Raw genomic sequence first — 57,394 nt, forward strand, 5'->3', positions numbered from 1 at the left:
CAGTTCGCTTTTTATGCCGTTTAAGTGCTTAAATTACAGTCTGTATGTGGTAGACAAAACAGCCTCGAAACAGACGATCACTTGACACTTTAAAGTCCTGAGGTATAATTCACGGTTTTTTCAAATCTGAGGGGGCAACATTATGCCAGCATCAAACCAGCCATTAGTGGGTGTCATTATGGGTTCAAAGACCGATTGGCCGACGATGCAACACGCCGTCGATATGCTGACATTGTTTAATGTTCCGCACGAAGTCAAAGTTGTGTCGGCTCACCGTACTCCAGATTTGATGTTTGAATATGCCTCGCAAGCCGAGTCACGTGGTTTAGAAGTGATTATTGCTGGCGCAGGTGGCGCCGCGCATTTGCCTGGCATGGTGGCCGCCAAAACCCTGGTGCCGGTATTAGGTGTACCCATCAAATCCAAAGCCTTAAACGGCCAGGATTCTTTATTATCGATCGTGCAAATGCCCGGTGGCATTCCGGTTGGAACACTAGCTATCGGCGAAGCTGGTGCCAAAAACGCCGGTATTCTAGCCGCACAAATGGTCGGCACACAACGCCCAGACATTCGCGAGGCCGTGCGCGCTTGGCGTCAAGCACAAACCGAGGATGTGCTGACCAATTCCGATCCGCGCTTAGCTAACTAAGCCGAATTACATACAAGCTGAATTCAGGGTAAAATGCCGGTATTAAATTATTGTTGAGGATTGGGTTTATGACACCGTTTAGCCGTCGAGTGGGTATTTTAGGCGCAGGCCAGCTGGGCCGCATGCTCGCGATGGCGGGCTACCCGTTAGGCCATAAATTTGGTTTTTACGGCTTAAACCATGACGAACCGGCGGCGATGCTGGGTAATATGCACATACAATCTGACGATACCGATAGCTTGGGTCAACTGGTGGACTTTGCCGATGTTATCACCTACGAAAGCGAAAACACCTCGGTCGAGTTGGTTGAAAAGATCAGCCAAACCACACCGGTTTATCCGAGCGCCGCATCGCTTTATTACTCGCAACATCGTGGGCGTGAAAAAAGTTTATTTACTGAATTAAACATTCCTTGTGCGCCCTACACCCTCGTTACCAATTTGGCTGAATTACATCAAGCTGTCGATATGATTGGCTTACCCGCCATTCTTAAAAGCACCACCGAAGGTTATGATGGCAAAGGCCAGTTTGTGATTAAACAAACCAGCCAAATTGAGCAGGCCTGGTCGTCGATTGGTGAACGCGAAGCCATCTTAGAAGGTTTTATTGAGTTTAAACGCGAGCTGTCGATTATCGCGGTACGTAATGCCGACAACCAACACGTTTATTATCCACTGGTCGAAAACCAGCATCACGAAGGCATTTTGCGTTTAACCGTTGCGCCAGCTCAACAAATCAGCCCGGCGATTCAACAACAAGCCGAAACCTATATGCAGGCTTTATTGGATCAGATGGATCATGTCGGTGTTTTGACATTAGAGTTATTTGAAACCGAAGCAGGCCTGGTGGCGAATGAAATGGCGCCTCGCGTTCACAATTCCGGTCACTGGACGATGGAAGGCGCGCAAACTTCACAGTTTGAAAACCATATTCGTGCCATTACCGGCTTACCGTTAGGTTCAACCGTACCACGCCAGCCGTTTGCCGCCATGGTGAACATCATTGGTCAACATGGTGATATCGAAGCCGTTCTTAAAATGCCGAATGCATTTTTACATCTCTACGACAAAGCCGAACGTGCCGGACGCAAACTCGGCCATATCAATGTCGTGGCGGATAGCGAAGCCGAACTGCAAACCAGCCTAGAACAACTCAAAGCCTGGATGCCGTAAGTTTAAAACCTGTCGGCTTCAGCGATGCAGAATCTGCCCTTTGAAAAGGATCGTTTTGTTGTTTGGCGTAGCGAGCGTAAAAAAATATCTTGTTTGAGCGCAGCGAGTTGATATTTTTTAGCGAGTAGCCTAGCAACAAAGAGACTTTTCTCGGGGCAAAAACTTTTTGGCTACTTTGGGGTCATCAAAGTAGCACGAACGCCTTCACGGGAAGAACCGAGAAACGTTCATATTTATTGGCGTTCGTAACCTTAACAACACGCATTTAAAGCACTAAATTATTCTTCAGATACGGTCTAATCAACTTTACAAACTCTTACACTTTCCACTTAATCGAACAGCCCATTGACGGAATTTGCTCTAGCGGTCCTTGATCGGTTTGCGCCACTTGCTTCATCGCTTCAAACAAATCACGCCGCACATTCGCCTCCGCGGCTTGCTTACGCGATTCATCCAAACGCCCGCGATACTGCAGCTTCAAATCGGCGTTATAACCAAAAAAATCTGGTGTGCAAACTGCACCATAAGCTTTGGCGACCTGTTGAGTTTCATCTAATACATAAGGAAACGGAAACTGCCATTGGTCAGAAATTGCCTTCATATTCTCAAACGAGTCTTCGGCATATTCATTTGGGTCGTTCGACATAATCGCAATGCTATTGACACCCAAGGTTTTTAATTCCGCACAATCTCTAGTCAAACGTGCCTGAATGGCTTTGACATAAGGACAATGATTGCAAATAAACATAACCAACAAGCCCTTTGGCCCTTTGGCTTTATCCAAAGTCCAAACCTGACCATCAACGCCAGGCAAGGCAAAATCCAATGCGTCCTGACCAAAATCACAAACTGGCGTCGTTAAACTCACCATTCCTTTCTCCTAACTATTAAAAACTTGCCTCAAATTAGACCAAACTCACACTTTGGTCAAGGCTGGTGTGCGTTGACAGTTATAAATTTTCTGCGATAATACCCCTTGCGCCGATTTGATTATCAGCTTGCGGGCGCATTAAATAAGTACGGCTAAAGCGAGGAGTGTTCCCGCCTCTTTCCGTACCTCTCTTTTGTTTTTTTTGAATGCGAGGTTGCACATATGACTACCACTGTTTTTACTTCTGAATCGGTTTCCGAAGGTCATCCGGATAAAATTGCCGACCAAATTTCTGATGCGATGCTGGATGCGATTCTGCAACAAGATCCGCGTGCACGTGTGGCCTGCGAAACCTTTGTTAAAACCGGCATGGTCTTAATTGGTGGCGAAATCACCACCAGTGCTTGGGTTGATCAAGAAGAATTAGTGCGTAAAGTTGTCAGGGATATCGGCTACGACAGTGCGGACTTAGGTTTTGATGGCGATACCTGTGCGGTGTTAAGCGCGATTGGTAAGCAATCGCCCGAAATCGCCATGGGCGTTGACGAGTTTGATGACCACGAACAAGGCGCGGGCGACCAAGGTTTAATGTTTGGTTACGCATCGAATGAAACCGATGTATTGATGCCGGCCCCGATTTATTACGCACACCGTTTAATGGAGCGCCAAGCTCAAGTTCGTAAAAGCGGTGAGTTGCCTTGGTTACGTCCCGATGCGAAAAGCCAGGTCACACTTCGTTATGAAAACGGTCAACCTGTCGCGATTGACGCGGTGGTATTATCGACCCAACATTCGCCGGACATCGACAACGCGGCGCTACGTGATGCGGTAATGGATTGCATTATCAAACCTACTTTGCCAGCTGAATGGTTACACAAAGACACCCAATATCACATTAACCCAACCGGGCGTTTTGTAATCGGCGGGCCGGTGGGTGACGCGGGGTTAACCGGGCGTAAAATCATTGTTGATACTTACGGCGGTATGGCACGTCATGGTGGCGGTGCTTTCTCTGGTAAAGATCCATCCAAAGTCGATCGTTCAGCGGCTTATGCTGGGCGTTATGTGGCTAAAAACATTGTCGCCGCTGGTTTAGCCGACAAGTGTGAAATTCAAATTTCTTACGCCATTGGTGTGGCGCAGCCCACCTCGATCAGCGTGGACACCTTTGGTACTGAAAAGGTCAGCGTCGAACGCATTGAGCAACTGGTACGCGAACATTTTGATTTGCGCCCGAAAGGTTTAATTGCAATGTTGGATTTATACCGTCCGATTTACCAAAAAACCGCCTCTTACGGTCACTTCGGACGTGAACTGCCTGAGTTCACTTGGGAAAAAACCGACAAAGCCGCCGCATTACGCACTGACGCCGGATTGTAAATTTTTTAGAATGTCACTTTCACCTTGTGCCCCGACTCCTTCGGCTTTTTGCGACGCAAAAAGAGGTGTCGCTGGAGCACAAGGTTACGTGCCATGCTACAACCTCACAGGATTTTTTTGATGAAATCGCAAAAACAATATCCGCAAACCTTGAGTTTAGAGTGTTTTCCGCCACGCACGCCTGAAGGTTCATTAAAGCTGAACCAAGTAATTGATGATTTGACCGTACTGAAGCCGGAATATATTTCCGTTACTTACGGTGCAGGCGGCTCAACACAAGAAAAAACCCTTGAAACAGTCACTCATATTCAAAAAAATACTGCATTTGAAGCAGTGCCGCATTTAACCTGTATCGGCGCGAGTCAAGACAGTATTCGAGCGTTGCTTAAAACCTATCAAGACCTCGGCGTTAAACGGATTGTCGCTTTGCGCGGTGATATGCCGTCGGGCATGATGGATCCGGGCGAGTTTAAATACGCGGCTGATTTAGTGGCGTTTATCCGCCAGCAAACCGGCGATCATTTTACGCTTGAAGTCGCGGCCTACCCAGAAACCCATCCCCAGGCTCGTAATTGCGATCAAGGTATCAAACACTTTAAACACAAGGTTGACCAAGGTGCGGATGCGGCTATTACGCAGTATTTCTTTAATGCCGACAGCTACTTCTACTTTATTGATAGTTGCGAAAAAGCCGGCATTGATCTGCCAATCGTGCCTGGCATCATGCCGATCACCAACTACGAACAGCTGATCCGTTTCTCCGCCATGTGTGGAGCCGAAGTGCCGCGTTGGTTAAAATGCCGTTTGGAAAGTTTTGAGGATGATACCGAAAGTTTGCGTGCATTCGGTCAAGACTATGTGACCCGCATGTGTCAACGTCTGCTGGATCAAGGCGCACCAGGCCTGCATTTTTACAGCATGAACCGCACTCAACCTACCTTTGATATTGTGCGCGACTTAAGCTGGCGCCAAGATCATATGCAACTTTAAGCTGAATTTGCATGCGCATTCCAAGGCTTTATTTACCGGCTGAATACCAATCCGGGCGTGTACTGGACTTGACCAAAGATCAAGCTCATTATGCGTTAACCGTATTGCGTTTAAAGGCTGAACACCCGCTTGAAGTATTTGATGGCGAAGGTCATCAAGCCCAAGCGCAACTTCAGATTCTCAACAAACGCGAAGCCCAAATCACACTCGGTGAAATTCAACGCCCCAATACAGAATCGCCCCTTAACACGTTACTGATACAAGGGATTTCGCGCGGCGAACGCATGGATTATAGCCTGCAAAAAGCCGTCGAGCTCGGTGTAAGTGCGATTCAACCCGTTTTTACTGAGCGTTGCGAAGTTCGGTTAGATCCACAAAAAGCCGAAAAACGTCGCCAACAATGGCAGGCCTTAGTGATCAGTGCATGTGAACAATCCGGTCGCTGTGTGGTACCGATCGTGCGCCCACTTATCACGTTGAACACATGGTTTTCTGACCACCCGCAACAACCAGGCCTGGTGCTTGATCCTTATGCGCAACAAACCCTGATGACATTCAAACCTGAACAAATGCAAACGACTGAGCTAGCTTTACTGATTGGCCCGGAAGGTGGTTTAAGCGAAACCGAAGTTGAGCAGGCAAAAACTAACGGTTTAACAGCCGTGCGATTGGGCCCTCGCGTATTACGTACTGAAACCGCGGCACCTGTTGTATTAAGCTTACTTCAAGCTCAATGGGGCGATTTAAACGCATCTTAAACCGGCTACTCATTTAAAACCGACAAAATCAGTCGGATATTTATCATCCTGCTAGCGCTTTGCTATAATGGAATTTCCCAATAACGCAATTGAAACCGAGTTCTAGACTATGCCGCACTCTTATAAAGTTCCCAATCTGAAAACCGTATTAAAAGGCCCTTTGCTTGAACTAGAAGCGCATTTCCTTAATCACAGTGTCGCGATTGAGAGCTGGTTTCGCCAACAATTTCGAGAAACCCCCGCACCTTTTTACGCCTCGGTTGATTTGCGTAATGCCGGTTACAAACTCGCGCCGGTTGACACCAACTTGTTTCCGGCGGGCTTTAATAATCTGCACCCAGACTTGCGCCCTTTGGCCGTACAAGCCACTCAGAATGCGATTACCCAAGCTTGCCCTATCACGGATGGTGTGTTGATTATTCCGGAAAACCATACTCGCAATATGTATTATTTGGAAAATGTTTGCACACTCAAAGAAATCATTGAAAGTGCGGGTTATGAAGTTCATATTGGCTCAATTAACCCAGATGTCACCGACACCACACCGATTGACTTACCCTCGGGTAAAACGCTGATACTCAAACCGCTTATTCGTCAAGCTGAACGAGTTGGTGTTGAATCGTTTTTTCCGTGCGCCGTATTATTAAACAACGACCTGTCTTCTGGCCGTCCGGCGATCTTGGAGAATATTGAGCAAACCCTACTGCCACCATTAGACCTAGGTTGGGCCACCCGTTACAAAACCCAACATTTTACCCACTATGCGGATGTCGCCAAAAGCTTTGCTGAGTTGGTGGAAATTGATCCTTGGTTAATCACACCTGAATCCATCCAATGTGGCCCAATCAACTTCAAAGATGGCACTGGCCTCGAACAACTGGCTAAAACCGTTAATAAGGTGTTAGAAAACACCGCCAATTATTACCATGAACATGACATTGACTGTAAACCGTTTGTGATTGTCAAGTCTGACAGCGGCACTTACGGCATGGCCATTATGTCAGTTAAAAATGCCGAAGATGTATTAAACCTAAACCGAAAACAACGTAACAAAATGACCTCAGCCAAAGAAGGCTTAGCGGTTGATAAAATGCTGGTGCAAGAAGGTGTGTATACGTTTGAAAAATTAGATGAAGCGGTCGCTGAACCGGTGGTTTATATGATCCACAATCATGTTATAGGTGGCTTTTACCGTATTCATACTGGCAAAACCGTTACAGACAACCTAAATTCACCCGGCATGCATTTTGAGCCTATGGCTTTCCAGCAGTCGGGGGTATTGCCAGATCAAAACCAAACACCAGATGCCGAACCCAACCGTTTCTATGCTTACGGTGTGGTCGCACGCTTGGCTTTGCTCGCGGCGGCTAGAGAAATTCAGTCGGCCCGAAACGCGAAGGCGTAATTTAGTCGAGGTGCCCATTATTTAGTGGGCGGTTTCGTCCACTTTGTCCAAGTTTACTAAATCGGTTTTTCGTTTAGTGAGTTCGGCTAATACCGCTGCGTTCCAAATCACAATAAACCAAATCAAATACAACCATAACAAAAACAGTGGCACCGCCGCCATCGCGCCATATACCAAATCGTAAGTAGGAAAGGCGCTCACATACCAACCAAACCCCAACTTTAATATCTCTATTTGAATCGCCGCCATCAAACCAATCCACCAGGCCTGCTTTAAACTCACAGGGGCCACCGGAACAAATCGATATAACATCATAAAGCCCAGCGCACTGAACAACAAAGGTAGCAGGTTTAAGAGTTGACCCAAGCCCAATCCGTCTAGTGCAAAATAGCCCAATAAAGGGCTGGCTAATAAGTAGGCACTGATCAACAAACTCAAACCGAGCAACAGTGGCCCAATTAAGCTAATGCCTAAATAATTTAACAAACTCAGCCACCAGCGCCGTTGATAACGACTGTTCCACATGGTGTTAATTTTTTGATCAATCGTCCAAAGCAACATCAATGCGGTACCAAACATGACCACCAGGCCTGGTGTGGTTAAACGCGAAGCCTGTTCAGCAAAACGCAATAGGTACTGCTGAATAATCGGCTGAGAGTCCGGCATTAAATAGGTAAAGACCTGTTGCATCACTAGTTGTTGAAAGGGTTCAAACCAGCTGGACGTCGAGAACAGACTGAGCATGACGGCTAACAGCGGCACCAAACCAATCAGGCTGGTATAGGCCAGAATTGCCACGGCCTCCGTTCCTTGCTTGCGCCAAAAACGCGCTAATACATTACGCCAAAACGATATCGACAACCAAGCCATACATAAGCCCCTTCGCTTCTAACCCTATCATTAATATTTATTTGTGAGTCGCCATATAAGACACCATAATAGGCATCGCGTATTTTGCCGCTAACAATTAATGGATGACTGTGAGTAAAACCACTAAAAACACTACCTTTTATATCGCGCTCGGCTATGCATTAATATGCAGCTTGGCCTTAGTCACTAGTTTATTAGCCTTTGGCTTCGACAATCGTATTCAACAATCGATTGCTAAACTTGATTCACAGTTTCAACAAAAAGAACTGGTCGAAAAACTCTATCAAAACGCGCGCGACCGCAGCATTCTATTGCTTCAAATGGTGACCGCAAAAGAACCATTTGAACTTGACCACTATCAAATGCAACTGTACGATCGCGCCGAAAAAATTATGATCGCGTTGCAAAAGTATCAAGCCCTCGAAACCAATGACGATGAAAAACGTCTGTTTAATCAGCTGCTAAGCGAAACCACGATGAATCGCGAGTTGCAAAACCGCGTTATGTCCTTAATTGTAAACCAACAGGCCGACATTGCCCTTGAATTATTAGTGTTAGAAACGTTGCCGGTTCAAGAAAACGCGATTCAGCTTTTCCAAACGCTTTACAGCATAAAAGACCAGCAACTCAAACAATCACGCAAAAATGTAGATCAAGATGTGAGCGCCATTAAAAAACTATGGGTTTTTACGCTGGTGAGCTTTTTTATTTTAATTACCCTAATCAGTGCCTACACACTCAAAAAACTCCACCATGCACAGCGCATTCAACATAACTTCCAAGCCGAACTTGAGCAAAAAGTACAGGAACGCACTAAAGAAATCGTGCTCGACAGTGCCATTTTACAAAACATACATGAGTCAATTGCCATTGCCACCGAACAAGGTCGTTTGGTTAAAACCAACATTAAATATAATGCGCTGGTTAAACCATTTGATCTCGACCAACACCTTGATATTTGGACATTATTGCCTCAGCTGTTTGCTGACATCGATATTGAATGTTTATTTTCCGATGTCATTCAGGAAGGCTATGCTCGTCAAGAAGGGGCTTTAAAGTCAGATCAAAATCAGCATTATTTAATAGATGTGCATCAAATCGAAGATATCCGCCTCGACAATACTTATTTATCCTTTTTATTAACGGATGTCACCGACCTCAAGCAAACCCAAAAAGAGCTCGAAAACCTAGCCAATTATGACCTAATAACCGAGTTACCCAACCGTAATCTTTTCCAAAAAACCGTTAAACATTGGATTAAACAAGATAACAACCAAAGCTTTGGTTTATTCTTTTTAGACCTAGACAATTTTAAATGGGTAAACGACACACAAGGTCACGAAGCTGGTGATCAGGTGCTTAAGCAAGTCGCTCAGATTATTCGCAACCATTTACCGGATGATAAAAACCAGATGGTCGCGCGCTTGGGTGGTGACGAGTTTGCGATTATTTGCCGTCGCTGTGATGAACTGGCACTTGCCAAACTTGCCAACCAATTAATTGATGCCATCAAACAGCTTTATCAAACCAATAACCAGTCTCAAACCTTAGGTTGTAGTATTGGAATTGTCACCTACCCCAAAGATGGCAACAGCTTAGAAGATCTGATGCGCCACGCGGATTTTTCGATGTACAAGGCCAAGGAGCAGGGTAAAAATGGTTACTGCTTGTTCTCAGATAAGATGAATGAACACATTCATTATCTTTACCAAACCGAAATCAATCTGCATCACGCGCTTCTCAATCGTGAGTTTTTTGTCGTTTATCAACCACAATACCAATTAGATACGCTTGAGGTGACTGGCGCGGAAGCCCTTATACGCTGGCAAAAAGGCGGCCAACTGATTCCGCCTAGCGAGTTTATCCCACTCGCTGAAAAGTTTGGGCTGATCAATGCGATTGGTGGCTTTGTGCTCGAAAGTGCACTGGCGCAACTAAAAACGTGGCAACAATCAAGCAATCCACTCAAGCGAGTGGCGATTAATGTATCCAGTGCACAATTGAATGAAAAAGGCTTTACTCAACACGTCAAACAGCAGCTTGACATCAACAACTTGCAACCTAACCAACTTGACTTGGAGATTACTGAAAGTCTGTTGCTGAATCATTTAAGCGAAGACAATCAAGCATTAAGCATTTTACAAAAGAAGGGGTTAGAGATTTCCATTGATGACTTTGGTACCGGCTACAGTTCGTTGGCTTATATTAAACACTTGAATGTGGATCGGATTAAAATTGATCAGAGTTTTGTGCGCGATTTGACTTACAATTCCGAGTCTTACTCGATTGTCACCGCCATTATTACAATGGGGCACAGTCTAGGCTTAAAAGTCTTGGCTGAAGGCATTGAAACAATGCAACAGTTAGCCCTATTACGCGAGTTGGGTTGTGATGAGGGTCAAGGATATTTGTTGTCATATCCACACCCTGCGGATCAAGTCAGCTTTAAACAGTTAGATTTTGGGCGACTGGAGTCCGCAACAGTTGAGAACAACTATGGCGGAATTTGAAAGTGATACACAAAAAGAAATTAAACGCCTACTTGAATACATAGCACAGGCTGAGAATAAACCTAATTTGAACTTACCCAGTATCAGCCCTGAAGCCGCCAAACAACTGGCTCAACAAATCAAAGCGATGCTGCGTAAAACCTTACATTAATTTTTTCCCGAGCCCCAAATTCTTAAGCACGCACTAAACTGGCTTCGACCTTAGCGCGAGATTCAACACCATTTAAGCGTTCAATTAAATGCAAAGTAAAATCCATCGCCGTACCCGGCCCTCTGGACGTAACAATCGAGCCTGCATCCACCACCGGTTGATTTAGATAAACCATACCTTCAGCCGGACTTTTATCTAACACTCCTGGAAAACTGGTTGCATTTACACCATCCAACAAACCGGCCGCTTTTAATACTTTGGGAGCGGCACAAATCGCCGCACTGATGCCACCAGACTGCACCGTTTGTCGCAACAAACTTAGCAAACGTTCATCGGCCGCCAAATAATCTGCACCTGGCAATCCGCCTGGCAATACCACCATATCAAAGGTTTGATCTAACACATCAGCTAAACTTGTTTGCGCTTGCAATACGACGCCACGTGAACACTGAATCAAATGTTGATCATCCAAACTGGCGGTCACTACCTCCATATCCGCGCGCACCAGCAAATCTATGATGGTGACGGCTTCAAGTTCTTCGCAACCTTGTGCAAGTGGTACCAGTACCTTAGGCATTATTTATTTGTCGCGGCTTTGTTCATAAACATCATGCCTTTAAGCAAGTTTAGCGCTTCGTGAAGTTCGTAGTCATCTGACAACAAGTTGACCGTTGCATCGTCAACCAATTCTGTCTCTTCAGTGATCTTAGTTGTATTACTCAAATGACCATCTAAACTGGCTTCATTCATTCGACCTAACTTACTGGCCTCAATACGTTCAACCTTAACCATATCGACCTCAATATCCGGTTTAATACCGTCGGCCTGAATTGAACGACCCGCCGGGGTGTAATACAAAGCAGTGGTCAGCTTAATCGCGGCGCCGTTATTTAATGGCAATAGAGTTTGAACCGAACCTTTACCAAAAGTTTTACGTCCGACAATTAATGCACGGTTATGATCTTGCAAAGCGCCAGCCACAATCTCAGACGCCGAAGCCGAACCTTCATTTACCAATATGACAATTGGCTTACCTCTCATCACATCGCCTTTTTTCGCTTCAAAGCGCATTTTTGAATTCTGAATACGACCTTCGGTATACACAATCAAACCGCCATCTAAAAACACATCCGATATATCTACTGATGCATTTAATACGCCACCAGGGTTGTTGCGCAAATCAAGTACCAGACCAGCTAGGTTTGCCTCGTTTTCTTTTTCGAGTTCCTTAATCGCCGAAACCAAGTCACGCCCTGTTCTCACTTGGAACTGGCTGATGCGAACATAACCTATGTCTTTCGCCAGCAGTCGCTGACGCACACTTTTTACTTTTACAACCGCTCGTGTCAACTCTTTTTCAAATGGCTCGCGTTCACCTTGACGCATAATCGTAAGTACAATTTTGCTACCCGGTTCGCCACGCATTATCTCAACCGCATCGGTCAAACCCATACCTTTAACTGGTTTATCATCTAGCTTGATAATTAAGTCACCCGCTTTAATACCTGCACGCTGGGCTGGTGTATCATCAATTGGTGCGATAACTTTTACAAAACCGTCTTCCAACCCGACTTCCATACCCAAGCCACCAAACTCGCCCCGGGTTTGTTCTTCGACTTTTTCGAAGTGTTCGGCTGGTAAATAAGCGGAATGTGGATCTAATTTCGATAACATTCCGCTGATGGCATTCTCAAGTAGTTTTTCGTCTTCAATTTCTTCAACATAGCTGGAGGAAATTCGATCAAATACCTCAACAAACGCGCGCAATTCTTCAATTGGTAAAGAAACCACCTGAGTATCGGCCTGCTTTTCGGCCATCACACTACTACCAAACACTAACATAGCGCCCAGCAGGGTACCTGTAAACACCCAAAGGGTTTTCTTCATATAGGTTATTTTATTCACCAAACACTCCAGATTCTCTGTGGTTTTATTTAAATGACTCATTGCAATTTTATAACATTATAAGTGAAGTTTAGATGACATGAGGCCTCGTTTTCAATTAGAATTTAATTAACAACTTAAACCCAACTAAATAGGACCCATTGCATAATGAGCGATTTAAATCTGTTTGAAATGAAAGAAGACAACATATTGAAAGCTTCAAAAGCTCTAAAAGCCATGGGACATCCACTTCGCTTAAAGATTCTATGTGTAATTGGCGATGGTGAGCTGCCGGTCATGGATATTGTCGCCAAGGTAGGCACAACACAGAGTAATGTATCACAACATATTGATATATTACGTGAAAAAGGCATTGTTAGTTCGCGCCGAGAAGGCAGTAAGATTTTATGTAAAGTGGCTGATAAAGAAATTATCAATTTGTTAGGTGCGATGCAGGATACCTTTTGTCCAACACTTTAAAAGTCTAAAAATGGTAATCTAAACGCTTAAACGATCGACACTGTTCAATCGCGACTGGTGCTTTTAAGTACTAATCGCAAACACATCCGCTGGCTGCGCTTGCATACTGATTCTGATTTCAAATTCATTTCGATCCGAACTCACAGCATTCGCCACGTTTAGATTGGCGGAACTCTCTGAATCACGACTTGATTTTTGTTGGGCTTTTAGGCTTGTAGGGGCGCCTGCCAGATCCGTTTGATTATCTAATTCTTCGCTATCCGATTGCGCCGTTTCCGCGCGTTGCAACTGAATTTCAACTTGTGCTTGCATCATCATTTGTGAAGCTTGAGCCGCGACTTTCATATCTTGCCCCGAAGGCTGAGCGGGTGCCAAAGCCGCTCGCTGTAACACACGCGCTTTGTGCAACGTGGCTTCTGAATCGCCGGCTACTGGCGAAGTATCAATGCCAACCGAACCACCTATGGCATACTTTTGACCATCCGGCCCGGTTTGATAACTGTATTGAATCCCACCCATTGCATATTGACCCGCCGCCGATAAATGCGCCTGCTCGTGTGTCCGCACTTCTTGATCTCGTGCCCGTAACTGAGCCAAAACTTGTTCAACCGCCAGTTCACGTTGGCGCTGTTCAGCCGCCTGCTCACTTGAGACGGTATCGGTTCGGGTACTTTGACGAGCTGGCTCAGTTGATTGTTTTGGGTATTCAGCAGCACCAGGCCTGGTGGTTTGAGTTGAACGAGTGGAAGAGTTTGATTCCTGAGCTGCGCCCGCAGGAATCACAATGCGTTGCGAAGCTTGTGACGGCAAAACAGCTTGCGTTGCGCTCAGCCAGTTTGGCGTTGAATATTGTGATTGCCCTACACTGTCCATAACTCAAAACCTGAGATTAAGCTAATGATTTAGTTCAGTTTAGCACAGAGTATTTTTTTGATAAAGATTAAGCAGTTTGCAGACGTTCAAACTTGTGGCAAATTTGGTTACGACCTTGATCTTTCGCGTCATAAAGTTTTTGGTCGGCTTGTGAAATCAGTTGTTCAAAATTGGTCGCGTTAAAAGCCACGCCAATACTACAACTAAAACTAACCCCAACTTGCTGATCCGATTCGAGCTCGATGGCTTTTCTGAAATTTTCGGCCTTCACCAACACATCATAACTATTGTCCGCGGTGCCGAGCACTAAAAATTCCTCGCCGCCAAACCTGGCGACAACTTTGTCTTCAAAGTACTGCTTAAGCTGGGCCGCCACAAATACGATTGCCTGATCGCCTTTCGGATGTCCATAAAGATCATTAATACGTTTAAAGAAATCAATATCCACTAATAACGCAAACACTTCCAAACCAGATGACTGCCATTTGAGATATTGATGCTGACCCACATCTAGACAATAACGCCGATTGTATAAACCACTTAAGGCATCGGTTTGGGAAATACGTTTGATATCTTGATAGGCTTGTTGCTGTTCGATATTTTGATTAACCCGTGTGTAAAACTCTTCAACACCAAAGGGTTGAACAATATAATCGGTGGCGCCATATTTCATGTATTTAAGTGCGCAATTAATGTCGGATTCCGTCTCAATACAGGCCAGAATAGGTAACTCATAAAACGCGTATTTCGCTCGCGTTTCCGATAAAGTATGAAGCCAATTATTATCGTGATTCGCGTGCCCCATTACTAACAAATTCGGTGTACGGCGACTGAGCGCGGCAAGCAGCTCTTTGTGACGTTCGAAAACACGTGTTTTAAACCGTTGAATGGCTAACAAGCCACTCAGCTTACGCGCCATACGGTCGGATACATTCGCTAGCCAAATTTCGCGTTGATCATTGGTCAAAAGTAGGTTTAGGATACGCAAGACATACTCAATCGCCCCCGCGCCCTCTTTTAGAACATAATCCGCAACATGTTCTTTAAAAATACGTTGACGAAGTGCTTCATCGTAACTAGCGGTTAATACCACGGTAGTGATCCCGGATTTCTTAAGCAATTTAACGGCTTCACCATTAGGCGCATCCGGCAAATTCAAATCACTTAAGGCCAGATAAATTTGATCGTTATAATCCGTCAGCATTTGCTGGGTTTGAGCCAAATCATGCGCCAATAGAACGTCCACCTCAAATCGAGCTTCAATGCGCGACTTAAGCAACATTCCCATAGCTTTTTGATCATCAATGACTAAAACTTTTTTTCGCATATCCCTACTTAATGGCTCAATGCATCAGCTGTTAAATTTTAAATTGGTGTACCAGTTTCTCTAGACGGTCGGCCAAGGCTTGCATTTGATGACCGGCTTTTTCCGTGTTTAAAGCTTCACGGGCGGTTGATTCGCTCACCGCATGGATTTGGCTGATATGTTGATTGACTTCGTGTGCCAAACTGGACTGTGATTGTGCGGCATTAAACATCTGCTCACTCATTTTGCTAATGTCATCCATCAACACCACCACTGGTGCAAGCTCTTGTTGTGCGCGCTGAATAGCTTCACAACTGGTATGCGAACTTTCTTCTCCGGCCGATACCACTTTTACGGTTTGCTTGGTTGCGCCCTTAATTTTTTCGATAATACGCTCAATTTCAAGTGTAGATTCTTGAGTACGTTGAGCTAAGCCACGCACCTCATCAGCGACAACGGCAAACCCTCGTCCGTGCTCACCCGCGCGTGCGGCTTCAATCGCCGCGTTTAACGCTAGCAGATTGGTCTGCTCGGCAATATCACGAATAACACTCACCACCTGACCAATTGACTTGGAATCTTGGCTTAACTGATTAACCGCCGTGGTCATTTCTTGCATGCCATCCGATAAGGACTGAATCGCTACGTTAGCGCCGGATACCACTTGGCTACCTTGTTTAACGCGCGATGCGGCTTGTTCGGTGGCACGCGTGGCATTACGCGAATGATCTTCTACTGTCTTGGCCTTGGTCGTCATTTCACCAACCGAAGCGGTCAATTCTGCGGTCGCTTTAAGCTGCTGGTCTGAGCCTTTTTTGGTCGACTGTGTTACACCCAGCAACTCGGTGGACGAACGCTCTAGCTCTTCAACCGTAAAGGTTAACTCTTGCAGCATCTGCTGGATGCGCTCCACAAAAATATTGAAATAACTTGATAACTGCGCCAACTCATCTCGACCACGCACCGGCAAACGGCGTGTTAAATCACCTTCACCTTGTGCCATATCTTTCATCGCTAAGGTCGCGTTATTAACCGGGCTGACAACCGAATGTGTAACACGTCTAGAAATCAGCATTCCCATGAACTGACCAAAAATTGATAAGCCAAGCAACAACAAAATATTGTTCAAACTGCTACTAACAACCTGATCACTCATGTCAACCATATCTTTTACGGCGGCATTAGAAACCATTTCCAAATCTCGCTCTAACGACTCAAATAATGGCTTAATTTCGTTTTCCATCATCCAAGTATCCATACGCCATCTTTCGCCTTCATGAATCGTTTTCAATGTCATGTAGTTTTGGCGGTAAGTCGAAAACGCATCCATAATAGTAGGCAAGGCGTCTTCTTCTTCAATCGTTAATTCGATCGCAGTTTGCTGAGCAATGCGTTCAATTAACTGCTCAGTCACATTTAAATACATTTCTGTATTATCGGACATGTCCGATGAGCGAAATGCGACATAACCACGTACGCTGCTCAGCACATTTAACCAGTTATTCTGTAACGCCAACAAATCTTCCAATAAAACCCGACGTTCCGCATCCAACTCATTTAACTCAGAGGCCACCATAGTGGATATTGAGAATTGAATCGTGTTGGCTAAACCGGCTAAATTGTCACTGACGTATTTAAAGGCCGGATATTGTTCATTACGATTTTTTTGTAGGTGTTTGATCGCCTCGATATAAGCAGGCAATTTCGCCATATCTAAACGCACTTGTTTTAAATACTGACGACTTTGTTGATATTTAGCCTCGGCTAAACGGGCTTCGAGCTCAGTTAAAATCTCGGCGGATTCGGCGTAACTTTGCTGGTAACCGCTCAGGGTGTCTTCATCACCAGTCAGCATATAAACACTCAAAGAGTTCATGCTTTTTTCAAGCTTAATAATCAATTGACTGGATGCTAAGGCAACCGGCTGTTTGTTTTCCACCACGTCTTTAACATTGATGCGAACAACTGATAAATTAAATGCCGCCTGAATCGTAATAATGGCCAAAACCAACCAAATCACGCCAAAACCAAAGCGCATTTTTTGTTTTATTGTTAGCTTCTGTAAAAACTTGCCCATGAGCGTTCATCCCAAAATATAAATAGTATGTATTGATTTTTAAAGCAAAAATAGTACCAAACCAATTGCAGAAAGGCTAACCAGTTTGCCATATGGTTTGTAAACCTGATAAAATGCAGGTTTAGCATCCGCTTATAGTTTAACAGGATAAAACGGCTGCCTCCTAAGCGGCAACTCCAGGTTCGAGTCCTGGTGAGCGGACCATTCCTTTAGCCAGTCATTCTTGATTGTGTAATACCAAAACCCGATCAACCAAGGCTTGTGCCGCGCCTAGATTAGCATGTTGGCGGATTTTCTTTGAAGCTTCAACACCCACCTCATCTTGTAACCAATACTGAATTTGTTCAGCCAAAATGTCTGGGGTTAAATCCGTTTGCTGAATCACTTGGCCGACCTGTAAGTTTTGCATTACCTGTGCGTTCGCGGTTTGATGATCGTCCACCGCATACGGAAAAGGCACCAAGATAGCCGGACGCGCACTCGCCATTAATTCAGCAATCGTTAAAGCGCCCGACCGTGCCACCACCAAACGGGCTTCACGATAAGCCAACGCCATATCTTCAATAAAGGCTTCAACTTGCGCTTCAACCCCAACTTGCTGATACGCTTGGCGGGTTGATTCGACACTATTTTTGCCGGTTTGGTGAAGCACAACCGGCCTTTGCATTTCAGGCATTAAGGCTAAGGCGGCCGGTAAAGCTTGGTTTAAAGCTTGCGCGCCACGACTGCCGCCAATCACGAGTATTTTAGCTGGCTGGTGTGGTTCGATTTCTGCAACCGCTTCAATACTTGCTCGCACTGGGTTACCAATCACCTCCAACTTATTGGAGGACAAGTTTTGAGGTTCGAATCCGCAAAACATTCGCTTTGCAAACGGCAACAAAAGTTTATTGGTTAACCCGGCTACGGCATTTTGTTCGTGTAAATACAGATCAATACCCAATGAACGCGCGGCTAGGCCACCTGGACCACAAACAAAACCGCCCATGCCAATCACCAGGCCTGGTGATTGCTGTTTAAGTATTCGGCGTGCTTGCATAAAGGCGCGCCAAACATTGATTGGCGCCATTAACCAGCCTTTTAGGCCGTTACCACGTAATCCCTTAATACTAATCGCCGAAAAAGGCAGGCCAGCTTGTGCAACCCAGTTAGCTTCTAGGCCACCTTGCGTACCTAGCCAGTGCGTCGTGATGCCCTTTTGAGCAAACGCCTCGGCCAAAGCTATCCCCGGAAACACATGCCCACCGGTACCACCCGCCATAATCACAATATTTTTTAACGGATCAGTCTGAGGCATGTTTGACTCCTAAACGTTCAGATTTTCGTTGTTCATAATCGACTCGAAATACTAAAGCCATCGCCACACACAGCATCATAATACTGCTGCCACCATAACTCATAAATGGCAAGGTCAAGCCTTTGGTCGGTAATAGGCCTAAATTCACGCCTAAATTAATCATCACCTGAAATGCAATCCAGGTGGCCACGCCATAAACTAACAGGGCTGAAAATTGCTGGTCAGGCAACCAAGCACGCTGGGCTACTTGGAACATGCGATAGACAAAAAAACCATATAACAATAGCAATCCAATCACCCCGATAAAGCCAAATTCTTCTGCAAAAATTGAGAATAAAAAGTCGGTATGTGCATCCGGTAAATAAAGTAGTTTTTGCACACTCGCCCCCAGCCCAGAACCGAACCAACCACCCGAACCGGAGGCAATCAAAGCTTGTGTTAACTGATAACCTGCGCCAAAAGGGTCCTGCCAAGGATCTAAAAAACTCACCACCCTCGCCATTCGATAGGGTGAATAAAACACCAGTAAACTCAGCAGCACTACAACAGGCATAATAGTTAACACAAAGTAACGCCAAGGCGCGCCCGAAATTAATAACATCGCAGTTACGACCGCCGCGATCAGTAATGTGGAACCATAGTCAGGCTGAAATAATAATAAAAGCGCCATTAAACCAAACGGCAAGGACAGGCGCATAATGACGTTAAAGTCTTCTTTCACCGCGCTTAAATGGCGCTGAAGATAGCCCGCCACAAACACAATTGCGGCCAACTTAACAAATTCGGCCGGCTGAAAGTTCATTACCACTAAGGGCAGCCAGCGCTTTGAACCGCCGATTTCACGACCAAAAATCAGTACCAATACCAGCAACAACAAACCAAATAAAAACAGTTTACCTCGGTGGGTATGCCAAAACTGGATAGGTACATTAAACACCATTAACGCGGCTACTAAGCCGATGCCTAATGCAATGGATTGGCGAATAAAATAATGGGTAGCTAGATCAAATCGTTGCTCACTAATGGCTAATGAACTTGACAAAACCATGGTCAGACCTAAAAAAACCAACAATAACAGCGAACCCAACAACCAATAATCTACCGGCCATTGATCTTGTTTGAAAGACGCGAGCCAAGCCTTCATAATCCCAAGGCCTTGTTAACCTCTAAGGCAAATTGTTCACCTCGATCTTGATAGTTTTTGAACTGATCAAAACTGGCGCAAGCCGGTGATAACAATACGATATCACCCGGCAAAGCCAGTTTTTGCGCTTGGCTGACTGCTTGCTGTAGGTTTTCGACTTGATAACAATCCGTGCTATCGGCTAGGGTTTGATGCATAATTTGCGCATCTCGGCCAAACAAAACTAATGCGCGTGCGTAAGCTTTTAAAGCCGGTTTTAAAGCCGAAAAATCAGCACCTTTGCCCACCCCTCCTGCCAACAAAATAATACGGCCATTCGGCAAAACTTGCTGCCCCAGACTTTGCAAGGCACTCAAGCTAGCACCCACATTGGTGCCTTTTGAATCATCAAACCACTGAATATGTGCGTGTTCGACCACTAATTGTGTGCGGTGCGCCAGTCCTTTAAAATCCGCCAACACTTGCTTAAACACATCAATTGGAACCGCAAAAGGTTCACACAAAGCCATCGCAGCTAAAGCATTTAATTGATGATGAGGGGCATTCAAAGCGATCTGATCCAGGGCTAACCAGGCCTGCTCACCTCGGCCTAACCAGGCCTGGTGGTTATGTTCTAACACACCATATTCGTTATCAGTCTGCGGTTTTTCTAGCCCAAAATAGACTTTATTAAGTTGTTTTGTCAGCCACAATTTCGACTCATAGCCTTTCGGAACCACCGCCAACTCGGTGTCTGAATACACATTGGTTTTGGCTTGAATATAATCATCCAGCCCAACATATCGATCCATATGGTCTTCGCTAATGTTCAAAACCGTTGAGGCGGCGCTATGCAATGAATAGGTGGTTTCCAATTGAAAACTCGATAACTCCAATACATACACATCACATTCACAGTCATCCAACAACACATCCAGCGCCGGACGCCCAATATTGCCGCCTACGCCTACCAAGTAACCAGCCGCAGTTAAAAATTGGCCCACCAAGGTGGTAACAGTACTTTTGCCATTTGAACCGGTAATTGCTATTACTGGCTGACTTACCGCGCGCGCAAACAATTCAATATCGCCGACCACTTCAACGCCACGTTCTTGTAAGGCCAGCACCCAAGCTTCGCGTCGACAAATACCCGGGCTTAACACCACACGTGTGATCCATTTATGCCAGGCTTTGGGTAAATCACCTGCCGCAAATAATACCTTCGGGTAGGCTTCTTGCAGTTGGCTAAAATCAAAATCAGGCCGCGTATCAAACGCTAACATCTGCTCACCCGATGCCTCTAAATAGCGCATTACAGATTGTCCTGTTTGTCCTAGCCCAGCTACTAAATTCACGTTTATTACCTAAGTTTTAAACTGGCTAACCCAATTAAGACCAGTACGATGGTGATAATCCAGAAACGCACAATAATCTGCGATTCCGGCCAATTTTTTTGTTCAAAATGATGATGTAGCGGCGCCATCAGGAATACCCGTTTGCCACGCATTTTGTAAGACCCAACTTGTAATATAACCGACAGGGTTTCGATCACAAAAATACCGCCCATAATAAACAAGACTATTTCTTGTCGAACCGCGATCGCGGTGGCGCCGAGTGCAGCGCCAATGGCTAAGGAACCGACATCTCCCATAAACACTTGCGCTGGATGTGCGTTAAACCATAAAAAGCCTAAACCTGCGCCCACTAAGGCTGCCATTAAAATCGTCAACTCTCCCACGCCCGGAATGTACGGAATGTCGAGATAATTCGCAAACACGACGTGACCTGACAAGTACGCAAACACCGCCAAAGCGGCCGCGACCATCACAGTCGGCATAATCGCCAAACCATCTAAGCCATCGGTTAGGTTGACCGCATTCGAGCTGCCCACTATGACTAAATAACCCAACACGATGACCCAGGCACCCAAATAAATATAAGTATCTTTCATATAAGGGATTAACAGTTGGGTTTCAGCTGGTACGCTAGCTATCGCGTAAAAACTGTATGCCGCAGCTAACCCTATAATGCTTTGCCAGAAAAACTTGGTGCGCGAACGCATACCATTTGGGTCGCGATACACAACTTTTTTATAATCATCAATAAACCCAATTACACCAAAACTCAACATGGTTAAAGTGACAATTAGTAGATATTGGTTGGTTAGATCGCCCCATAACACAATCGCTAACCCCACCGAAAACAAAATCAGCGTGCCACCCATTGTGGGTGTACCGGCTTTAATTAAATGGGTTTGCGGGCCATCTTCACGAATACTTTGCCCCACTTTTAAACGGGTTAACCAACGGATCATCGACGGGCCGATTAAAAACGAAATCACGAGGGCGGTGAGAACACTCATAATGGCTCGAACCGTGATGTAACTAAACACGGCCAACCCAGTATAATACTGGCTAAGATATTGACTAAGATAGACGAGCATATTGATTCCTCTCTAAAATGGCTTCGACCACACGCTCCATTTGCGCGCTACGTGACCCTTTAATTAAAATATCTATTGGCTGATGAGTATTAATCAATTGTTGTACTTGATCAGTCATTTCAGCATGTGACAAAGGTTGCGACGGACTCGCGTTAAATGCGGTTAAGGTCGCCTGCGTCGCCTCACCAAAACCAAATACATAATCCACACCTTGTTGGCGTGCATAATCCCCAACTTGAATATGTGCGTCTTGCGAACCTGAACCCAGCTCGGCCATCGCACCCAAACACAATACGGTTTTACCCGGCAAAGCCGCCAATGTATCAATCGCGGCTTTAACCGAACTCGGATTGGCATTGTAGCTGTCATCAATCAACAAACCTTGAGCAGATTGATAGGTTTGCAACCGCCCCGCCACACCCTGAAAACTTTCTAAACCTGGCTGTATTTGCGGCCAACTTAAGCCAATCGCTAAACAAACCGCACAAGCGGCCGCGGCGTTCATTGCATTATGCAACCCCATGATTGGCATGTTCACTGAATGTACTTGGTTTTTAATCACCAGCTCAAACTCGATCCCTTTTGGGTTAGATTGTCCGTTCTTTATGCGGATATCCGCTTGCTCAGCACGCCCAAAGGTCATGATTTTTTTGCCGGCTAATTGATTACGCCATTGTTCAAAGCCAGGCGAATCGGTGTTAATCACCCCCACACCTTGGTCACTTAATCCGTTAAAAATTTCACCCTTGGTATCAATCACGCCCTGCAAACTGCCAAAACCTTCGAGATGTGCTTCGGCGGCTAACGTAATCAACGCCACATCCGGCTGGGCTATACGGGTTAAATAATCAATTTCGCCAATATGGTTTGCGCCCATTTCTATCACCGCATAACGATGCTGTGCGCTAATTTGTAATAAGGTTCTAGGCACGCCAAAATCATTATTTAAATTGCCTGGTGTCGCCCAAGTTGGTGCTTGTGTTTGCAAAATATGCGCCAATAATGTTTTAACCGTGGTTTTGCCGTTACTTCCAGTTACCGCAATCAAGCGGTTTAAATGTTGGCTTTGACGATGACCATTCGCCATCAGACCTAACGCAATGCGTGTATCGTCTACCAATAAGCTAGGCACGGCGTAATCGCCGGGTTCAGACACTAATAAAACCACCGCGCCCTGCTTAATCGCTTGATCGATAAACGCATGGCCATCAAAACGTTCGCCTTTAATTGCAATATAGCAATCACCAGGCCTGGTGCTTCTAGAATCAGTCGATACACCCATACAAACACGTTGATTAGCATCGCCTGTTGCATCAATTAACTTAGCCTGCGTCCACTCGGCTAATCTGGCTAACGACCAGGCCTGGTGGTTTGGGTTTTCGGTTATGATGGATGCCATTGTTCGATTACCTTTTGATCACTAAACGGGTGTTTCACCCCATTAATTTCCTGTGTTTGCTCATGGCCTTTGCCGGCGACTAAAATCAAATCACCTGCTTGTGATTGGCTTAACGCCCATTCAATCGCCGCTTGCCTGGATTCAATTTGAATCGCTGGTTGGCTTAAGCCTTGTTGAATATCACGCAAAATGTTTTGCGGGTTTTCAGTACGTGGGTTATCACTCGTTAATATAAGCTGATCTGCGAGACGTTCAGCGACTTCGCCCATTAATGGACGTTTACCTTTATCACGATCGCCACCACAGCCAAATACAACCCATAATTGACCTTTATTTAGGTGAGCTCGAATCCCTAGCAAAACCTGCTCCAACGCATCCGGTGTATGGGCATAATCAACTAATACAGTGATGGCTTTAGCCGGCACAGTTACCGGCTGCATTCTACCTGTAACCGGTTTCAAGCTGGTCAAACTTGTCAGAATATTTTTTAATTCAAACTCTAGCGCAACTAAACAGCTGAGTGCGCATAATAGATTTTCGGCATTAAAAGCCCCCATTAAACCAGTTTGACAAACGTAAGTTTGATTTTGATAAACCAAACGGCCTTGTAAACCTTGCGGGCTAAGCTCAAGTGACTCGCAAACTAAATTCGCCGCTGGGTTTTTTAAGCTGTAACCAAAACTATGGGGTTCATCCACTAAACTTCGGCCAATCGAATCATCTAAATTCAACACGCGTTTTTGCGCGACATAATCTCGAAACAAGCGTTTTTTGGTATTTTGATAATCCGCCACATCTAGGTGAAAATCCAGGTGATCCCGCGTTACTTGGGTTAAGGCAACACAGGCAAATTCAACCCCCGTTATGCGTCCCAACGCCAAACCGTGCGAGGAAACTTCCATCACCGCATAATCCAGCCCGTCGGTCACAAACTTTGCAAGCCAACCTTGCACCACTAAAATATCCGGCGTGGTATTGGCGGTTTCGCTTAACTGACCAAACTCGCCGTTACCAAGTGTGCCAATTAAACCGACACGTTTTGCCTGACTATCCAGTAGCTGCGCGATATAGTGTGTAGTTGAAGTTTTGCCATTTGTGCCCGTCACGCCAATCACTTTAATATGACGACTGGGGAAATCATAAAACCAATTCGCTAGCTCCGCCAATCGATTGGCTAGATTGGTTATTAACAGCACGGGCAAATCACAGTCTGCAATCTCGCGATCACTTAACACGCAAGTTGCGCCTTGAGCTTTGGCTTGCGTCCAATAATCTGCACCATGTTTTTGGCTACCGGCTAAAGCCACAAAACCCCAGCCTTTTTGTAATAAATGCGTGTGGTTCGATAAACCTTGCAATGCTACGTCCACCACCAGGCCTGGTGGTAATGCCTGATCAAAAAACTGACCAATCTGAGCCATGGTTTTCATCTACAAAGCTCCATCCGGATCGACATTTCGTAATCGTAACGCATGGCGCATCACCTCTTGAAATATCGGTGCAGCCACACTGCCACCGCCATAAATCCCCCGACTGGGTTTATCCACAATCACCGCCATAATCATATCCGGTCTCGAGGCGGGCACCATCCCAACAAACATGGCGGCATACTCATTTTGTTGATACTGACCTGCCTTAGTTTTATGTACGGTGCCAGTTTTTCCCGCCACGCGGTAGCCTTCAATCCGTGCTTCAGTGCCAGTGCCGCCGCGGTGAGTGACACTTTCCAGCATCGCCAATACTTGTTTGGCGGCTTGCGGACTCACGACTTGTTTTGACTCCGGCACTTGATCAATTTTCAATAAAGACAAAGGTAACAGGCGCCCTTCGTTAGCAAATACGGTGTAGGCGTGCGCTAACTGCATTAAGTTAATATTAAAACCATAACCAAACGAACTCGACACCTGATCAACCAGCATCCATTCGGTGTGATGACGTAAATAACCCATCGACTCGCCGGGTAAAAACAAGCCTAAATCCTGCGCGAAGCCTAACTGTCGAAACAGTTCCCACTGTTGTTCAGGTTTTAAACGACGGGCAACATTGGCAATGCCCACATTGCTCGACTTCTGAATCACCTCACCCGCCGTCAAATGTCCGTAATTAACCGCATCACTAATCATATGGCCTTGCACATTAATATAACCCGGCGACGTATTAATGCTTTCGTCTGATTTAATCAACTCATATTCCAAAGCCTTGGCCAATATAAACGGTTTAATGGTTGAACCCGGCTCTATTAATGTCGCAATTGCGCGATTACGAATCGCTTCGCCTTTTATCTGCGCACGATTATTAGGGTTAAAACCCGGCTCGTTAACTAAGGCTAATACCTCGCCGGTTTTGGCATCCAAAATCACCAGCGAAGCGGAGTCGGCCTGATGTTTTACACGCGCTTCTTTTAAAGCACGCTGTGCGAAATATTGAAGATCCTTGTCAATACTCAATATCAAATCTTTGCCAGGCTCAGCGACCTGGATGTTTTTGACAAATTTGACAACTCGGCCTTCCAGGTCTTTAATAATTTGCTGTCGCCCAGCTTGGCCGCTTAGCCAACCATCATAGATATATTCAATGCCATCTTGGCCTTTATCATCAATATCGGTATAACCCACCAAATGTGCGGTGGTATCTGCGCTGGGGTAATAACGTTTATATTCGGCTTTAGCATACACCCCAGGCAAACCCAAACTTTCAATTTGAGCGGCCGATTGGGGCAGGATAGATCGTTTAATAAACAAAAAACGCCGATTGGAATTTGAGTTAATACTTTGGAGCAAATCGGCTTCGGATTGCCCCAATTCACGAGCTAATTTTCGGATCGCTTCCGGGTACTGGCTAAAAATTTTTGGGTCAACCCAAATCGAAGCCAGCGGGGTACTCAGCGCCAAAACCGAACCATGCCGATCTAAAATATGCCCACGCGGCGCAGGTACATCTAAGGCACGAACTTGTCGTTTATTGCCTTCCGTTTCTAAAAAATCAGACCACACCACCTGCACATAAAAAGCACGGGCAGCCAAAATTACAAAACCAAGAATCAACAAACCAAATACGATCTGATGCCTTTGTAATGGCCAGACCCACATTTAGTTTGCCTCCGATGGCGGCAACACAATGATTTGTTCAGGTTTACCCAAACTCATGCCCAATTTTTCTCTTGCATTGCGTTCAACGCGCGCCGATGACCCCAAATGATATTTTTCCAACGTCAAACGACCCCACTCTTCATCCAACGTCGCCTTGAGTTGCATCTGTTCATAATAACGAGTTTCTAGGTGTCTAACTTCGTGTTGAACCAACACAATCAAAACCAAACTGACCGCTAAAAAACTCAATAATAGAAACGCAAAAAGCCCAACCAAATTGGACTTAACAATTTGGAAGGGCTTGAAGGAACGAGGCATACTCAGCCGAACCATGGCCAACGACCTAAATTAATCGGCTTGGCGACGTAAGAAAGCCGGAATATCTAAATAATTGCTGTTCGATTGAACATGCTGAACACCGGCATTTACTACCATCTTTGGACGCACAACTTCGGTCTCTTGAGCTGGCTGCATAGCGGCTGGTTTTTCAACGGGTTGCTCCGCCACTTCATCACGCTCGGCTTCCTGACGTGTGGCCTGAACGGCCTGTAAATTAGGCTTAACCATTTCAGGTTTTTTAGACAGGCTACCGACTAAACCCGTAGCCACCACGGTCACGCGAATCTCATCTTCAAGCGACTCATCAATCGAAGTACCCACAATCACACGCGCGTCTTTATCCGCAAAGCTATTCACAACTTCACCAATGATGCTGTATTCACCAAGACTAAAGTCGGTACCACCGGTAATGTTCACCAATATACCACGTGCGCCAGATACTGCAATGTCGTCCAACAATGGATTCGCAATCGCTTTCTCTATTGCTTTTCGAGCACGGTCTTCGCCACTTGCCAAACCGACCCCCATCATGCCTAAGCCACGCTCAGACATAACGGTGCGTAAATCTTCAAAGTCAACGTTGATCAGACCTGGCCGTGTCACCATTTCTGAAATACCTTGCACCGCGCCGTATAGAATTTCGTTAGCATGATCAAATGCTTGGCTGAACTTAAAATCCTTACCCAGCACTTCGACCAACTTATCATTCGGCACCGTAATCAGGGAATCTACGTGATTGGATAATTCTTCGATACCGGCTTCAGCCGCCGCGGTACGACGTTCGAAACTGAATGGCTTGCTGACCACACCGACCGTAAGAATACCCATTTCACGTGCCACTTTTGCGACAACAGGTGCGGCACCCGTGCCGGTACCGCCACCCATGCCGGCGGTAATGAACAACATATCCGCATCACGAATATGGTCTTTAATTTCTTCTATGTCTTCTTCAGCCGCTTCGCGCCCGCGCTCAGGGTTCGCACCCGCACCCAAGCCATTACGACCAATTTGGATTCTGACCGGCACGTTTGAATGCGCCAGCGCTTGTGCATCGGTATTCGCACAAATGAAGTCAACACCCTCAACCTTCGAGCGCACCATAAAATCAACGGCATTGCTACCGCCGCCCCCCAAACCAATTACCTTGATCACTGGCATTCCAGGTTGGCGAGATACTTTCGCTTCTTTAAGATCAAATTTCATGGTACTCATGGCACGTTCCCTCTAGTCAGCAAGACAAAAATTATTAAGTTATAAATTACAAATGTTCCGCAACACGGAGTACCGCACTGCGTGATCGTGGGTTTTCTGCACACTCCCGATCACTCGGAAAGACAGGTTTCGCCACGACCTTTAATACTGGTTCGCTCCCGGTCACCAAAATGGGTAAGCCTGGGAATAAATCTTTAACACGCGACTGGTCGCGCATAAAATGTTTCACTATTCGATCTTCCAGTGAGTGGAAACTAATCACACTCAAACGACCCTGTGGTGCTAAAACCACCAAACTGGCTTCTAGCACGGTCTTTAAAACTTCCAGCTCTCGGTTTATATGAATCCGAATTGCTTGAAAACTGCGTGTCGCTGGATGTTTATGTTTTTCTTTAGAAGGCGCGACTCGCCCAATCATCTCAGCCAAATCTCGCGTGGTATTAATTAAACCCTGGCGAGCATCGTGACTTAAAGCGCGCGCAATTTTAAAAGCAAAACGCTCTTCGCCGTAATTTTTTAACACCGAAGCCAACTCAGCGGGTTCCACTTCCTGCAACCATTCTTTGGCACTTTGACCTTGTTCTGGATTCATTCGCATATCCAATGGCCCTTCACGCATAAAACTAAACCCGCGTTCGGCTTGGTCCAACTGAGGTGATGACACACCCAAATCTAACAACAATCCATCGATCTTTCCGGTCAAACCGCGTGCTTCACAAATCTGTTCTAAATCGGCAAAACTGGCATGTACGATTTCAAAACGCTCATCTTTAATAGCTTGATTAGCATAGCTGACGGCGTCCGGGTCTTGGTCAATCGCAATCAAACGACCCTGTTCACCTAACTGCTTCAAAATTTCGCTACTATGCCCACCGCGACCAAATGTGCCATCTATATAAACACCATTAGGCTGAATATTTAAACCCGCGATCGACTCTTCCAATAAAACCGAATAATGTCCAGATAACTGACTTTCCATCATCACAAACTCAAGGTCGATAATGAGCCGGTCACATCCAGCGTTTGAACTTGCTCCAGCATCTCGGGACGATCTGCATCCCACGCCTCCTGCCCCCAAAGCTCAAACTTATTACCCTGACCTAATAAAATCGCCTGCTTTTGCAGCCCGGCATGATCACGCAATAAACCTGGTAGCAAAACCCGACCTTGCGCATCCATCTCAATTTCAGTCGCATGGCCTAATAATAAGCGTTGCACTAAACGTGCTTGCGGATCAACGTTCGGCATCGCCATTAATTTACGTTCAATCACTTCCCACTCGTCTTGGGTATAAATCAATAAACAAGGGCTGTGCAAATCGATAGTAGCAATTAAGTGATTATCGCTGGCGTCAGCAATAGACTCACGGTAACGCTTAGGAATCGAAAAGCGCCCCTTGTCATCTAAATTTACTGAGTTAATGCCGCGAAAAAATAACACCGTCCGTCTCCACTTAATTCCACCATTCCCCACATGACACCACTATATTGCTGTTACAAACCACTGTCAAGCAGTTTGCCACCACATAATTATAAAAATATCATTACAGGACAATAACTTAGACGAGAGACCTCATATCAAGCCGCAGCCCAATACAAAATAGAAATATTATTATTTACAATAGGATAGAAGGGATTGTTAAGTATAAATATTAACAATAAATGATAACGCATTAATATAAATTGAGATTGTATTGCCCTGCAAGCGCAACCGCTACCCCACCACATATAGCGAAGGTAAAAAAAAAACCACAACATGGTGTGGTTTTCCTGAAATAAAACTAAGTGGGTCTGTAAGCCGGGTTCTGTTTCCACTACGCATAACGTAGAGGTTAGCAATCATTCATCTGGGAGATACATCACTGCATTCCTCAAGCAACCTACCCGAAAACAAGTGCGAGCCGCACCCTGCCCGAAAGCGCGTTTTCCTATTTGGTCTTGCACCGGATGGGGTTTACCTAGCCACAAACTGTTACCAGTTGCGCGGTGAGCTCTTACCTCGCCGTTTCAGCCTTACCTGTGCGCCGAAGCGCCATCGGCGGTCTATTCTCTGTTGCACTTTCCGTCGGCTCACACCGCCCAGCCGTTAACTGGCATCCTGCTCTATGGTGCCCGGACTTTCCTCCGAATGCCGAAACATTCCGCGATTGCCCAACCCACTTGGGCGCAAACAATATAGTAATTCCACACGCTTGTCTAGCGATTAATCAAAGCCGGCACATAGCTCAACACGTTAAGTATTGGCTTCCTTCAAGGCTTGTACTCTAGGGTAAACCGCATTTTTTTTGACTTGATAATAGTCCGCTACAATTTCGGATATTTGCTTAACGGGTAAAGACTGCGCCAGCAAAATAGTAATTAAACCATCCCATTCACTGGCTTCGGCCGCTTGCTGTTCGGGCGCACCGGCCACCACCAAAACAAACTCACCTCGAACTTTATCGGGATGACTAGCAAAATAGTCCAATACCTCTGGTATAGTGCCGGATACAAATTGTTCAAACTGTTTGGTCATTTCACGCCCGGCCATCATCGCGCGCTCCGAACCCAGCGCTTCGACTAATGCGGCTAAACTTTCAAGTATACGGTGTGGCGACTCATAAAGCACCATGGTGCGAGTTTCGAGCGCCAAAGCCTGCAATTGGGTTAAACGTTTTTGTGATTTAGCTGGCAAAAAGCCTTCAAAACTAAATCGATCCGTCGGCAAACCCGCCACACTCAAGGCACTGATCATCGCTGAAGCCCCTGGTATTGGACGCACCATTACGTTTTGATCACGTAAAGTTTTAACCAGGTGATAACCTGGATCACTGATCAAAGGCGTTCCAGCATCGGAAATCAATGCCCCCGCTTCGCCCGCTTGCAAACGAACTAACAAGTCTTCTGAGCGCATTTTTTCGTTGTGATCATGCAAGCTAATCAATTTGGCCTGCACACCCAAATGCTGCAAAAGTTTTTGAGAGTGACGTGTATCTTCTGCAGCCACCCAATCTACTTGGCTCAAAACGTCAATTGCACGCTGCGAAATATCGCCTAGGTTTCCAATTGGGGTAGCGACGATGTAAAGCGTCCCTTTTTCAATAGTTTGCATATATAATTAACTCACTTTAATTCTCATTTTCTGTGCAGCGCTGGCTATTGTAACCAGATTGGCGCTGCTGAAGAAATTAAACAAAGATAAGCGCCCGCCATGTTAAAAAACAACCTGTTGAAATACATTTTACTCATCAGCTTAGTGCTTGGCCTCATCAGCTGTACCGTGCCACCCAAACCGATACCCGCCGAACGCGGCGTGGTGCCGTTTGAAGCCCCTATTTTACAACTCGACTCTCGGCTCGAACGTCTTCAACAAGCCCGCATTGAGACCGCCAAGAAAGCCGACTGGGTCAGCTATATTCAATATACCGAAGCTTTATGGGAACAAAGCACGGATGACCAACGCGCCTTAATCCTACAAGACACCTGGATTACACTGCAAGCCGTTGAACTAGAGGCTCAACAGGCCTTGATTGAGAATGGCGCCAGTCGAGTCAGTGCGTGGGGTTGGCTACTTAGCAGTCGTCAACAACAAGGCTTGAACTTCAAACGCGCGTTAGAAGACTTGCAGCAGGTCATACCTGACGCCTCCTTCAGCCAAAACTTGATTCCCGAATTATTGGCCCATTTTGAAGAACTCCGTACCAAACCACGCACCATTGCAGTGATGCTGCCCTTCTCTGATCGTTTAAGTGCGGTGAGTGAGCAGATTCGTGCCGGCATTTTAAAAGCCTATTGGCAATCCAATCAAAACGATAAACTGATATTTTTTAACACCAAAGACCCAACCGAAATTCTCCACCAATACAACAATGCGAAACAAGCGGGTGCCGACATTATCATCGGCCCACTCACGCCCGAAGCGATTCAAACCTTAATGGACAATGACGCCACCGATCTGATTGCCTTAAATGACATTGACCAGGCGGCTCCATTTGTGCAGTTCAGTTATCGCAATCAATACGAAGCTCAGCAGCTCATTTACCACCTTGAATTGGAGCATTATCGTCATATTGCTGTGCTCACCAGCGATAACGAAACCGACACCAAACTAACCCATCAATTGCAATCCATGTGGTCAAAAAGCCATGCATTTCCGCTCACGGTTCAAAGTTATCCACAACGTAACCCGAACCTGCGAGCCGAGATGAGCAAAGTGCTGAATGCCGATGCGAGCCAATCGCGCGCCGGTCACTTAAGCCGCAGCATCAATCAACCGATTGAGTTTTTCCCCCGCACCCGACAAGATTTCGAAGCCATGATATTGATGGGCGATGAGAAACAGATCGCGATTTTACAACCCCAACTCGACTATTATTTAATCGACCTCCCCATTTATGGCTCCTCTATGCTCACGCCGGACAGTCTGAGTCACGCTCGACCCAATCGAGATTTAAAAAACATTCGTTTTCCAAGCTTTCCAGCGGCACTAGAAACCTCGCCGTTGCAGAATGGGCTGGAAGCTTTTGGTTGGGACAGCTTCTTAATAGCCACCCAGAAACATCTATTAGCTCCCGGCTTAATGGTGCATGGCGCGATGGGACAACATAGCATTACCCAAACCAACAAAGTCTTCACTAAATTGACTTGGAGCCGTTTTTTACCCAATGGGCGGCTCGTGCCGCTGTATCCAGACAAATTCTCACCACCCTACTTCGGCCAGCTTGACCGAGGTTTGGAAACTTCTTTAAGCAAGGAAGAAATGGATAAAATTCGTCAAGATTTGTTGGATGAAATTACCCAACCCCGATTTGAAGAATTGCCCGTTCGCCCAAGCTTTACCTTTTAAGCGTTAAACATGAGCAAACAACTCGGACAAGATTACGAACAACACGCCGAGGCGTTTCTAATCAAACAAGGGATTCAAATACTGGCTCGCAACTTTCATTGCAAAGGTGGCGAGCTGGACTTGGTTGGATTGGATCAACGCTGCTTGGTTTTCATTGAAGTCAAATACCGTCAAACCGAGAAATTCGGTCATCCAAATGAATTCGTTAGTGCTCAAAAGCAGCAACGACTTTACCGCTGCGCGCAAAACTTCCTGTTAAAACACCCGTCATATCAATCACACCCAATGCGGTTTGATGTGATTTCGTTCTTAAGCGCCCACTCCAATCCTAACTGGACAAAAGACGCCTTTGGCAGCTGGTAACTCAGTTAAAATCGTCTCATACAGCTTCATAGTTAAAATCAAACGTTTTGTTAAATATTTTCAAACAAAAACTATCAAAATCTATGCTATTGTTTAATAGAAATAGTAAAGGAGCAGTTTCGACTAAGAAACTTAACCCAGTCATTTACCCACCAAGGAGAAAGCGCATGGATATTAATATTGGTATTAACGAGCCCAAACGTAAAGAAATTGCAGAAGGACTTTCTCATCTATTGGCTGACTCCTACCTGTTGTTTTTAAAAACTCACAATTACCACTGGAATGTAACTGGCCCAATGTTCCAAGCACTGCATACCATGTTTGAAACGCAGTACACCGAGTTGTTTACCGCGGTCGATGAAATTGCCGAACGAATTCGTTCACTGGGTGAATTTGCACCAGGTTCGTTCCAAGCCTTTCAGAAAATCAGTCAGATTAAAGAGGAAACCAGTCATCCTAGTGCGGAAGACATGATTAGAAACCTAGTATTAGGTCAAGAAGCGGTCACCAAAACCGCAAGAGAAATCATCAAAATTGCCAATGAAGCACACGATGAACCCACTGTTGACCTGTTAACTCAACGTATGCAGATTCATGAAAAAAACGCTTGGATGTTACGCAGCTTAATTGCTAAATAAACCGTCTCCATTCTGACTTAAGCAGGCCTGGTGTTTTCCGAAACCACCAGGCCTGGTGGTCTTGTTTAGAGTTATTCAGCTTATTCCCCGTCTTATTTGTGCTTAAAGCGCACTCATTAACCAAGGTAAAATCAATGCTGCGATAAAAGCCGACAAAGCCATCGCCAAACCTGAAAACGCACCCATCTGATCACTTAACTGAAACGCTTTAGCGGTGCCCAATCCGTGCGCACTCACACCCATTGCAATACCTTTAACTCGATCATCTTTTAGTCGCATAAGTTTAAACACCCAGGTCGCCATCATCGCGCCCAGAATGCCGGTAATCACTACAAACGCCGCCGTCAAAGTTGCGACCCCGCCATTTTTCTCCGCAATCCCCATTGCCACTGGCGCCGTGACCGATTTGGGCACCAACGACAACATGGTTTCGATACTCGCGCCTAAACTCTGCGCAATCCAAAACGCACTTAAACCTGCTGCCACCAAACCAAATGATGACGCAATCACAATCGGCAACCACAAGTCTTTAAGCGTTTGACGATATTGATATAACGGAATCGCCAACGCTACCGTCGCGGGGCCTAATAAAAAATGGATAAACTGTGCGCCTTCAAAATAGGTTTCATAATCAATATCAAACAGGGTCAATACGCCAATAATAGCGAGCACACTTAAAGCCACCGGATTTAATAACGGATGGTGATTAAATCGGCGGTAAATCGCTTGCGCGATTTGAAAAAAAACCAAGGTGAGCACTAAACCAAATAAAGGACTGGCGGCTAAATATACCCAAATATCCGCAACATTAGTCATGTTTCTTTACCCCTGCGATGCGTGCATTCAAACGCATAACCAGCAACATCACTACAGCGGTCACGACTAAACTCACCAGCGTACTAATCACCAAGGCGGCGCCAATCGCCAACCACTGTTCGCCAACCCGGGTTAAATGCATCATCACCCCAACGCCGGCCGGCACAAAAAACAGCGATAAATAACGCAAAAAATGTTGCGAAGGTTCAATCCAACCTTTCGCCCAGCTCGAGCGAAACAACAAACTAATAAACAATAAAAACATGCCGATCACCGGCCCAGGAATCGGCCAATTTAAAACACGCACAATAATTTCGCCAATCAACTGATAAGCCAGCAACAGCGTAATCAAGCCTAAAAAACTAAAACCCGCTAGGCGATCGGAGGTGGAATCAGACATGGTTCGTTCATTTCTCCATTTCAATTCTGTGCGCTTCAATTATGAAACCCACTCGGTATTAAGCATTGGTCGCACGTGCTTTTTCAACCGCTTGATCCATCGCCTTAAATAGGGTCGCACGCAATAACTCGATGTCCAACACCTCCTCACCCAAACTCGCGACTAACCGCGCAAACACAACATTGTCTTCTTCGCCCTCAATCATTTTCAAATAATCCCCATCCGCATCTTTGTAACCGCGCTCTTGTCGATAGTGATTCAAAAGGTTTTTAGTCATATAAGCTTGATGAACGTCTGTTAAATTCATCTCCAACCGATCAAACAAACCAAACAACGCCTGCAAGGCTTTGATCACCTTATTTTCAAGGGTATAAAGTGCCACTTGTTTCAGCCAATCTACATAAGACAAAGAATTCGGCCCTTTATGCTCGACCAGTTCCAGCATGGTTTTCACCACAAAATCGCTATCGCGATACTGTTTTAAAGCTTTCGAAATCAGAAAGTGCAACAAGTCCACCGCCTCAACGCGCAAATTGGCCATATTGGTTTCGCCGTGTTTCCACCACTTCCAATCGGTCGAATCAATTGCCTCAGCCGTTTCCACCAAAATCGCACTGTCCCAGTCAAGATCATGTGCCATCCAATTCGGTACCGTGCGCTCATTCAATAGAATTTGCATAGCGACGACTTGTTCAATCTGTGATTTTGCCTGCATAATAATTTCCCTCTAATTCTGTTTTTGATGATGCGTCAAGCACCAGGCCTGGTAGGCCAAACTAAACCAAACAACCAACCAAATAAGCCCACCCATCGGCGTTAAAAACACCAACCACGACCAACCTGTTAACACCCAAATATACAAGCTACCCGAAAACAAAATCAAACCGATCAATAAACCCGTTTTAATCCCGCGAAACGCTAATTCCGGTTTAGCCAAAACCGCCAAACTTAACCCTAATAAAGCCAAACCATGTACAAAATGATAAAGCACCGCCGTCTGCCAAGTTTGCATTTGTTTCGCACTAATCAGCGTTTCCAAACCATGCGCACCAAACGCCCCCAAACCCACGGCCAACATCATTGTTAAGGCTGACACGGCTAACCAATTATTCGCTTGCACTGATTGTTCACTCCAAGTTTCAAAACCTACCATTTATAACCAATTATCATAACGTGCGCATGACAAGGCTCACAATATTTTTTGCGAATCATTATTCATTTCAAAATATCCTTCACTCTACAATTTGATCATTACTTGGATTCACTAATTATTCGTCAAGCCTCCTGACAAACTGTGTTAACCAACCAGATTAAAGTATTTGCGGTGAATAATGTCTCTATTCACCGCAAAATGTTCAGTGAAAAGCCTTTACCTTGCGGCGAATAAACTCTACAATCACATTAAAATATGCGGTGAATAGAATCTATATGTGGATACATCAACACAAAAACTGGCCTAACTTCTCCTGGGATACCCAAACTCTCACATCCAAACTGGCGGAAATTCGTTATCGTCAAGGTCGGTTATTAGGTCAAATGCAAAGTCTAGGCTTCGACTTAAAACGCGAAGCCAGCCTCAGCACCTTAACCAATGACGTAGTTAAATCCTCCGCTATCGAAGGCGAAACCTTGAACCCCGAAGAAGTACGATCTTCGATTGCACGACGCCTTGGTATCGACATAGCTGGCCTCATTCCAGCTAGCCGAGATGTTGAAGGCATTGTTGAAATGATGCTTGATGCAACACAGAAATACACAAACCCGCTAACCAAAGAACGCCTGTTTGACTGGCACGCCGCATTATTTCCAACTGGGCGTAGCGGCATGCACCGCATTACAGTTGGTCAATGGCGCACAATTGAGGCTGGCCCAATGCAAGTGGTTTCCGGCCCAATTGGACGTGAGAAAGTCCACTTTGAAGCACCTAACGCCGAGCACTTAGAATACGAAATGAACTGCTTTCTAGCCTGGTTTGAAACTCAAAAAGAGGTTGATCCGGTTATTAAGGCAGGCATAGCACATTTTTGGTTTGTCACCATCCACCCATTTGAAGACGGCAATGGTCGTATAGCCAGGGCCATTGGCGATATGGCGCTAGCGCGGGCAGATGATACGCCAGATCGTTTCTATAGCTTATCCAGCCAAATTGAGTTAGAACGGAAAAATTATTACGATCAACTTGAGCAACAACAACGTCAGTCACCGGACATCACCGGCTGGCTTGAGTGGTTTTTAGATTGCCTTGGTCGCGCTATAGACAGTGCAGAAACCACACTAAGAAAAGTCTTGTTCAAAGCAGAACTCTGGAACCAAATCAATCAAAATCCGGTGAACGAACGTCAACGCATCATCATTAATCGAATGCTAGAGCCAAACTTTGTCGGACACATCAACACATCCAAATACGCCAAACTAGCCAAGTGCTCCAACGATACAGCGTTAAGAGATATTTCGGACTTAAAAACGCGCGGCATCCTAATCCAAAATCCCGGCGGAGGCCGAAGCACTAGCTACAGGCTACAGGCGAAAATTTGAACTTAACATAGTTAGATAATCTAAACCCGCTTTGTAATGTGTAAAAGTGGAGTTGGCTTTACAGCACGATATATTGCATGATAACTGAACCAATTGCTCAAAGAAAAGGCTATGTTCGAAGAGTTTTTTCCAGCACATATAAGTCAGACAAATGATTATTGATTTTACAACATTGCAGGCAAGCGACTATGCAGCTTGGTGGGGTGCAATAATTGCATCATTAACATTAACTTGGAATATTGTTGTTGCCATAAGGTCTGGTGCACGCTTAAAGATATATGTAACTCCTAACATGGAGCTACATCCTCCACATCCAGGTAAAGAAGGTCAAAGATACATTCATGTTCGTGCTGTAAACAATGGTACTTTAGCCACAACCATCACACATTTCTGTGGATATACTGCAAAAACTCAGTTTCATAGCGTTACAAAAAATGTACAACCGTTCATTATCATGAACGGTAACTTTAATATTCCTTTCAAATTGAAACCAGGTGAGAAATGGACAGGACTAGCAAGCCAAGATATGAACTATTTCAGAATGAATTACTCTATTTAGGAATCATTCATAACCAAAAACAAAAACCCATTTATAAACGTGTAAAATCAGCCCCTAACCTCTTTTTTGAATAAAAGTTACTTAATTTTTTGTAAGCAACCAGGCCTGGTAGTCACCACGCAGTGTTGGCGTCTATGTAAAAAATTGAGGAATAAATTAGTTCTAGAGAATTACGCAAGTAAATATAAATGGTGGGCCCTCACGGACTTGAACCGTGGACCTAACGATTATGAGTCGTTTGCTCTAACCAGCTGAGCTAAGGGCCCCTTTGGGAAGGGAGTATAAAACTTAAACCACCAGGCCTGGTGGTTTAAGTGCGCTTATTATAGCGGGTTTTGCGGGGATGTAAACGGGACTTAGTGATCCAAGAAGCTACGCAAACGCTCAGCACGACTTGGATGACGAAGTTTACGCAAGGCTTTGGCTTCGATTTGACGAATACGTTCACGCGTTACATCAAACTGTTTGCCGACTTCTTCCAACGTGTGGTCGGTATTCATACCTAAACCAAAACGCATGCGTAGCACTTTGGCTTCGCGTGGTGTCAGGGTGCCGAGCATTTCACGAACCGTTTCACTCATGCCTTCTTGATCGGCTGAATCCGATGGCGACAGGATATTTGAATCTTCGATAAAATCGCCTAACGATGAATCTTCGTCATCACCAATTGGAGTTTCCATCGAGATCGGTTCTTTGGCAATTTTCATGACCTTACGAATCTTGTCTTCTGGCATTTCCATTTCTTCGGCTAGTTCTTCAGGAGTGGGTTCGCGACCCATTTTCTGGAGTAACTGACGCTGGATACGATTAAGTTTGTTGATGGTCTCAATCATATGCACCGGAATACGAATGGTACGGGCTTGGTCGGCAATCGAACGTGTAATGGCCTGACGAATCCACCATGTGGCATAGGTCGAGAACTTGTAACCACGGCGATATTCAAACTTATCAACCGCTTTCATCAAACCGATGTTGCCTTCCTGAATTAAATCGAGGAACTGCAAACCACGGTTGGTGTATTTTTTCGCGATCGAAATTACCAAACGTAAGTTGGCTTCGATCATTTCGCGCTTGGCGGCGCGGGCTAAGCTTTCAGATTTACTCAGGTCTTTATAGACCTTTTTGTAATAACTGATGGCCATCTTTTCGTTTTTCTCAATCAAAGCTAAACGTTTTTGTGCGCGCTTGATTTCGGTGCGCAATTCTTCAATCGCGGCTGATTTAGCCGGGTTGGCTTCAATCAAACGGTCCACTAAATCCGCACTGGATTCCGATTCTACAAAAATTTCTAGGAATTTACTGCGTGTAACACCGGCTTTGCGAACCACGCCATTTACGATCACACGTTCTTGTTCACGAATGCCAGCAATTTTGGATTTAATATCGCGAATAACGCCATTGGTAAACAAAGGTGTCAAACGTACGGTGCGCAGGTGATCAACCACCAATTCACGTTTTTTCTTGGCTTTTGGATCGCCTGAACCATGTTGATCTTCAGCTTTCACCGCATCACGGTGTAACTTTTCAAGCGTGGTTAAAAACGCTTCGATTAGGGCCGGATCAATTGAATCATCTTTTGGTTCGTTGTTGTCTGAATCAGCACTTAGGTCTTCAACCGCGACTTCTTCAAGATCGGTTGGGTCAATAAAGCCCTGGATAACGTCGGCGACTTTGCCTTCACCGTTATCCATTCTTTTAAAGGTTTTTAGAATTTTTTCTGCACACATTGGGTATTTGGATAAAGAGTCCAACATGCCGCGAATATTAGCTTCGATGCGCTTGGCGATATCAATTTCGCCTTTGCGTGTTAACAACTCAACCGAACCCATTTCACGCATATACATTCTGACCGGATCGGTGGTGCGACCAAATTCAGAATCGACCTCAGCCAAAGCTAAAATCGCCGCTTCCGCTGCGGCTTCATCAAACGCGCCGCCTTCTTTGGTAAGGAGTTCGTCTTCTTCGGGTGCTGAGTCAAATAGCTGAATACCAAAATCGGTCAGAATCGTCAGGACTTGTCCTAGCTGATCTTCTTCGATATCATCCGGCAAAACGTCGCTCACATCCGCATAGGTGAGGTAGCCCAAATCTTTGGCACGCTCTATCAAGTCAATTAACTGTTGCTTTCTTTCTACTTTTGTCATGTTTGCCTCAAATAACGATTATAGACGCCGTCATACACCCGACACCAAATCAAAAAACTAACCGTAAATTATAACAAAAAACCAACTTGTTATTTTACTATCTATTCGAATTTAGCGATTAAAATTACTGCCTTACGGCCAAAAAGGCCTGCAAATCCGCCAGTGATTGGCGACTCAAACTTTGTTGCGTTAAACTCATTTTTTCTAATTCATCCAGCAGGCGATTCGCGGCTTCTTGCAGCATCACCTTTAAGGCCTCTTCATCCTCTGGCAAACGACGTGTCTGGATAAACTCGTATTCTTTTGCAAACCCGGCTTGTTGCATCCAACGCACCGCCGCTACCGCTTCAAAACTTTGCATTAACTGGTGCAGCACGCCCGATAATAATCGATCATCTCGACGTTGTGATTGTTCCAACGCGTTTCCGATCGCTTGATTTAACGCCGCCGCCCAACCCGGACGTACTAGCAAAATACACACCAAATGTTTCGATAAACTCATCACTTGCGATACTTCAGGACTTGAATCGACCGCCACCGGTTTTGAGGATTTAAACTGCGAAAACCCAGTTTTTACCCCCATTTGTTTTTCTAACCGCCAAGTGGGTAAATCCACAGCTTCAGCGACCGCTTCCACCAGTAAATACTGATATAAACCCTGCGCACTTTGCACATAGGGCTGCGCCAATGCAACGAGTTGTTGACGTCCTTCACGAGATTGTATGGGGACGCTTAAGCGGTTTTGCAAGCCCTGCAACCAAAATTGTGACAAAGTCAGCGCTTGTTTTGCGCGTTGTTTAAAGCCGTCCGCGCCTTCTTTGCGCACCACCGAGTCCGGGTCTTCGCCATCCGGTAAAAATAAAAACTTCACCGAACGCGTTTGCTCCATCATCGGCATAGCCAGCTCTAGTGCTTTCCAAGCGGCTTTTAAACCCGCGCTATCGCCATCAAAACAAAACACCACTTCATTGACCTGACGAAACAACATCTGCAAGTGATCAATCGTAGTGGCCGTACCTAAGGTAGCGACCGCATTACGCACACCGAACTGCGCTAAGGCGACCACATCCATATAACCTTCTACTACGATAATGTGGTCAAAGTTTTGGCGTGCTTGACGTAACTCATACAGACCATACAGGGCATAGCTTTTATGGAAAATTGGGGTTTCTGGTGAGTTTAAATATTTAGGCTGATCGTCTGAACTTAAAACACGTCCGCCAAACGCCACAATTCGGCCACGCCCGTCTCGAATCGGGAACATAATACGGTTGCGAAATCGGTCGTAGAGTTTGTCCGTATCCTTTTCAACCAGCATGCCCAGTTCAATCAACTGAGCCTTTAAAGGCTTATCGGCTTTTAAGCCAGAAACTAAACTATCCCAGCCCGGCGGTGCAAAACCAATTAAGAACTGTTTGGCGATATCGGAGGTTAAACCACGCTGACGTAAATAGTTCTTGGCCTGTTCGGATGCCGCATGCTCACGTAATTGTTTTCGATAGAACTTGGTGACTAACGTCATCACTTCATACAAATCACGTGCATGTTCGATTTTTTTAGCGGCTTGCGGTGTTTGTTTTTCACGTGGCACTTCTAAGCCAACTTGTGCCGCTAACGACTCCACCGCTTCAACGAAGGATAAACCCTCATATTCCATCACAAACTTGAGCGCATCACCACTCGCACCACAACCAAAGCAATGGTAAAACTGCTTTTGTGGATTAACATTAAATGACGGGGTTTTTTCTTGATGAAACGGACAACAGGCTTTAAAAGTAGCGCCTGCTTTTTTGAGCGGTACACGTTGGTTAATAACCTCGACAATATCGGCACGGGATAACAGCGAATCAATAAAATCGCGAGGAATTGCGCCTTTATACTCCATTCCGTCTCCTACCCCCTAGCCAATACACGCCATGATGGCCGCGATATATAACAAATCGAAACCATCAACAAAACGTTTTGCCGAAAACAAAAAAACCCATCAACCTATTGTTAACGGGTTTTTTGAACGGGCTCAAACTTAAAATAGACGAACTATTTAGGCTAAGCTGGCTTTGATTTTCTGGCTTACCACCGCCATATCGGCTTTACCTTGCATCTTAGGTTTTAACAAGGCCATAACCTTACCCATATCCTGCATGGTTTTCGCTTCGACCTCAGTAACAGCATCAGCGACCATTTGGGCGATTTCTGTTTCTGTCAAAGGTTGTGGCATAAAATCCTGAATCACCGAAATTTCATAAGCCTCTTGCTCAGCCAAGTCTTCACGTGCGGCCTCTGTGTATTGAGTAAAAGAATCTCGGCGTTGCTTTAACGCCTTATCCAATACCGCCAACACCTGAGTGTCATCTAACGTGATTTGCTGATCAATTTCCTGCTGCTTGATGGCAGCCAGCATGGCACGCACCACCATCAAACGAGCTTTTTCGCCCGCTTTCATGCAGCGCTTCATTTCTTCGGTTAAACCCGTTTTATAATCGCTCATCGACTCATCCCGACCGTCTTAAAACGGACGGCCGTTCAAACGGCGACGCTCACGAGACAAACGCTTAGCTAGGCGTTTAACCGCGGCGGCTTTCATGCGTTTCTTAGCCCAAGTTGGCTTCTCATAAAACTCACGCTTACGCGACTCAGTTAATACGCCCGCTTTTTCACAAGCACGCTTAAAACGACGTAAAGCAACGTCAAATGGTTCTGTATCTCTTAATTTTACAATTGGCATAAAGCTTCTTCTTTGATTTAATTGGAAAAATTCTGTCCGCTAACCTTGACTGGCAGCAATAAAGAGCAAGATTATAGTTTTGCGCGCCCGCATTTGCAAATTATTTTGTTAAAATCGCTACTTAATTTTTATTTGTTCACAGGAAAAGCATGACTGATTCACATCACCCCCTTATTGTACTCGGAATCGAAAGCTCATGCGATGAAAGTGCCGTCGCAGTTTATGACACCCAGCGCGGCTTATTGGCCCATAATTTATACAGCCAAATCGAACTGCATGCTGAGTATGGCGGCGTTGTACCTGAATTGGCCTCACGTGATCATATTCGTAAACTTACGCCACTGATCCTACAGACGCTTGAGGAAGCCGGTCAACCCAAAATTTCTGGCGTAGCTTACACCGCCGGGCCCGGCTTAATTGGTGCGTTATTGGCGGGTGGCGCGATTGCGCGCAGTTTAGCTTATGCTTGGCAAGTGCCGGCTATTGGTGTGCATCATATGGAAGGTCATTTACTAGCACCAATGCTGGAAGATAACCCGCCGGCCTTTCCCTTTATTGCATTATTAGTGTCGGGTGGCCATACCATGATAATTCGGGTGGATGGTATTGGTCGTTATCGTTTATTGGGCGATACACTCGACGATGCCGCGGGCGAAGCGTTTGATAAAACCGCCAAAATGCTGGGACTGGGTTATCCGGGTGGACCGATTGTTTCAAAACTGGCGCAACAAGGTGATGCGTCACGCTATAAATTTCCGCGCCCAATGGTAGATCGCCCCGGCTTGGATATGAGTTTTAGTGGCCTAAAAACGTTCAGTTTAAACACCTGGCACAAGGCGCAAGCTCAAGGCGATGATAATGATCAAACTCGTGCGGATATTTGCCGAGCATTTGAGTTAGCAGTAGCCGACACCTTAACAATTAAATGCAAACGCGCCTTAGAGCAAGAGGGATTAAACACCCTAGTGGTGTCCGGCGGCGTAAGTGCTAACCGCGAAATTCGCACCAAACTGGATGCGTTAATGCTTAAACGCAAAGGGCACGCCTTCTACCCACGTTTAGAGTTTTGCACCGACAATGGCGCCATGATTGCCTATGCTGGCGCACAGCGGCTGTTAGCGGGCGAACACAATGATCTTAACTTTGCGGCCAAAGCTCGCTGGTCACTGGAAGATCTACCCGCGATTTAAACCTTCCAATTCAATTATTCATTTTTCTTTTAAAAAAAATGACATCCAAACCAATTTATGCATAATTGATAGTTAAGCGACCTAAATTCTTAGACTCGCTTAGGTTCCACCAAATAGGAGGAAACATCATGAAACGTCTCATTTTATTATTAACCCTACCCTTTGCAATTGGCTTAGCCCAGGCACAAAGTAGCCCTAACGAACGCCAAGATCGTATGCCAATGCACGACCGCCAAGGAACTTATGGCTCAGGTGAGATGCGGCATAACGAAACCGCGCGTGAGTATCAAGAAAGAATGCGGGAGGAGCGTCGTGACATGCACCGTCAACAGCGCCCTTACGACGGAAAAGGACCGCAAGGACGACCTGGTGAGTTTCGTGAAGACACTGAAATTCGACTACATAGAGAGCGCATGCTGGAAGAACGTCGCGAGATGCAACGCCAGTAACGCCGCAATAGCCACCCTGGTAGCGGAATGAACCGTTAACCAAAATGCCACTTGGTTTTTCAACTAAGTGGCGCTACAAAACTAAACCAACCACATTACCTAAATAAATCAAGGTCAAATCGAAGCTCAACTCTAATCACTTAGGTTTAATCAGGCTTTCTTCGCCTTTTAACAAGCGTTCGATATTGCCGCGATGGCGCCAGAATAACATCGCCGTCATGATTGCCGTCACCCAAACCCAACTCATTTCAGGCCCTCCTGTTATCAATTGGGTAATAAAATAAATATAGATCGGCGCCAAAAAAGTAGCGATCAAAGCGGATAAAGACGACACTTTTAAAACCTTCGCCACAAATAACCAAGTTGCCACGGTGGCTAGGCCGGCCCAAAAGTTTAAGGCCAACAACACGCCCAACATGGTCGCCACCCCTTTTCCGCCTTTAAACTGGAAAAAAACCGGATACAAATGGCCAATAAACGCGGCCAAACCGACCAACACAATCCACAAGGCATCCAAGGCCAGCCAGTGCGCGACTAGCACTGGAATCACGCCTTTTAGCACATCACCTAACAAGGTAATCGCCGCCGCCATTTTGGCTTTTTCGCCGCCAATACGTAATACATTGGTGGCACCCGGGTTGCCGGAACCAGCCTCGCGCGGATCACCTAAGCCCATTAACTTGCACACAATAATCGCCGACGACACCGAACCGACTAGATAAGCGAGCACCACCAGGCCTGGTAATAAGATCATTTCACTCATGAGGTTATTATTCCTTTAAAATAAGTCGACGGATTTTAACATTATTGGATAAACACTGTGAGCAAACACACTCAAATGCAAACGGACAGTATTTTTATTGAAGGCCTCAAAGTCAACACGATTATCGGTGTACACGCCTGGGAAAAGTGCCAAGCGCAACCCTTGTTGTTTGACATTGAACTTTTCACCACAATTATCAGCGCGGCGCAAACCGACCAATTGGCGGACACGGTTGATTATGCGAAAGTCTCACAAGACATTATTAAACTGGCACAACAGGAAAGTTTTGAGTTGATTGAAACCCTAGCGGAGCAGGTTTGTCAGCATGTGCTGCAACACTATAGCGGCGTACAAGCTATTCAACTAAAGCTAGCCAAGCCTCACGCGGTCGCGGAGGCCAAGCAAGTTGGGGTCAAAATCTGGCGGCAACGCCAGCTTTAAAGAATTAAGGCACGCCTGACCTCAAAAGCTGAAGGTTTAGCCTTCGGCTTGAATTTGTCGGCGAGCTTGAATCACTTTTTTAAGAATCGGCACCATTTTCTCCATCTGCGTGCTGGCTTGATGGATGGAGATTTTATCTAACCGCTTAAAATCATCTTCAAACTGACGTGCGTTTTGGCGCGACAAGTTAGCCGTGATTTTTTTATAAACCTCATCACCTACGGCAATACGCGCCAAGGTCACCATTTGTTCAGAACTGATCTGATTCAACAAATCTTGCATTAACGCATTTTCGATTTGGGTTAGTTTTCCGGCTAACGCACGATACGCAGTCAAACGTTTTTGCATGCGTTCTTTGTCTTGCTCGGTGACCACTTTAAAACGCTCTCTGATCACCTTATTTAAGGCTTCAACCACCGTTTCCGGCAGGTTAAAAATGGTGGGGCCGACTTCAATGACATATTGACCAGACTGCTGACGTTTGGCTTTAATTTCCATCTGACTTCCTAAATGTATTGGGTGTTTTCGTCAATAAACTCAATTTTGCCGTTGCTATCGAGTTCAAACAGTTTTTCAATCAAGCGCTGTATACAGCGTTTCGCTTCTTCGTGCTCCGGCAAGGGATTATTTAACAAGTCGGATTCAATCTGTTTCGCCAGAATGGCGCCCACATTCTCGAGCACTTTATCGGTCAAACTTTGATCCTTAGCCAAACCTAACAATACCACTAAGTCCTGATTATTAATTTCGCGAATCACCACTTGCATATCATTCGGGCTGAGCTGTTTGAGTTTTAAACCCAATTTGATGTAACTTTTTAGGGTTGAGTGGTTTTCGCCATGTGCTAAGGCGAGCATATGCTCAAGCGTGATATTAAGCAGCTCAACCGAAAAGCGATCCAAGCGCATAATGGCACACCCCATCTGCACCAACCACTCGTTTTCATGTACTTTTTGAATACCGACTTTCATAAATAATGACTTCCTAATCGTCCGCTTGATTAAATCCAATATGAACCTAGCTTATTGTAACTAGCAAATCTCGGCCCAAATCATGATTATTAGAAATATTCTAACACCAGATAGCCACAAACCAAATTTATCCAAATCCATAACCAAGCCAACTATAATAAGCCTCAATTTAAATGCTAACCAAACTCAAACTTGTTGATGAAACCAAATAAATCGCTCCCTGAACCGAATGATGACGCGAAACAGCGCAGCCAACTTCTAACAGACAAAATTCGACGCCACCTAAACCGTCATAACCAACTCAGTTTTGCCGACTATATGCGCCTAGTGCTTTATACACCCGGCCTAGGTTATTACACCAACGGATTGCCCAAAATCGGCTTAGAGGGCGACTTTGTTACCGCTCCAGAAGTGTCATCCATTTTCTCGCGTTGTTTGGCGCGCCAAGCGCAACAGGTGCTGAGTCAACTTAACCATCCGAACATCATCGAATTTGGTGCGGGGCGCGGTGTGATGGCGCGCGACATTTTGCTTGAATTAGCCGAACTTGAACAACCGATTGAGCATTATTTTATTATCGAGTTAAGCGCCGATTTGAAACAACGTCAAAAAGAAACCTTACAAAACTTACCTGAAGCGCTTTTTAATAAGGTGGTTTGGTTGGACAGCTTGCCGAGCACTCCGATTCAGGGCGTAGTTTTGGCCAATGAAGTATTAGATGCCATGCCGGTTGAGCGTTTACGCCTTGAGCCAGCTCAAGCATCAAAAGCGTTTGTGCAGTGGAATAAAGAAAAAGCCGAATTTGAATGGCAATATCAACCGATTACCGAACCGACTTTGCAGAAAATCGCCAATCAACTATTAAAACAAATCGGCGAACCATCCGAACGTTTTTATCACACCGAAATCAATTTAAATATCGCACCCTGGTTACATTCGATTGATGACTTTCTAGAAGCAGGCCTGGTGCTTTTAATTGACTATGGCTACCCGCGCAAAGAGTTTTATCAAGCCGCACGCCATATGGGAACCCTACGTTGCCATTACCAACACCGTGCACATAGCAACCCATTTTTTTACCCAGGCTTGCAAGACATTACCGCCCATGTGGATTTTACCGCGGTGGCGGAAGCGGCTTATGATTCCAAACTAAAAGTAGCCGGTTATACCACTCAAGCGCATTTTTTAATGGGATCGGGTTTACTTGAAATGGCGCGCGACCAAGATGCGCCCCTTACCGAACAACTTAAAGTCGCCCAACAAATAAAAACCCTAACTTTACCAAATGAAATGGGCGAAAACTTTAAAGTGATGGCTTTAAGCAAACACCTGGACTTAGGATTAATCGGCTTCAAAATGCGCGATTTACGCCATCAACTCTAACCACCAGGCCTGGTCTTAAAAGGAATACCCATGCAAGAAACCTTAGATTGGATACAAATTGTCTGGCTTGCTGTCATTCAGGGCATAACGGAGTTTTTACCGGTTTCAAGCTCCGCCCATCTTATTTTAATGCCCCAACTGTTTGGTTGGCCTGATCAAGGTTTGGCGTTTGATGTCGCGGTGCATGTCGGCACTTTACTGGCTGTGGTGATCTATTTTCGCCAAGATATTTGGCATATGAGTCGAGATTGGAGTGTGTCGATTGTTAAACGCCAACCCACCTCAAACAGCCGACTCGCTTGGGCGATTATCTTCGCCACAATTCCAGCGGTACTGTTTGGTCTGATCATTAATAATGGGCTAGAAGAGACCTTGCGTAATCCGTTAATTATCGCCGCCACCACCATCGGCTTTGGTGCATTGCTTTGGTGGTCGGACGTCAAAGGCAAACGCGAACGCGATGAACACACGCTGAGTTATAAAGACATTGCTATTATGGGGTTTGCCCAAGCCTTGTCACTCATTCCCGGCACTTCAAGATCTGGCATCACCATTACTGCCGGGCTGATGATCGGCCTGACACGACAAGCCGCGGCGCGTTTTTCATTTTTACTCTCCATCCCAATTATTTTGGGCGCGGGACTATTAAAACTAAAAGATTTACTGCAATCCACCGGCCCGGTTTATTGGGATATTTTGATTGTCGGCGCTTTTATCGCCTTTATCAGCGCCTACCTGGTGATCGCCCTGTTTCTAAAATGGATTAACCGGATCGGCATGGCGCCGTTTGCTTGGTATCGATTTGCGCTCGGACTGCTGTTGCTTTATCTCTTTTTGTAAGGTTTAACAAAGAGCTTCTAAAAAACTTGCAGAAAAGCGTGCTTAAGCGGTTGTAATTCCGACCGGACTTCTTTAACATGCGCGGTCTGTTTTTAACTATGGAGAGACTGTGTGGGTTCGAGTTTAAGCAACCGATGTTGCATTACATTTTCCACCTTCTTGGCCAAGCCTTAAAGCCCTGTCTTTAATCGCTTTTCCAAGACTTGGCTATTAAGGCTTGGAAAAGCGCAGTACATTTAATTTTTTAAAAAATCTGACTGCATAAAACCGAATTCGACGGTCTTACCTTTTATAGGAAGATGTCGCGATGAAAACGCTCGTTAAGAAAAATGTGTTCATTATTCTGTTTGTCGGCTTAGCCACCTCAGCGCAAGCTTATCCTATTCATAAAGGCCGCCCGCAAGGCAAAGACAACACCGGCATTTTAGAAACTATCAACCCAGATTTACATCTTAAAATCTGGTGGGATTTTTTCCGCGTTTACGATCAATTCAAACGCCAGCCATGATCAAACCAGTGCCTGAACTCAAATATCCAGCAGTTCAACTCCCACGAAACGCGCCGACCAAGCCACCAAAATAAACGATAAAATTGTAATGGCGACACTACCGACCATCGCCCAGACAAATCCGAACTTCGTTATTAACCAAGGAAACGCCAAAAACATCGGCAAGGTCGGAATCACATACCAAAAGGTATACCAGGCATGATTGGCTATTTTGGTTACCGCTTGACCTTCGACATACAACCAAATCAATACCAACACCGTCACCATTGGTAAAGCTGCAATCAACGCCCCCAACTTATCACTGCGTTTCGCGACTTCAGAAATCAGCACCACCAGGCCTGCGGTAATTAAATATTTGGTTATAAGCCAGCTCATTTACTTTTCTCGCAACAGCTTAAATTGGCTTGAATAGATGGACAAGGTACCGTTCCATAAGAACAAAACACACAACAATCGCCTTTTTTCGGGGTCATGAGTAGGCCACATTGCACACATTCAAAATAATACTGACAAGCTTGCGTCGGCATAGTTTCCGTCGATTTATAACCACACGCAGGACAAGTTAACTCCGACTCTAATTGCATATCCATCTCCCTTATAAGGCTTTGTATAGCATTCAATTATAACCTGAGCAGCGCCAAAGCTTAAATGATTCATCACTCATCGGATTGTTTACGCCAAGCGCTAGGTTTCGTTATACTAAATCCCATATCCTTAATTAAACCCAACTTAGAGCAGGCCTGGCGACCAATGAATTACCCATGGATTTGGGATCCCTCACATGACAAACAAGTTTCTCAAGACCGGATAACCGAGCTCAACAAACTATTAGATCAAAAACACTTTGATGTGATTCGTCAAGTCGTGCTTGAGGTCGAAATACCGGACATGGCCGAGCTGCTCGAAGCGTTGCCAAAAGCCCACCAAACTTTATTTTTTCGCACCCTACCGCGAAAAACCGCCAGTGCGGTCTTTGCCTATTTATCACAAGGGGCAAAAGAAGACTTAATCAACGCACTCAGCGATGAAGATGCTTTGCATTTGGTTAAAAATCTTGATGCCGATGACCGCGCCGCCTTTTTAGACGAGCTACCGGCCGAGGTTGTACAAGTCTTAACCCAGCGATTGCCCCACGACAAACTTAAAGAAGTTCAGCTTTTACTGGGTTATCCGCCTGAGAGTGTGGGGCGTTTAATGCGCCCAGATTATGTCAGCATCCAAGAACACTGGACCGTGCAACAAGCCCTTAACTACTTGCGCAGTTTTCGACAAGATTCCACCCGCTTTAATACTTTATTTGTCACCAATGAAGACAATCAACTTACCGATGCATTACACATTCGTAAACTCGCCCTAGCACTTGATCCGCAAACCCTGATTAAACAGCTTATGGATCATCGCGTAATTTATATTCATGCCCGCGAAGACCAAGAAAAAGCGGTCGAAATCATGCAACATTACGACCTCAACGCCTTACCCGTCGTGGATGAAGATAACGTTCTGATCGGGATGGTTACAGTGGATGATGTATTAGACGTGGCTCAAGCTGAAACCACCGAAGACTTCCACAAAATGGGTTCTGTGGGTGTGATTAATTTCAACATCAGTGAAGCTGGGCCATTTTTGCTGTACCGAAAACGCATCGGCTGGTTATTGTTATTGGTGTTTGTCAATATTTTCGCCGGCATGGCGATTGCCACCTTTGAGCATATGATTGCTGCCGTAGTGGCGTTAGTATTCTTTTTACCCTTAATTATCGGCAGCAGCGGTAACGCCGGCGCACAAGCCTCCACGCTCATGGTGCGCTCGCTCGCCACTGGTGATGTTCGCATGAAAGACTGGGGGCATTTAATGCTCAAAGAAATCTCGGTCGCCGCCGCATTGGGTTTAACCATGGGCGTGGCGATATCTGCAATCGGCTTTTGGCAAGGTGGCCAAGCACTCGCCATGGTGGTGGGCTTATCTATGGTGGCGGTGGTTGTGGTCGGCAGTTTAATGGGCATGAGCCTGCCGTTTTTACTCAGCAAACTCAAAATAGACCCCGCCACCGCCAGCGCGCCACTCATTACATCGATGGCGGACATTCTAGGGATACTTATTTACTTTAGTATTGCGGTCGCGATTATCCCAATCCCTTAAAACAACAAAGCACCAGGCCTGGTGCTTTGCTTCTACTTTCTAGCCCAGCTCAAGTTTGGGGCGATCAAAATAAAGTTCGACCAGTAAGCCACCCAGGCTTTCGCTGTGACCGAATACCAAATGCCCTTGATAGGCATACACCATTTGTTCGACCTGCTGCAAACCACCCGGCTCCTCACCTGGTTGACGTGCTTGAGAACGTTGCTGAATTTGCTCTAAACGATCCGCTGCCATGCCTTCACCATCGTCTTCAAAGCTTATACACAAGCGTTCTATAAATGTGCAATAAACAAGGGTTTTAACCTCTTTATTGCCTTTATTAAAAACATTGAGTTGAGCTAGAAAGAACTCTAGGTACGAAAAAGTGTATACACTCCAAGTCGTTTGGTGACTGATTTGTTGTAGAGGAAAGCATTTCAGCACCCCGCTTCTGATTCACAAACACTCCTAGGCTTGACAAAAACTATTGCCTCTCATTCAAGTGTCCGTTTCGATTAGACCAGAACAGTCTGGCAGACAGACCACAAATTTGACACAAATAGACGCGGTAAGCTTAAAACACGTTTATGGGACAACTACTCCGGGTTTAAGGGGTAGCGGTTGTGGATGGCGGTTAAGACACTGATTTAAGTAATTATTTGCAAATTTTTCTATGTTACTGATAAAAAAAAGGATAATAACAAAATACTACTGCATACTGCTAGTAATAAAAATACGCAAAATAAATCGTCATCGCTCCGCTTAGATGCATACTGAGTTAGAACGGGGCAATATGGTTCTTTTTAGGATCGGATAACATAGGATGAATAGAATGAACAAACTTAAAAAATTTACCACACCACTGCTATGGTTTTCAGCATTACTGCTGATTGCTCTGGCGGCTGGTTGTAATAGTGGTAGCGATCCCATTCTTGGCGGCAGCGGCGGTGGCGGCAGCGGCGGTGGCGAGAATGCGCCGATTGTGGTGGATAGTACCGCACCCACAATAATCCGTGTCAGTGAGCTGGATGGTACGACCGAATTGATGCCCTTAAACCGGGATATTACCGCGACCTTTAGCGAAGCGATGGATCCGGCTACATTGATTTCGGCCTCTCCATCTACTGCTGAGGGCACGACCTTTACGGTATGCTCAACCGCAACTGAGGGAGGTGATTGTGTTAGTCCCGTTGCAGGTGTCGTGAGCTATACCAACAATACGGTGGCATTCAATCCGGATGTCGATCTCGCTAATGCCACATGGCATAAGTCAAGCATTACAGCGGCGGCAACAGATTTGGCAGGCAATGCACTGCTTGTACCTCCAGCCGTAGGCAGTTTGCCCAATCCGTGGAACTGGCAGACTGGCACGGCAGATCTTGATGCTCCCACTATAACCTTGACCAATCCGGCTGATCTCGACACTGATGTGCCGCTTAATAAAACGATTAACGCAACCTTTAGTGAGGAGATGCGTCAGGCCACAATAACCGCCACGAACTATACGGTGATGGAGACGGCTACCCAGGTCAATGTGCCTGGAACAGTTTCTTATGATGTGCAGCACCATATCGCATCTTTTGTACCATCGTCCAATCTCTCGCCTGATACCGACTACACGGTAACGGTCAGTGATGCGGTAGAAGATCTGGCGGGTAATGCACTGCAGGCAGGAGTTTCGCCGAATCCGTGGACTTTCCGAACAGGAGAAACCGTTGTGGAGCCGCAAGCGCTGGCCATCAATTTGGGTGTCGCTGAATCCTTCGGTATCGCCTCGCGTGCTGGGCTGACAACAACGGGGGTTACTGTAGTAAATGGCGATATTGCCCTATATCCAGAAGCAAGCTGTACCGATGCTACTGGTAATGCGGGTGCATCGCAGACCTGTCTTGTGAAGACCTATGTAAGCTCAACTGGCATGACTGTGAATGGCTCAATCTACTGGGCGGGTGATCCCTATGATGACGGCGCTACTGCTCTTGCTGTCACCAATGATCTGAATACCGCGTGGGTCGAGGGCAAGAATAAGGCAGACACTTTTGCTACTGGATTCCTCGGTGGTGAGCTGGGTGCTTCATCACTTCCAGACGGGAAAATCCTCCTCCCTGGCGTCTATCATGAGGCCGCGCTTGGTCTAGCTGCAGGTAATACCGTCACTTTCGATGCTGAAGGTGATCCGAATGCGATCTTTATTATTAAGATAGACAGCTCCTTTGTTGATTCTGGGATTGTAGGCAACGAGACTGAAGTCAAATTAGCCAACGGTGCGCAGGCCAGAAATATCTGGTTTATCGCCGGTCTGGATATCACTATCGGCCAAGGTACAACCTGGTATGGCAATATTTTGGCAGGTCGGACCGCAACAATTAATAGCGGCTCTGCGGTAAGTGGGCGTGTTCTGGCAGGTGCTAGCGGAGCGGGTGCGATTACCCTTACTGGCGCGGATACATCCGTCACAAGTATTAGCGTACCCCAGTAAGCCCTGAAAAATGGGTTGCATTAGAAAAGTCCGAAGCCCCTCGCTAGGGGGGCTTTCGCAAGCTGGCACATTATATTGGTGGCTCTCGATGAGTTGCACCAGGATATTTGGAGAACAATATGAAAAGAATTACTAAGACCGCAGGCATGCTAGGCATAATGGGGTGTGCTGTGATGGTTAGCCCATACGCGCTGGCCGACGATTCATTCTGGTATATGGGTGGCAATATCGGCCAATCCAAAGCGAAGATTGATGATAAGTCTATTAATAGACAGCTAATTGATTCTGGTTTCACTTCGAGCACAATCAATGCCGACGATAGCGACTGGGCGTATAAACTTTTTGGTGGATATCAGCTTAATCATAACTTTGCTATAGAAGCTGGCTATTTTGACCTTGGACAGTTTAGTTACAAAGCGACTACCGTACCAGAGGGAACTCTAAATGGGAAGATCAACCTTAAAGGCGTGAATCTCGATTTAGTCGGTTTTCTGCCAGTCAATGAGAAGTTCTCCGCATTCGCCAGAGTGGGCGCGAACTATGCCCGTACTGAAGGCACTTTTTCTAGTAGCGGTGCTGTTAGTGGGCCAACGGATGACACACCAACCAAAACCGCTACCCACTACAAAGCTGGTGTGGGGCTTCAATATGATCTAAGCAGATCGGTTGGGCTGCGTGCAGAAGCGGAACGCTACCGTATCGACGACGTAGTGGGGGGCCAGGGCGACATTAATATGTTTTCACTAGGCCTAGTCTATCGCTTCGGCAGGGAAACGCCCGTTCAGCCACAGGTAGTCGTGCCGATCAAAGTGAAGACACAGGAGTATTGCACCATCCTCGATATCCAGTTTGAGATAAAGCAGGATGTGATTGAGCGCCAAGAGAAGGAGAAGCTTGCAGTCATAGGGACATTTATGAAAAAATACCCCGACACCACAGCCGTAATCGAAGGGCATTCTGACAATGTCGGTACCAGGGACTACAACCTGAAACTCTCGCAGCGTCGTGCACAAAGTGTGGTGAGCTATCTGGTCGATGAGTTAAATATTGCCCCCGACCGTTTAACGGCAGTGGGATACGGTGAGACTCGCCCCATCGCTGACAATAGTACGCGCGAAGGCAAACAGGCGAATCGTCGCATTGCAGCGGTCATTGCTTGTGTAACGGATATCGCAGGTCTTAAGGTGACCCCCGCTAGAATGACAATCGCGATGGAGATGAATTTCGATCCATACAAAACCGTAGTAGATCAACAGTACTACAATGAACTTGCTAATGTGGCGAAGCTTATGAGAGCGGACCCTGCTATCACTGCAGCCGTTGAAGGGCATGCGGCTGGCCGCGTCGGCAAGACAAGTGTATCTGATAAAGATGCAATGGAAATCTCGCAGAAGCGTGCAGAGGCGGTGGTCGATCATCTAGTGAGCAAAGAGGGCATATCGCGTGAACGACTGTCTACTGCAGCGTTCGGCAAAACCAAACGCGTCTCTTACGACACTATGCTGAAAGGTCAGGAGGAAAACCGTCGCGTTAATATTATCTTCAATTACGTGACAAAATAATTAAAGGGGGGGGCAGAGCCACTGCTCCCCCCCCCCTTTAATTTCTCACCAAACATAAATTCATTTGAGGCCGCACTTTTCTACAATAGGTGGCGGCTTTAGAAGATGTGTGGTGGCACTGTTGTTCTTTTTGCCTTTAATTCTCGGCAGGCGCACAAGCCTGCCGTTTTTACTCAGCAAACTCAAAATAGACCCCGCCACCGCCAGCGCGCCACTCATTACATCGATGGCGGACATTCTAGGGATACTTATTTACTTTAGTATTGCGGTCGCGATTATCCCAATCCCTTAAAACAACAAAGCACCAGGCCTGGTGCTTTGCTTCTACTTTCTAGCCCAGCTCAAGTTTGGGGCGATCAAAATAAAGTTCGACCAGTAAGCCACCCAGGCTTTCGCTGTGACCGAATACCAAATGCCCTTGATAGGCATACACCATTTGTTCGACCTGCTGCAAACCACCCGGCTCCTCACCTGGTTGACGTGCTTGAGAACGTTGCTGAATTTGCTCTAAACGATCCGCTGCCATGCCTTCACCATCGTCTTCAAAACGCAAACATAAGCGATCATCTAAATGAGCCACACTGACCATCACCTGCGACTCACTCCAATTGACCGCGTTATTCAGTAAGTTTTTTAATAGTAAATCCATGTCCGTTTGCGCAATCAAAAAGGTGGCGTCTTCAGGCGTATAATTTAATTTGATCTGCAGGTCTGGATGACTGGCTTGATAAGCGTCAATATGACGACGCAAATCACGTGGCCAATGAATTTGATAAGCGTTGGGTTTTTGATCGTTTAACACCATGCGCGCTCGAAGCTGAATCAGAGCCTGGTGTAAATGGTCGGCTAAAGGCATCCATTCGGATGGCCAACGTTTACCAAAAATATCGGCCTGCAAACTTTGCAACCCAAGCTGTTTAGAATTCGGTAAGTGCCCCAATTGATGCCCTAAAAAATATCGACTTAAGCCCAAGGTAATCAACCATAACAAGCCAATTAAGGCACTATAAAACACATAAAACTGTTTAAGCATGGCGGTTTCTAAGGTGTAATCCTTTGCGACAGCTAAATCCAACCAGCGGTCATTAAACTCCACACTACCAAAACTCACTAACACCGGTTTTTGATTGGGTCCCTCAGCAATAAATAAATCAACGTCTGCACTGGTGCGCTCCGGTAAAGGCAGCACATAACCATCTAACGAAGGCGAGTCTATATGCTGCTGACCTTGAGCATACAAAACAAAATAATGCCCAGAACCGGGTTCAGAAAAGTTGACTCGCTGAGAACTGATGTCGACCTCAATAGGTTGGTTTTCCGACCATTGCGTCTGCGTCAATAAAGCACGCGCATCGGCAGTCAATTGCTGACCTACCCAGTATTGGCTACCAAAATAAACCGCGGACAA

General features: G+C 45.7%; 58 protein-coding genes, 2 tRNA genes and 1 other RNA gene (1 of these 61 cut by a window edge). 25 read left to right on the plus strand and 36 right to left on the minus strand.

What is annotated here, in order from left to right; translation table 11 throughout:
* Positions 1-142 precede the first annotated feature (142 nt).
* Positions 143-649 carry a 5-(carboxyamino)imidazole ribonucleotide mutase gene (purE, locus tag IBX48_RS01960; protein WP_296830136.1) on the plus strand — a complete coding sequence of 169 codons (507 nt, stop codon included), beginning with the start codon at positions 143-145 and terminating at the stop codon, positions 647-649.
* Between the two features lie 68 nt (positions 650-717).
* Positions 718-1,821, plus strand: coding sequence for a 5-(carboxyamino)imidazole ribonucleotide synthase (locus IBX48_RS01965; RefSeq protein WP_296830138.1), 1,104 nt, complete (start codon positions 718-720; stop codon positions 1,819-1,821).
* Between the two features lie 316 nt (positions 1,822-2,137).
* Here IBX48_RS01965 and IBX48_RS01970 read toward each other — a convergent pair whose 3' ends face one another.
* Entirely contained in the window at positions 2,138-2,692 is a 555-nt protein-coding gene (locus IBX48_RS01970; RefSeq protein WP_296830140.1) for a thioredoxin family protein, read from the minus strand.
* Between the two features lie 222 nt (positions 2,693-2,914).
* Here IBX48_RS01970 and metK point away from each other — a divergent pair, with 222 nt between their 5' ends.
* The 4 genes from metK (at position 2,915) to gshA (ending at position 7,225) form a co-directional block, all read left to right on the plus strand.
* Positions 2,915-4,072, plus strand: coding sequence for a methionine adenosyltransferase (gene metK, locus IBX48_RS01975; RefSeq protein ID WP_296830143.1), 1,158 nt, complete (start codon positions 2,915-2,917; stop codon positions 4,070-4,072).
* Positions 4,073-4,192: 120 nt separating this feature from the next.
* Positions 4,193-5,062: a methylenetetrahydrofolate reductase [NAD(P)H] gene (gene metF / locus IBX48_RS01980; RefSeq protein WP_296830145.1), complete on the plus strand. Its 870-nt coding sequence runs from the start codon at positions 4,193-4,195 to the stop codon at positions 5,060-5,062.
* Between the two features lie 11 nt (positions 5,063-5,073).
* Positions 5,074-5,820 carry a 16S rRNA (uracil(1498)-N(3))-methyltransferase gene (locus IBX48_RS01985; RefSeq protein WP_296830147.1) on the plus strand — a complete coding sequence of 249 codons (747 nt, stop codon included), beginning with the start codon at positions 5,074-5,076 and terminating at the stop codon, positions 5,818-5,820.
* Between the two features lie 109 nt (positions 5,821-5,929).
* Complete coding sequence (gshA, locus tag IBX48_RS01990; RefSeq protein WP_296830149.1) at positions 5,930-7,225, plus strand: glutamate--cysteine ligase; 1,296 nt, start codon at positions 5,930-5,932, stop codon at positions 7,223-7,225.
* A gap of 21 nt (positions 7,226-7,246) precedes the next feature.
* Here the strand turns inward: gshA and IBX48_RS01995 are convergent, their stop codons facing one another.
* Entirely contained in the window at positions 7,247-8,095 is an 849-nt protein-coding gene (locus IBX48_RS01995) for a YihY family inner membrane protein (RefSeq protein ID WP_296830151.1), read from the minus strand.
* 110 nt (positions 8,096-8,205) lie between these two features.
* Here IBX48_RS01995 and IBX48_RS02000 point away from each other — a divergent pair, with 110 nt between their 5' ends.
* A complete protein-coding gene (locus IBX48_RS02000) occupies positions 8,206-10,605 on the plus strand; it encodes an EAL domain-containing protein (RefSeq protein WP_296830154.1) in 2,400 nt (799 codons plus the stop codon).
* Positions 10,592-10,756, plus strand: coding sequence for a hypothetical protein (locus tag IBX48_RS02005; protein ID WP_296830156.1), 165 nt, complete (start codon positions 10,592-10,594; stop codon positions 10,754-10,756). Before IBX48_RS02000 ends, IBX48_RS02005 begins: the two co-directional genes overlap by 14 nt.
* Before the next feature lie 22 nt (positions 10,757-10,778).
* On the opposite strand, the gene IBX48_RS02010 is transcribed toward IBX48_RS02005, so the two are convergent.
* On the minus strand, positions 10,779-11,333 hold the full coding sequence (locus IBX48_RS02010) for a DJ-1 family glyoxalase III (RefSeq protein ID WP_296830158.1): 555 nt from the start codon (positions 11,331-11,333) through the stop codon (positions 10,779-10,781).
* Positions 11,333-12,652 carry a S41 family peptidase gene (locus IBX48_RS02015; RefSeq protein ID WP_296830269.1) on the minus strand — a complete coding sequence of 440 codons (1,320 nt, stop codon included), beginning with the start codon at positions 12,650-12,652 and terminating at the stop codon, positions 11,333-11,335. The genes IBX48_RS02010 and IBX48_RS02015 overlap by 1 nt, the downstream gene beginning before the upstream one ends.
* A 156-nt stretch (positions 12,653-12,808) precedes the next feature.
* Here IBX48_RS02015 and IBX48_RS02020 point away from each other — a divergent pair, with 156 nt between their 5' ends.
* Positions 12,809-13,120, plus strand: coding sequence for a metalloregulator ArsR/SmtB family transcription factor (locus IBX48_RS02020; protein WP_296830160.1), 312 nt, complete (start codon positions 12,809-12,811; stop codon positions 13,118-13,120).
* 63 nt (positions 13,121-13,183) lie between these two features.
* Here IBX48_RS02020 and IBX48_RS02025 read toward each other — a convergent pair whose 3' ends face one another.
* From IBX48_RS02025 to IBX48_RS02035, 3 genes are all read right to left on the minus strand, one after another.
* Positions 13,184-13,993: a putative metalloprotease CJM1_0395 family protein gene (locus tag IBX48_RS02025; RefSeq protein WP_296830162.1), complete on the minus strand. Its 810-nt coding sequence runs from the start codon at positions 13,991-13,993 to the stop codon at positions 13,184-13,186.
* 67 nt (positions 13,994-14,060) lie between these two features.
* Complete coding sequence (locus IBX48_RS02030) at positions 14,061-15,320, minus strand: diguanylate cyclase (RefSeq protein WP_296830163.1); 1,260 nt, start codon at positions 15,318-15,320, stop codon at positions 14,061-14,063.
* Positions 15,321-15,351: 31 nt separating this feature from the next.
* A complete protein-coding gene (locus IBX48_RS02035) occupies positions 15,352-17,376 on the minus strand; it encodes a methyl-accepting chemotaxis protein (protein ID WP_296830165.1) in 2,025 nt (674 codons plus the stop codon).
* Between the two features lie 128 nt (positions 17,377-17,504).
* Between IBX48_RS02035 and IBX48_RS02040 the strand changes: the two genes are divergently transcribed.
* Positions 17,505-17,580 (plus strand) — tRNA-Arg (locus tag IBX48_RS02040).
* A gap of 13 nt (positions 17,581-17,593) precedes the next feature.
* On the opposite strand, the gene murG is transcribed toward IBX48_RS02040, so the two are convergent.
* The 13 genes from murG to rsmI all read right to left on the minus strand — a co-directional run bounded on the left by murG (position 17,594) and on the right by rsmI (position 31,368).
* The gene (murG, locus tag IBX48_RS02045; protein ID WP_296830167.1) at positions 17,594-18,673 is read right to left on the minus strand and encodes an undecaprenyldiphospho-muramoylpentapeptide beta-N-acetylglucosaminyltransferase; all 1,080 of its coding nucleotides are present in this window, start codon (positions 18,671-18,673) and stop codon (positions 17,594-17,596) included.
* Complete coding sequence (gene ftsW / locus IBX48_RS02050) at positions 18,660-19,817, minus strand: putative lipid II flippase FtsW (protein ID WP_296830169.1); 1,158 nt, start codon at positions 19,815-19,817, stop codon at positions 18,660-18,662. The genes murG and ftsW overlap by 14 nt, the downstream gene beginning before the upstream one ends.
* On the minus strand, positions 19,814-21,151 hold the full coding sequence (gene murD / locus IBX48_RS02055) for a UDP-N-acetylmuramoyl-L-alanine--D-glutamate ligase (protein WP_296830171.1): 1,338 nt from the start codon (positions 21,149-21,151) through the stop codon (positions 19,814-19,816). The genes ftsW and murD overlap by 4 nt, the downstream gene beginning before the upstream one ends.
* A gap of 5 nt (positions 21,152-21,156) precedes the next feature.
* Complete coding sequence (mraY, locus tag IBX48_RS02060; RefSeq protein WP_296830173.1) at positions 21,157-22,239, minus strand: phospho-N-acetylmuramoyl-pentapeptide-transferase; 1,083 nt, start codon at positions 22,237-22,239, stop codon at positions 21,157-21,159.
* The gene (gene murF / locus IBX48_RS02065; RefSeq protein ID WP_296830175.1) at positions 22,223-23,638 is read right to left on the minus strand and encodes a UDP-N-acetylmuramoyl-tripeptide--D-alanyl-D-alanine ligase; all 1,416 of its coding nucleotides are present in this window, start codon (positions 23,636-23,638) and stop codon (positions 22,223-22,225) included. Before murF ends, mraY begins: the two co-directional genes overlap by 17 nt.
* A complete protein-coding gene (locus IBX48_RS02070) occupies positions 23,623-25,068 on the minus strand; it encodes a UDP-N-acetylmuramoyl-L-alanyl-D-glutamate--2,6-diaminopimelate ligase (protein ID WP_296830177.1) in 1,446 nt (481 codons plus the stop codon). Before IBX48_RS02070 ends, murF begins: the two co-directional genes overlap by 16 nt.
* Positions 25,069-26,727: a penicillin-binding protein 2 gene (locus IBX48_RS02075; protein WP_296830179.1), complete on the minus strand. Its 1,659-nt coding sequence runs from the start codon at positions 26,725-26,727 to the stop codon at positions 25,069-25,071.
* On the minus strand, positions 26,728-27,045 hold the full coding sequence (gene ftsL, locus IBX48_RS02080; protein ID WP_296830181.1) for a cell division protein FtsL: 318 nt from the start codon (positions 27,043-27,045) through the stop codon (positions 26,728-26,730).
* Positions 27,046-27,075: 30 nt separating this feature from the next.
* The gene (gene ftsZ / locus IBX48_RS02085; RefSeq protein WP_296830183.1) at positions 27,076-28,278 is read right to left on the minus strand and encodes a cell division protein FtsZ; all 1,203 of its coding nucleotides are present in this window, start codon (positions 28,276-28,278) and stop codon (positions 27,076-27,078) included.
* 46 nt (positions 28,279-28,324) lie between these two features.
* Entirely contained in the window at positions 28,325-29,260 is a 936-nt protein-coding gene (rsmH, locus tag IBX48_RS02090) for a 16S rRNA (cytosine(1402)-N(4))-methyltransferase RsmH (protein ID WP_296830185.1), read from the minus strand.
* On the minus strand, positions 29,260-29,718 hold the full coding sequence (gene mraZ, locus IBX48_RS02095; RefSeq protein ID WP_296830187.1) for a division/cell wall cluster transcriptional repressor MraZ: 459 nt from the start codon (positions 29,716-29,718) through the stop codon (positions 29,260-29,262). Before mraZ ends, rsmH begins: the two co-directional genes overlap by 1 nt.
* A gap of 337 nt (positions 29,719-30,055) precedes the next feature.
* An RNA gene (rnpB, locus tag IBX48_RS02100) (RNase P RNA component class A) lies at positions 30,056-30,440 on the minus strand.
* Positions 30,441-30,510: 70 nt separating this feature from the next.
* On the minus strand, positions 30,511-31,368 hold the full coding sequence (gene rsmI, locus IBX48_RS02105; RefSeq protein WP_296830189.1) for a 16S rRNA (cytidine(1402)-2'-O)-methyltransferase: 858 nt from the start codon (positions 31,366-31,368) through the stop codon (positions 30,511-30,513).
* A gap of 99 nt (positions 31,369-31,467) precedes the next feature.
* Here rsmI and IBX48_RS02110 point away from each other — a divergent pair, with 99 nt between their 5' ends.
* The 3 genes from IBX48_RS02110 to IBX48_RS02120 all read left to right on the plus strand — a co-directional run bounded on the left by IBX48_RS02110 (position 31,468) and on the right by IBX48_RS02120 (position 34,103).
* Complete coding sequence (locus IBX48_RS02110) at positions 31,468-33,102, plus strand: penicillin-binding protein activator (RefSeq protein WP_296830192.1); 1,635 nt, start codon at positions 31,468-31,470, stop codon at positions 33,100-33,102.
* A 9-nt stretch (positions 33,103-33,111) separates the two neighbouring features.
* Positions 33,112-33,465, plus strand: a complete 354-nt coding sequence (locus IBX48_RS02115) for a YraN family protein (RefSeq protein WP_296830194.1) — start codon at positions 33,112-33,114, stop codon at positions 33,463-33,465.
* A 167-nt stretch (positions 33,466-33,632) separates the two neighbouring features.
* A complete protein-coding gene (locus IBX48_RS02120) occupies positions 33,633-34,103 on the plus strand; it encodes a Dps family protein (RefSeq protein ID WP_296830196.1) in 471 nt (156 codons plus the stop codon).
* 102 nt (positions 34,104-34,205) lie between these two features.
* Here IBX48_RS02120 and IBX48_RS02125 read toward each other — a convergent pair whose 3' ends face one another.
* From IBX48_RS02125 to IBX48_RS02140, 4 genes are read right to left on the minus strand one after another with little or no spacing between them, the layout of a single operon-like run.
* Positions 34,206-34,919: an LrgB family protein gene (locus tag IBX48_RS02125; RefSeq protein WP_296830198.1), complete on the minus strand. Its 714-nt coding sequence runs from the start codon at positions 34,917-34,919 to the stop codon at positions 34,206-34,208.
* A complete protein-coding gene (locus IBX48_RS02130) occupies positions 34,912-35,319 on the minus strand; it encodes a CidA/LrgA family protein (RefSeq protein ID WP_296830201.1) in 408 nt (135 codons plus the stop codon). The genes IBX48_RS02125 and IBX48_RS02130 overlap by 8 nt, the downstream gene beginning before the upstream one ends.
* Before the next feature lie 58 nt (positions 35,320-35,377).
* Entirely contained in the window at positions 35,378-36,034 is a 657-nt protein-coding gene (locus IBX48_RS02135; protein WP_296830205.1) for a dUTP diphosphatase, read from the minus strand.
* A 12-nt stretch (positions 36,035-36,046) separates the two neighbouring features.
* The gene (locus IBX48_RS02140; RefSeq protein WP_296830207.1) at positions 36,047-36,439 is read right to left on the minus strand and encodes a DUF423 domain-containing protein; all 393 of its coding nucleotides are present in this window, start codon (positions 36,437-36,439) and stop codon (positions 36,047-36,049) included.
* A 308-nt stretch (positions 36,440-36,747) separates the two neighbouring features.
* Here IBX48_RS02140 and IBX48_RS02145 point away from each other — a divergent pair, with 308 nt between their 5' ends.
* Entirely contained in the window at positions 36,748-37,854 is a 1,107-nt protein-coding gene (locus IBX48_RS02145) for a Fic family protein (RefSeq protein ID WP_296830210.1), read from the plus strand.
* 151 nt (positions 37,855-38,005) lie between these two features.
* Positions 38,006-38,413, plus strand: coding sequence for a hypothetical protein (locus IBX48_RS02150; protein ID WP_296830212.1), 408 nt, complete (start codon positions 38,006-38,008; stop codon positions 38,411-38,413).
* A gap of 189 nt (positions 38,414-38,602) precedes the next feature.
* Here IBX48_RS02150 and IBX48_RS02155 read toward each other — a convergent pair.
* The 5 genes from IBX48_RS02155 to rpsU form a co-directional block, all read right to left on the minus strand.
* Positions 38,603-38,679, minus strand: a tRNA-Ile gene (locus tag IBX48_RS02155).
* A gap of 90 nt (positions 38,680-38,769) precedes the next feature.
* Entirely contained in the window at positions 38,770-40,557 is a 1,788-nt protein-coding gene (gene rpoD, locus IBX48_RS02160) for an RNA polymerase sigma factor RpoD (RefSeq protein ID WP_296830215.1), read from the minus strand.
* A gap of 124 nt (positions 40,558-40,681) precedes the next feature.
* Complete coding sequence (gene dnaG / locus IBX48_RS02165) at positions 40,682-42,442, minus strand: DNA primase (RefSeq protein ID WP_296830219.1); 1,761 nt, start codon at positions 42,440-42,442, stop codon at positions 40,682-40,684.
* 156 nt (positions 42,443-42,598) lie between these two features.
* The gene (locus IBX48_RS02170; protein WP_296830222.1) at positions 42,599-43,045 is read right to left on the minus strand and encodes a GatB/YqeY domain-containing protein; all 447 of its coding nucleotides are present in this window, start codon (positions 43,043-43,045) and stop codon (positions 42,599-42,601) included.
* An 18-nt stretch (positions 43,046-43,063) separates the two neighbouring features.
* Complete coding sequence (gene rpsU, locus IBX48_RS02175; protein WP_296830224.1) at positions 43,064-43,282, minus strand: 30S ribosomal protein S21; 219 nt, start codon at positions 43,280-43,282, stop codon at positions 43,064-43,066.
* 149 nt (positions 43,283-43,431) lie between these two features.
* On the opposite strand from rpsU, the gene tsaD reads away from it, so the two are divergent.
* Both tsaD and IBX48_RS02185 read left to right on the plus strand, forming a co-directional pair.
* The gene (gene tsaD, locus IBX48_RS02180) at positions 43,432-44,472 is read left to right on the plus strand and encodes a tRNA (adenosine(37)-N6)-threonylcarbamoyltransferase complex transferase subunit TsaD (RefSeq protein WP_296830226.1); all 1,041 of its coding nucleotides are present in this window, start codon (positions 43,432-43,434) and stop codon (positions 44,470-44,472) included.
* 128 nt (positions 44,473-44,600) lie between these two features.
* Positions 44,601-44,921, plus strand: coding sequence for a hypothetical protein (locus IBX48_RS02185; RefSeq protein WP_296830229.1), 321 nt, complete (start codon positions 44,601-44,603; stop codon positions 44,919-44,921).
* A gap of 136 nt (positions 44,922-45,057) precedes the next feature.
* Here IBX48_RS02185 and plsY read toward each other — a convergent pair whose 3' ends face one another.
* Positions 45,058-45,675: a glycerol-3-phosphate 1-O-acyltransferase PlsY gene (plsY, locus tag IBX48_RS02190; RefSeq protein ID WP_296830273.1), complete on the minus strand. Its 618-nt coding sequence runs from the start codon at positions 45,673-45,675 to the stop codon at positions 45,058-45,060.
* A gap of 66 nt (positions 45,676-45,741) precedes the next feature.
* Here plsY and folB point away from each other — a divergent pair, with 66 nt between their 5' ends.
* Positions 45,742-46,125, plus strand: a complete 384-nt coding sequence (folB, locus tag IBX48_RS02195; protein ID WP_296830233.1) for a dihydroneopterin aldolase — start codon at positions 45,742-45,744, stop codon at positions 46,123-46,125.
* Positions 46,126-46,161: 36 nt separating this feature from the next.
* On the opposite strand, the gene IBX48_RS02200 is transcribed toward folB, so the two are convergent.
* Together IBX48_RS02200 and IBX48_RS02205 are read right to left on the minus strand one after the other, a co-directional pair.
* Complete coding sequence (locus IBX48_RS02200) at positions 46,162-46,623, minus strand: FliG C-terminal domain-containing protein (RefSeq protein ID WP_296830237.1); 462 nt, start codon at positions 46,621-46,623, stop codon at positions 46,162-46,164.
* 8 nt (positions 46,624-46,631) lie between these two features.
* A complete protein-coding gene (locus tag IBX48_RS02205) occupies positions 46,632-47,096 on the minus strand; it encodes a FliG C-terminal domain-containing protein (RefSeq protein WP_296830239.1) in 465 nt (154 codons plus the stop codon).
* Between the two features lie 198 nt (positions 47,097-47,294).
* Here IBX48_RS02205 and IBX48_RS02210 point away from each other — a divergent pair, with 198 nt between their 5' ends.
* From IBX48_RS02210 to IBX48_RS02220, 3 genes are all read left to right on the plus strand, one after another.
* A complete protein-coding gene (locus IBX48_RS02210; protein ID WP_296830241.1) occupies positions 47,295-48,479 on the plus strand; it encodes an SAM-dependent methyltransferase in 1,185 nt (394 codons plus the stop codon).
* Between the two features lie 30 nt (positions 48,480-48,509).
* Positions 48,510-49,319: an undecaprenyl-diphosphate phosphatase gene (locus tag IBX48_RS02215; RefSeq protein WP_296830245.1), complete on the plus strand. Its 810-nt coding sequence runs from the start codon at positions 48,510-48,512 to the stop codon at positions 49,317-49,319.
* Positions 49,320-49,626: 307 nt separating this feature from the next.
* On the plus strand, positions 49,627-49,827 hold the full coding sequence (locus tag IBX48_RS02220) for a hypothetical protein (RefSeq protein WP_296830248.1): 201 nt from the start codon (positions 49,627-49,629) through the stop codon (positions 49,825-49,827).
* 18 nt (positions 49,828-49,845) lie between these two features.
* Here IBX48_RS02220 and IBX48_RS02225 read toward each other — a convergent pair whose 3' ends face one another.
* Positions 49,846-50,202: a DUF3147 family protein gene (locus IBX48_RS02225; protein WP_296830250.1), complete on the minus strand. Its 357-nt coding sequence runs from the start codon at positions 50,200-50,202 to the stop codon at positions 49,846-49,848.
* Complete coding sequence (locus IBX48_RS02230; protein WP_296830253.1) at positions 50,199-50,417, minus strand: GDCCVxC domain-containing (seleno)protein; 219 nt, start codon at positions 50,415-50,417, stop codon at positions 50,199-50,201. Before IBX48_RS02230 ends, IBX48_RS02225 begins: the two co-directional genes overlap by 4 nt.
* Before the next feature lie 58 nt (positions 50,418-50,475).
* Here IBX48_RS02230 and mgtE point away from each other — a divergent pair, with 58 nt between their 5' ends.
* Positions 50,476-51,966 carry a magnesium transporter gene (gene mgtE, locus IBX48_RS02235; RefSeq protein WP_296830255.1) on the plus strand — a complete coding sequence of 497 codons (1,491 nt, stop codon included), beginning with the start codon at positions 50,476-50,478 and terminating at the stop codon, positions 51,964-51,966.
* A 39-nt stretch (positions 51,967-52,005) separates the two neighbouring features.
* Here mgtE and IBX48_RS02240 read toward each other — a convergent pair whose 3' ends face one another.
* On the minus strand, positions 52,006-52,200 hold the full coding sequence (locus IBX48_RS02240) for a hypothetical protein (RefSeq protein WP_296830258.1): 195 nt from the start codon (positions 52,198-52,200) through the stop codon (positions 52,006-52,008).
* A gap of 577 nt (positions 52,201-52,777) precedes the next feature.
* Between IBX48_RS02240 and IBX48_RS02245 the strand changes: the two genes are divergently transcribed.
* The 3 genes from IBX48_RS02245 to IBX48_RS02255 all read left to right on the plus strand — a co-directional run bounded on the left by IBX48_RS02245 (position 52,778) and on the right by IBX48_RS02255 (position 56,278).
* Positions 52,778-54,424 carry an Ig-like domain-containing protein gene (locus IBX48_RS02245; RefSeq protein WP_296830260.1) on the plus strand — a complete coding sequence of 549 codons (1,647 nt, stop codon included), beginning with the start codon at positions 52,778-52,780 and terminating at the stop codon, positions 54,422-54,424.
* A 119-nt stretch (positions 54,425-54,543) separates the two neighbouring features.
* Complete coding sequence (locus tag IBX48_RS02250) at positions 54,544-55,986, plus strand: OmpA family protein (RefSeq protein WP_296830262.1); 1,443 nt, start codon at positions 54,544-54,546, stop codon at positions 55,984-55,986.
* A gap of 112 nt (positions 55,987-56,098) precedes the next feature.
* Positions 56,099-56,278 (plus strand): magnesium transporter, encoded by a 180-nt coding sequence (locus tag IBX48_RS02255; protein ID WP_296830264.1) that lies wholly within the window; start codon positions 56,099-56,101, stop codon positions 56,276-56,278.
* 39 nt (positions 56,279-56,317) lie between these two features.
* On the opposite strand, the gene IBX48_RS02260 is transcribed toward IBX48_RS02255, so the two are convergent.
* Positions 56,318-57,394, minus strand: the 3' portion of a protein-coding gene (locus IBX48_RS02260; RefSeq protein WP_296830266.1) for an ATP-binding protein. Its footprint extends 87 nt past the window's final position; 1,077 of the gene's 1,164 nt are visible here — the last part of the coding sequence; its start codon lies beyond the right edge, outside the window — the gene reads right to left on this strand; its stop codon occupies positions 56,318-56,320.

The sequence above is a fragment of the Thiomicrospira sp. genome (genome assembly GCF_014859555.1).
Lineage (GTDB): Bacteria > Pseudomonadota > Gammaproteobacteria > Thiomicrospirales > Thiomicrospiraceae > Thiomicrospira.

Coding starts and splice junctions, on each gene's coding strand:
- IBX48_RS02010 (WP_296830158.1), bottom strand. CDS start 11,333: ATGCCTAAGGTACTGGTACCACTTGCACAAGGTTGCGAAGAACTTGAA.
- murF (WP_296830175.1), bottom strand. CDS start 23,638: ATGGCATCCATCATAACCGAAAACCCAAACCACCAGGCCTGGTCGTTA.
- metK (WP_296830143.1), top strand. CDS start 2,915: ATGACTACCACTGTTTTTACTTCTGAATCGGTTTCCGAAGGTCATCCG.
- IBX48_RS02035 (WP_296830165.1), bottom strand. CDS start 17,376: ATGGGCAAGTTTTTACAGAAGCTAACAATAAAACAAAAAATGCGCTTT.
- IBX48_RS02200 (WP_296830237.1), bottom strand. CDS start 46,623: ATGGAAATTAAAGCCAAACGTCAGCAGTCTGGTCAATATGTCATTGAA.
- ftsW (WP_296830169.1), bottom strand. CDS start 19,817: ATGAAGGCTTGGCTCGCGTCTTTCAAACAAGATCAATGGCCGGTAGAT.
- IBX48_RS02205 (WP_296830239.1), bottom strand. CDS start 47,096: ATGAAAGTCGGTATTCAAAAAGTACATGAAAACGAGTGGTTGGTGCAG.
- IBX48_RS01995 (WP_296830151.1), bottom strand. CDS start 8,095: ATGGCTTGGTTGTCGATATCGTTTTGGCGTAATGTATTAGCGCGTTTT.
- plsY (WP_296830273.1), bottom strand. CDS start 45,675: ATGATCTTATTACCAGGCCTGGTGGTGCTCGCTTATCTAGTCGGTTCG.
- IBX48_RS02110 (WP_296830192.1), top strand. CDS start 31,468: ATGTTAAAAAACAACCTGTTGAAATACATTTTACTCATCAGCTTAGTG.
- purE (WP_296830136.1), top strand. CDS start 143: ATGCCAGCATCAAACCAGCCATTAGTGGGTGTCATTATGGGTTCAAAG.
- IBX48_RS02020 (WP_296830160.1), top strand. CDS start 12,809: ATGAGCGATTTAAATCTGTTTGAAATGAAAGAAGACAACATATTGAAA.
- IBX48_RS02130 (WP_296830201.1), bottom strand. CDS start 35,319: ATGTCTGATTCCACCTCCGATCGCCTAGCGGGTTTTAGTTTTTTAGGC.
- gshA (WP_296830149.1), top strand. CDS start 5,930: ATGCCGCACTCTTATAAAGTTCCCAATCTGAAAACCGTATTAAAAGGC.
- rpoD (WP_296830215.1), bottom strand. CDS start 40,557: ATGACAAAAGTAGAAAGAAAGCAACAGTTAATTGACTTGATAGAGCGT.
- IBX48_RS01970 (WP_296830140.1), bottom strand. CDS start 2,692: ATGGTGAGTTTAACGACGCCAGTTTGTGATTTTGGTCAGGACGCATTG.
- dnaG (WP_296830219.1), bottom strand. CDS start 42,442: ATGGAGTATAAAGGCGCAATTCCTCGCGATTTTATTGATTCGCTGTTA.
- IBX48_RS02030 (WP_296830163.1), bottom strand. CDS start 15,320: ATGCGAAAAAAAGTTTTAGTCATTGATGATCAAAAAGCTATGGGAATG.
- murG (WP_296830167.1), bottom strand. CDS start 18,673: ATGCCTCAGACTGATCCGTTAAAAAATATTGTGATTATGGCGGGTGGT.
- IBX48_RS02120 (WP_296830196.1), top strand. CDS start 33,633: ATGGATATTAATATTGGTATTAACGAGCCCAAACGTAAAGAAATTGCA.
- IBX48_RS01985 (WP_296830147.1), top strand. CDS start 5,074: ATGCGCATTCCAAGGCTTTATTTACCGGCTGAATACCAATCCGGGCGT.
- metF (WP_296830145.1), top strand. CDS start 4,193: ATGAAATCGCAAAAACAATATCCGCAAACCTTGAGTTTAGAGTGTTTT.
- mgtE (WP_296830255.1), top strand. CDS start 50,476: ATGATTCATCACTCATCGGATTGTTTACGCCAAGCGCTAGGTTTCGTT.
- ftsZ (WP_296830183.1), bottom strand. CDS start 28,278: ATGAGTACCATGAAATTTGATCTTAAAGAAGCGAAAGTATCTCGCCAA.
- IBX48_RS02230 (WP_296830253.1), bottom strand. CDS start 50,417: ATGGATATGCAATTAGAGTCGGAGTTAACTTGTCCTGCGTGTGGTTAT.
- mraY (WP_296830173.1), bottom strand. CDS start 22,239: ATGCTCGTCTATCTTAGTCAATATCTTAGCCAGTATTATACTGGGTTG.
- IBX48_RS02115 (WP_296830194.1), top strand. CDS start 33,112: ATGAGCAAACAACTCGGACAAGATTACGAACAACACGCCGAGGCGTTT.
- IBX48_RS02170 (WP_296830222.1), bottom strand. CDS start 43,045: ATGAGCGATTATAAAACGGGTTTAACCGAAGAAATGAAGCGCTGCATG.
- tsaD (WP_296830226.1), top strand. CDS start 43,432: ATGACTGATTCACATCACCCCCTTATTGTACTCGGAATCGAAAGCTCA.
- IBX48_RS02225 (WP_296830250.1), bottom strand. CDS start 50,202: ATGAGCTGGCTTATAACCAAATATTTAATTACCGCAGGCCTGGTGGTG.
- IBX48_RS02135 (WP_296830205.1), bottom strand. CDS start 36,034: ATGCAGGCAAAATCACAGATTGAACAAGTCGTCGCTATGCAAATTCTA.
- rsmH (WP_296830185.1), bottom strand. CDS start 29,260: ATGATGGAAAGTCAGTTATCTGGACATTATTCGGTTTTATTGGAAGAG.
- IBX48_RS01965 (WP_296830138.1), top strand. CDS start 718: ATGACACCGTTTAGCCGTCGAGTGGGTATTTTAGGCGCAGGCCAGCTG.
- IBX48_RS02185 (WP_296830229.1), top strand. CDS start 44,601: ATGAAACGTCTCATTTTATTATTAACCCTACCCTTTGCAATTGGCTTA.
- IBX48_RS02245 (WP_296830260.1), top strand. CDS start 52,778: ATGAACAAACTTAAAAAATTTACCACACCACTGCTATGGTTTTCAGCA.
- IBX48_RS02145 (WP_296830210.1), top strand. CDS start 36,748: ATGTGGATACATCAACACAAAAACTGGCCTAACTTCTCCTGGGATACC.
- IBX48_RS02215 (WP_296830245.1), top strand. CDS start 48,510: ATGCAAGAAACCTTAGATTGGATACAAATTGTCTGGCTTGCTGTCATT.
- IBX48_RS02125 (WP_296830198.1), bottom strand. CDS start 34,919: ATGACTAATGTTGCGGATATTTGGGTATATTTAGCCGCCAGTCCTTTA.
- IBX48_RS02150 (WP_296830212.1), top strand. CDS start 38,006: ATGATTATTGATTTTACAACATTGCAGGCAAGCGACTATGCAGCTTGG.
- IBX48_RS02210 (WP_296830241.1), top strand. CDS start 47,295: ATGAAACCAAATAAATCGCTCCCTGAACCGAATGATGACGCGAAACAG.
- IBX48_RS02005 (WP_296830156.1), top strand. CDS start 10,592: ATGGCGGAATTTGAAAGTGATACACAAAAAGAAATTAAACGCCTACTT.
- IBX48_RS02070 (WP_296830177.1), bottom strand. CDS start 25,068: ATGAAAACCATGGCTCAGATTGGTCAGTTTTTTGATCAGGCATTACCA.
- rpsU (WP_296830224.1), bottom strand. CDS start 43,282: ATGCCAATTGTAAAATTAAGAGATACAGAACCATTTGACGTTGCTTTA.
- IBX48_RS02240 (WP_296830258.1), bottom strand. CDS start 52,200: ATGGCAGCGGATCGTTTAGAGCAAATTCAGCAACGTTCTCAAGCACGT.
- IBX48_RS02220 (WP_296830248.1), top strand. CDS start 49,627: ATGAAAACGCTCGTTAAGAAAAATGTGTTCATTATTCTGTTTGTCGGC.
- ftsL (WP_296830181.1), bottom strand. CDS start 27,045: ATGCCTCGTTCCTTCAAGCCCTTCCAAATTGTTAAGTCCAATTTGGTT.
- IBX48_RS02075 (WP_296830179.1), bottom strand. CDS start 26,727: ATGTGGGTCTGGCCATTACAAAGGCATCAGATCGTATTTGGTTTGTTG.
- IBX48_RS02250 (WP_296830262.1), top strand. CDS start 54,544: ATGAAAAGAATTACTAAGACCGCAGGCATGCTAGGCATAATGGGGTGT.
- IBX48_RS02025 (WP_296830162.1), bottom strand. CDS start 13,993: ATGGACAGTGTAGGGCAATCACAATATTCAACGCCAAACTGGCTGAGC.
- rsmI (WP_296830189.1), bottom strand. CDS start 31,368: ATGCAAACTATTGAAAAAGGGACGCTTTACATCGTCGCTACCCCAATT.